This is a genomic window from Desulfitobacterium sp. PCE1 (assembly GCF_000384015.1).
GTDB lineage: Bacteria > Bacillota > Desulfitobacteriia > Desulfitobacteriales > Desulfitobacteriaceae > Desulfitobacterium > Desulfitobacterium dehalogenans.
The window spans coordinates 1,484,554-1,542,224 of the sequence record NZ_KB913023.1 but is presented as its reverse complement, the minus strand read 5'-3'; the positions used below and the strand labels follow the sequence as shown (position 1 = coordinate 1,542,224).

The following is a 57,671-nucleotide window of genomic DNA, read 5'->3' as shown; positions in this document are numbered from 1 at the left end:
TTTAGATGGAATCACAACAACGACTGTGCTACGGATGAATGCTATGAAAAAGTTTCTTGAAGAAAAACAAAAGAAACTGCAAGCAGAAAATAAGATTGCTAAGGAGTGACGGCCTATCATTGCCTATCGCTATTTTAAAAAATCCACAGATCTTAAGACCTTTACACTCCATGAAAAAGAAACCCACTTAAGAATCAGCGTCGATCGGGAGATCTGCACGGAAAGCTTCATATCCAACAGCCATGACTCTTTGTTGAGGCTAAGGTCGGATATTGAAAACTACATTAAGGCCCATCATAATTTCAGATCCTCTTTCAAACCCTTGAACATTCCCGCCAATGTTCCCCCCATCGTCAGGTGTATGGGAGATGCAGCCCGGGCAGCGGATGTCGGTCCTATGGCAGCTGTCGCAGGTGCCATAGCTGAGGCTTTAGGTGACGAATTAAACAAGTCCGCCAAGGAGATTATCATCGAAAATAGCGGCGATCTCTATATTCAGACCAGTCGCAAGCGAGTGATCGGAATCTTCGCCAGCAGGACGAAATTCTCTTATCAATTGGGTCTTGAAATACCTGAAAGCTCATCTCCCCTTGGTCTTTGCACATCCTCCGGCACCATTGGCTCAAGTATCAGTTTAGGCCAGGCCGATGCTGTAGTGATTCAGGCCAAGACGGCTTCTTTGGCAGATGCGGTGGCTACTGCCACCGCCAATAAAGTGCAGACCCCTGAAGACCTGCAACCTGCTATCGAATTCGCTAATAAAATCCCCGGGGTCACCGGGGTTTTAGCGATTAAAGGTGCCGCTCTCGCAGTTTGGGGTAATATGAAGTTAGTAAAAATCTAGAATGAAATTGCACATGCCAGAGCCGCATGATATTTGTTTTTTATAGCTACCCCTTATTTTCTGAATCGTTGCTTTTCTTTTGGGATAGATCCGCCTTGCACTTTAAACATTATTTTGCAGTGGCAGGATTTAGTGAACCACACTTGGGGCATTTAACCGGTTTTCCAGCTGTGGGTGGACGAAAACACATAACGATACCTCCTCAATGATTTATTTTAAAAACTTCCTTCATTCTTCGTTTAGCCAAACTCAACATGTATTTGCTTTAAGGCCGGGTTTTCACGATATCGATGGCCCGGCATGGGCAAAGACCCAAACATTTCATGCAGCCGGCACAGCGACCGCTTGTGGTTAGGCGCAGTGGATATTTCTTGGCCAGTTCAGGGTTGGATAATGGAGTTTCAGGCAGTTCTTTGTAGTAAGGCAGAGCTGGGTAGCCAAGATCCTGAATGATAGAGGGGAAAACCTCCGCTTTCCGCGACGGGGTCACGAAACCGCGGATTTGGCCGTTGGGCATTTCCTCCATGTATTTCCAGAGGCGGGTTTCAACAGGAAAAAATGTACCTTGCTCCACCATTTCGGTGTAGCTGAGGCCGGTGCCACGGGAAATACGGTGTTCAATGAGTTCCTCATAGGTTTCCCAAGGCCAGTATTTTTCTTGACCCATCCGGATTCCGAGATCACGGAAGAAGTCGTAGTCCATGACGCGGTCACCCAGTGGCTTGCTGCCACGGTCACCGCAAACCGTAAAGTCATTGGAGTCTTCGGCAGTGGTGTAGCAAGGACGCTCCAGGCTGTCAGCCCCTGGGATTATATAGTCGGCCAGAGCTGCCGTCGGAGTCTTCCAGTACTCGACTACCACCAGTAGTTCAAGGGCTTTCAGAGCCTCGTAAACCCGTTGGTATTAGCGCACCAGGCCAAAGGATTGGAGCTCCAGCAGATCATGGCTGTCACCGGGTACGGTTTTTTGTCGATGATGGCATCCCACATAAGGGTGGGTGAACACAGCATCTGGTGCAGCATCGGCCGTGGTACGCCGAAGATCTTGCGGTAGCATTTATCGATAGGTTCGAAACCTTGCCAACTCATGATGCGGAACTGATCCCAACCAATGAATTTCTTGCGGGTTTCTGGTGTGACGAGCTCGGATAATTCCAATTCCGAGTCGCGCAAGGGGAAGTGCTTGACGCCGTCGGGACCAGGGATAGGTCCGGGCTCACCGATGTATTCTCCACCGGGGATGTCGATGTAGTTCATGAATAGACGCAGCATGGTCTTAGTGATACACAGTGCGGAAGCATTAGGACCGTGCTGGTCGCCGCCGCCGAGACCCCAGGTGATGAAAGCTGTCCCGTTGGTAGCGTAGACTTCAGCGGTGGCTTCAATTTGGGAAGCCCGAAGACCGGTAATTTCGGCAGCCCAATCGGGAGTATACTCATGGAGCATTTCGACGATAGCGTCGAAGGCGGTGATACAAGCGGCAGTTTTGCCATCTTTGAAGGTAACATTGTATTCGCCGGACAGGGAAGCCTCGACGTTATCTCCGTCGTAATAGCGGTTTTCGTCAGAACACCACAATGCGGTTGCACCAGTCTTGTTGTTCCAGACCACGAAGTCTTCTAATTCACCACTGTCTGCGACTTCGCTGGCCCTAATCATTTTTTTGCCGTCTTTCGTCAAGAGGAAAACAGCGTTGGTCCATTTTTGTAGGAAATCGGCATCATACCATTTGTTTTTCACGATTTGATGGAGCCAGGCCAGGGCTAAAGCATGGTCAGTGCTGGGCCGGAGGGCCAGCCAGTGGTCGGCCATGAGAGCTTGGGTGGTACAGACCGGGTCGATGGTAATAAGCTTCGGTTTCTTGCCTTCCCGGTTGAGGGCGGCAAGATAGCTGCGCCACATGGGTGACTGCGGACCGTATTTTTCGGAAGCGCTGAGGCCCCAAATAACAAAGGTGTCAGCGGTATCGATACCGACAGGTGAGATGGCCTCAATAGGCCAGCCGGTCATGGCCATGTTGATGGTATAGTTCCAGCACCAGCAGATGGTCCCGGGATCGACTACGTTGCCGGGATTGCCTAAAATATTCGTGAAGCGGCTTCTGGCCCAGAGATGGTCGGAACGGTAGGTTCCTTCGGAAGAGACGAGAGTTTCAGGACCGTGCTTGTCTATCAGGGTTTGGAGTTTCTCGGCGATTTCATCCATGGCTTGTTGGTACGGGATTTGCACCCATTTGTCTTCGCCGCGTTTGCCGGCACGTTTCAAGACATAATTGATCCGTTTGGGATGATAATGCATCTGAATGGCTTTTTCACCGTGCTTACCCATTCTGTCACAGAGTACGGTTCCTTCTTTCGGATTCCCTTTTATCTCAACTATTCTATCAGCCTTAGTGTCGACGCCAATCATGATGCCACAGTTCATATGGCAGAAGAAACATCGCGAATACGTCCATTGAACACCCTTTTCATCAATATATTTGTTCGGAACAAAATCTACAGACATGATAATCCTCCTTTACTTATCTTCCCGCGATGGGGAGGTTAATGGTCAGGGCTTGTCTTGTGATTCATATCTTTTTTCCATATTTGCTAGGCCATAAAATCCCTCCTTGATTGTTTATTTGCAAAGATATTGGATATTTGAGGTGAATGAGGTAACTGGGACACTATTACTAATTGCAAAAAATATGCCATAATACTCCGCAGGCGCAAGATCAAAAATAAAGGCTTTTCCCAGCGTTTTTCTTAAAAAAGGCAAAAAAAAAGCTTCAAGCTTTTTTCTCGATTCCTGACTTGGGAGAAGTTATGTCAGCCAGTAGGTGATGGCGGGCAGCTTTTCGTAAGGATCGGCCACGCATTTAATGAGTGAAACCAAGGAAGTAAAAACTGTCCCTACCAGCATTCCTCCGAGAACGAGGATCAGGGTTATCTCACCGGAATCCTTGATTTTAGTGCCGATATAATACGTAAGTCCCACAGCCAGTAAACCAAAGCAAAAGGCTGATAGAGTTATCCCGAGACTACCCCAGGAGTACAGAATGGCCAAGGTCGCTCCAAACCCGGCGCCTGCAGACACCCCCAAGATGTCCGGAGAGACCAGAGGGTTTCTAAAAATCCCTTGAAAGGCTGCCCCGGATACTGATAAAGCAAAACCAATCAGGATCGCGGCAAAAATGCGGGGAATGCGTATATCGAAGATGACGGTCTGAACAGTAAATGATACTGCGGCTTCAAAACCAAATAAGCGGCTGGCCAGCGTGGTCCAAACATCTCCAGGATGAATTGGATATCTACCTACTGATAAGGCGGTGACTGCTAGGAATAGGATAATCCCCATTAACAAAAAGAGACGCAATCTCGTTGAGCGATTGCTTTGATAGATGTTTGAAATCTTTGATTCCACGATTAAGTTAAGGCCTCCTTTGCATAGTTTGGTCATAAGTCTCTCTATATGACATTATGGTTTCTACGACACCATCTACATCATCGATGTGATAACAAGGAACTCCGATCTGCCAAGTTATGTCACTGGCAATAGCCAGCAGCTCATGGGGTTCTGAGCGAAGTTCACTGCTACGTTCGCTGCGGTGAACCTCAATTTTGGGTTTGCCACTGATTCTAAACCCTTCAGTAAGGATGAGGTCCACCTTATCGATACGGCTTATTAAATCATCCAGTTCCTTTTCTTCATCAATCTTTTGAATGATGGCAATTTTTTCTGCTGAGGCGATCATAACAATATCTGCCCCAGCCTGGGCCATCTTCCAGGAATCTTTGCCCGGTATGTCTATATCAAAACGATGGGCATCATGTTTAATGGTAGCGATCTTAAGCCCGCTTTGTTTCAATTTCACAACCACCCTCTCCAAAAGGGTGGTCTTTCCTGTTCCCGATGGTGCGACAAAAGAAATCACCGGTGTGTTTGCATTCAACATTCTTTCTGCCTCCTAACTTTAGAATCACAAAAACACTTCCTCGGAATGGAGATTCAGAAGAAGTGTTTTATCGTCTTCATTGCCTCCTTTCCTATCGGGGGGATGTTACATTTCTATAGCAACCCTGTGGGTGATTAACCCAGGCCTTAAAGCCATAGTTTCAACCGTAGGCTATAAGGCTCGGAGCATTATTCATTTATTAAGCAAGGTTTAATCCATTTGTAAATGTCTAACTATTTATAACGCAAGAACTATGCCAACCCGGCAAAACCCTTAAGTAGGCTATTTTCTAAGTAGCCAGCCCCAAAAAACCGATATATATTCTCAATATGAGACTTTCTCAAAACCGAAAAAATAAATTTCCCACCTAGAGTTTCAAAATGAGAATTATTATGCCCTCGAAAACCCTTTCTTCCCCCTTCAACACCTTGCAAATCCCCATTATCCCTTATCCGCCTATCATGGAATGATTCTTGCATGATATTAATACAATGATATTTTAAGAAGGTGATGCTATGAGTCAAGCAAAGAATTGGGCAAAAAAGATTGCAGAAGAATGCCTGAGTTGTGGCGAATGTTCGGATAGTTGCCGTATCTTAACAGAGCTTAATGAATCTCCCGCAACTATAGCTTCAAGAGGACCTGAGTCCCATGAGGCCTATGGTTGTGCCCTGTGTGGAAGGTGTGAGGCAGTATGCTCATTAGGCTTAAGCCCCTTTCGGATGTTCGAGCAACGAAGAATTAAAGCAGTAAAAAATGGAGAGATTGATTTACATGAGTATCAGTATTTATTTCCTGACCGTGCCGTAACCGTAATGAGCCTGTTTAAGGAATTTTATAATATTGATTATTCGGATCTTAACTGCTCCCATCCAGCAGATACAGCATTCTTACCAGGGTGTACTATGTTTACTTATTCACCAAAGCTGACCCGGCAGGTCTACGAGACTCTAACTGAGCTTTATGAAAACCCTTTATTATTTGACAATTGCTGTGGTATCCCTATGTATCACATTGGGCTTCCCGAGCGAGGGGATAAGATCAAGGCTGAATTAAGAGAAAAAGTGCGCCAGCTTGGGGTCAAACGCCTGGTTATTGCCTGTCCCAACTGCTTTTACCAATTTAGTAATGAGGATAGCTTTAAAGACGTAGAGATTATTACTGTCTATGAAGCACTGCTGGAAAAATTCGACTCACACCAGAGTTCAGAAGTGTATTCTATCCATGACTCCTGCCCCGATCGTTTTGAAGGAATATTTGCCAAGCAAGTCAGAGAAGCATTGGACCGAGCAGGCTACCAAAGAGTTGAAATGAAGCATCACGGCAGAGAATCCGTCTGCTGCGGAAGCAGTGGTCAACTGGGTCATTTCCGGCCGGAATGGGCTACAGAGCATGAAGTACAGAATTTAGATGAAGCCAAAGCTGCTGGCGCGGATAGTTTACTGGCTTATTGTCATGCCTGTGTGCTCAATTTTGGCAATATTGCCGACAGCAGTATCAAAGTACGTCATGCCCTTAATGTCTTGCTCAATTTTGAGGAAAATTACGATGAGGTAAAAATTGAAGCTGCTAAAATGTTTGAGGGAGAAGCTGGGGAGGCACGTTATTATCGACTCTTTGAAGACCCAGAGTAAAGCACGAACCTCCTTGCTGATATCGATTCGGCAAGGAGGGTTTCTTATTGAGGCAAAAGGGCGTTGCTAATAATTATTGGGTGTGAATCAGGATCGCTTTCGTAGGATCGAAATCAATACCTATGAAATCATTGATTTGCCACCTTTGCTCAGAGTCGCAAGCAAGAAGGAATTTCTGTCTAAGCCCTTGCACAGTAATATCCCATTGTTCTCCCCGATAGCGGATGTCGGCGATCCGGTAATTTCCTCGAGATACCGGCCTAAGTGCTTTGGGGCGGAATAAAGCAAGGTAAGAGCCGTCAGGTTTATCCGTGGCAAAGCTCACAACTTCACTGGTAAATCTCCCCTTCTCAACCCTACCTTGAATATAGTTCCCGCCGCCTAAATAGTCTGCCACAGCTTTGTTGACAGGTTGATGAAAGATTGTTTGCGGGGTATCATACTGAGCTATTTCGCCATTAAGCATAACCGCAATCCGATGGGACATCATTAAGGCCTCCTGTTGATCATGAGTAACCAAGACGGTAGTCATACCATAGTCTGCGTGCAACTGCAGTACCAAATTGCGCATATCCTGACGCAGGTTGTCATCCAAACTGGAAAATGGCTCATCCAATAAGAGAATCTTGGGATCGGCAGCCAAGGCTCTTGCTAGAGCAACCCGCTGTAGCTGCCCACCGGACATGGCACTGATTTTTCTGGTCTCATAGCCTGGCAGCTGTACGCTCTGTAAAAGCTGACGGGCCTTCGCTGCCCTCTTTTCTTTCGCTATTCCTCTTATCTTGAGGGGAAAAGCAATATTTTCTTCCACCGTCATATGGGGAAAAAGCCTTAAATCCTGAAAGACAATGACCGCTCCCCGCAGGTTGGAGGGTATGTGGTTGACCTTCTCCCTATTGATTAAAATATCTCCGTCGTCCGGGGTAAGCAGGCCGGCAATGGTTTTTAATAAAGTACTTTTTCCACATCCCGAGGGTCCGAGGAGTGAGATTAGCTCTCCCTGCCCGATGTGTATATCAATAGAATTCAGGATGGTTTTACTACTAAAGGCTAAAGAAATATTATGCAGTGTCAGTTCCATAAGCAACCCCTCCCTCTATGTGGCATTCTATATGAAGAAATAGCCGCTGTCTTCTTGCCGGAACTTCTTGAGTGCTTTTTCAAAAATAACAAAAACCAGCAAGGTCGAACCAATAAACACTAGGCTATAGGCTGAAGCCACTGTTCTATCGCCACTTTGCAAAAAGGGCACCATCATAAGCGAGAAAGTTCTCACCTGACCGCCCCCAATCAACAGGGTCAGAAAGTATTGGCTGAAAGAGATAATGTAGGCCATACAGGCGGAAGAAACCAGTCCCGGCAATAAGGCAGGAAAAGTAACATAAGCCAGGATTTGTCGAGGTGCTGCGCCTAGAGTTTCGGCCTGCTCCTCTAGCTTGCAGCCAAAAGCAGCCGTTATATCTGTCATGATCTTAATCGAATAAGGCAAGGCACAGATCAAATGCACTAGAATCACACCCACCACATTATCAGCTAACCCGACTCTGATGAACAGGACATGTATACCCATACCAAAAACTGTCCCCGGGACGATAATAGGCAGAATGGAACCAAAGGCAATAGTTTTTTTGCCCAAAAAATCATAGAAAACCAAAGCTCTAGCCGTCATGGCACCAATTATCACCGCTAAAAGGGCCACGATTATGGAAAGGAGAATGCTGGAACCCAGTGCCTGCATAGCTCCCGAGTAACCGCCGAAAAGCTCCTCAAGACCCCGGGTGGAGAAGTTTTCCGGCCAGAGTCGTGGCCAGGGCCAGCGACCGATGAAGCTCCATACCATAATGACGGCGATGGGAAAGAGAACGGACACAACGAACAGAAGGAGTATAACCTTGGAGAACAGGGAAACCTGCTTATTTTTTTGGGCTTTTTTCCGAATAGTATTCATGATTTAATCTCCATTAATCTTATGAACATCTTGTTGCAGCAGCCGGTAATACAATAAGGCGATAATGAAGGAAATAAAGAACAATAACCCGTTTAAAGCCATAGCGTAGGGTCTATGCAGTAGGTCAGGATGAGTATACTCGATAAACGCTTGAACCGGTAAGGCTCTAGGAGTGGTGGCACCGAGCAGAAAGGGAAGTTCATAAGCCCCCAGGGTAAAAGCAAAAATAATTAGAAAGGCATTTTTGATGGCCGGCATACACAGCGGAAGGGTAACCTCGAAAAAGCTTCTCCATTTGTTAGCTCCCAGGTTTTCCGCCGCTTCCCCCAGGGTGGAGCTGATGTTGGCCATAATGGAGATGACGAAAAAGGCCACAAAGGGGATTTCCTTCCACAAATAGGCCAGGATAATTCCCATGCCGTTATTCGTATAGAGCAAGGAGGGGAAGCTGTTTAGAGAATCAATTAAGCCCAGATTAAAGAGCAAGCGTGATAACAGGCCACTCTGGGCAAAGATTTGAATAACAAAGAGGGCCACCACTGTATGGGGAATAGCTAAGGGAATTTTCACAATCTGCATCATCTTGCCCTTGGTCTTCCTACTTAACACCAATACTGCACAAAGGGCTACCCCTAACCCGGCGGCTACCAGGGAAGAAACCCCGGTGATATAAAGACTCATCAAAATTGCGGAAAGAAGTTCCGGGCGGCTAAAGATTTCCCGGTAATATAGAAAAGTAGGAGTATGCAAACCCAGCGAGGGAATTATTCCCAAACTTTGCACCAGTCCGTTAAGGATCCCCAGCAGGAATAACAAGCTGAGCAGGACAACCGGGAGAACTAATAGATAAGGGGTAAGCTTTGATTTATTCATAGGCACCTACCCAGGCATCTAAACTACTCATTGACCGACGACTTCTTCAAGCCAGATTTCTTCGATGATTGGAACAAGTTTAGCAGGCATCTCCGGTAATCTCTTGGCTAAAAGTTCATCTTGAGGAAGTGTTCCTTTACCTGTATCAACACTGTCAAATTTGGTTTTTTCTTCAGCTGTCAGCTTATCATAAGCTACCACGGGCAAATCTTTGAGTTCACTGAATTGAGAAGCTTGTAATTCAACTGAGATGATCTCATTAATAGCTACCATAGCTCCTGCTTTATTGGGGCTATTAGCGGCAATGGCGATGTAGTTGGTATTACCCACAGTTCCTTTATCGAAGAGGAAGGTTCTGGCTGTTTTCGGGTAAATTCCCGCTTCAATGCTGGTGGCTACTGAATAAGGTCCATAGCTCATATTCATAACCAGTTCCCCATCAGAGAACATATTCATAACTTGTGAAGAAGTCGCCGGGAAAGTCTTACCTTCATTCCAAAGGTAAGGGTTGAGCTCTTTGAGATATTCAAGTGCCGGCAGAATTGCTGCTTTAACCGTTTCCTTGTCTGCTTCCATAGTCATGAACTGTTCATAACCGACGATGTCATAAATGATGGTCCTGACAAAGGCACTGCCAGTAAAGTCAGGTAGTGCAGGATAGGTGACCTTGCCAGGATATTTCTTTGCGTAAACCAATAATTCTTCGGTATTTTTGGGAGTCTCGGGAGTGACGGCGCTATCATTGATTAAAACCATCTGTGCCTTGCTGTAAGGTGCTTCATAGCCTTCGATTGGATAGCCAAAATCATACTGGTTCTCTTCTGAGTTCTGATCGATATATTTGTCGTAATTGGGAAGTTTGTCCGTGAAGGATCCGTAGAGAAATCCGTTTTCCTTGGCAGAAAAGAAGTTCTCACCATTGATCCAAATCATGTCGATAGAGCCCTCTTCCTTCCCGGCTTGTTTTTCCCCGGACAGTTGGCTCAAGATCTGATCGATATCCATAGGTACTCTTTTTAGGGTAATATCATATTTAGTTTTAAGAGTGGAGGCAACAACTGTGTCCAGCCACTTATTGCGAAGCTCATCTCCACCCCAGCCATAAAAGGTTACAGTTGTGCCTTTGGCTTGAGCGACAAGGGCATCAAAATCAGCGTTTTCGTTCACTTCCTTCGCTACAGGGGCAGCAGCATTGCTACACCCGGTAAGAGCTACTAGAGCAAATACCATTAAATAAATTAAGAATTTAGTAAACGTCTGTTTCTTCATCTTACTTCTTCCTCTCATCGATAGTTAAAAGTGTAAATAATCCTTCAGCCTGTTTTCCTGCAAATTGCTAATCGTCTGGGGTCCACAGCCTGATTTTGCTTACGCTGGGGAATGCGTTGTGAATAAACTACATCTGGCCAATCAAGGTAAGAGTGCATTACTGCTTCCATCTGTTCCTTAACAACTCGGGTAATAAGCTCGGTGTTTTCCTCATAAATCCTTTCATCCAATCCCCTGGTCATCAAATGACGGATGGTATCGGAGACAGTTTCACCACGTTTCTCGGCAATTGCCTTGATCTGCTCCCACATTGAGGGCGGTAATTTTACGGTGACTGACCGTAAATTTGATGACATGGTATCCCTCCTTTCCTTACTACTACCGAATTTGTCTTACCGAATTTCTCTTTAGTTATCAAGGAAAATTGCAATTTAAACACTAATTGTCTTACGCCCATAAATATATGCAAATCTTATGCCATCCTATTGATAAGCTGATAAAACCGTTACCTACAGGGTCTTAGGTTTTTACTTACCCACTCCGAAATAGAAAACGGTATCATTTGGTTTTATTTTGAGACAAACTTTCTCCTTTTAGAAAAACATATATCTCTAAAACCATACACCAGTTATTAATCATGACCACCCGCTCAGCGGGTGGTTTGCTCTAGCCCTATAAGGGCAGGGTACAGGCTGAGCCTTAAGGCTCACTGAAAGTTCCGCCAACCGCACTCTGCCCCGTGCTACCCCTAAAGGGGTTGGGGGGCTATTTTTTCTTCTTCTCTATAGCCTCCCCTGTAAATGGATCTACAAATTCCTTGATACTTAGTTGATCTGCTGCAATGTCCTCCTGCAACTGCTTTCGGATATACTGTTCTATCGCTTTTTTATTTCTCCCTACTGTGTCAACGTAATAGCCTCTGCACCAGAAATGCCGGTTACCATACTTATACTTTAAATTGGCATGTCGATCGAAAATCATCAATGAGCTCTTCCCTTTCAGGTATCCCATAAATGCCGATACACTTAATTTCGGAGGGATCGACACCAGCATATGGATGTGATCCGCACAGGCATTGGCTTCGATGATTTCTACTTTCTTATAATCGCACAATGTTCTTATTATCTTTCCTATATCCTTTTTGATTTTTCCATAAATGATTTGTCTTCGATATTTTGGGGCAAATACGATATGATATTTACAGTTCCATCGAGTATGTGCTAAACTTTCTGTATCCATTGGGATATCTACCTCCTCTTTGTCTAGTGCGGTTGGCGAAACCTGCACTATTCTATCAAAGGGGGGTAGGTTTTTCTACTCATAGCTAAAGCTTTCTGGAACCACCTGCATAGCAGGTGGTTTTCGTTTATACAACAAAAATGCCGCTGACTGCTAACATGCAGTCAACGGCATACTATTTTATTATCTACAGTAATAATCAGTTAACGGAATCAACTCGCTTTTTTACTTAAATTTAGCCATGGCTGTTAAGATAACCCCGATCAGGGCGATAGGAATCAATACTAATCCCGCGGTTGTAAAGCTTCCACCAACTAAACCAACAATTGGCATAAAAATTAAGGTTCCTAAGAACATGCCAAGATTCTGTAATGTCATTAGCAAACCCATGGCCGGACCGATGAGTTCTGGATTTTCTGCAACTTCACCTATTGAGCCCACGACCATAGGCGGCACACCCATACCAATAGCCCCGAAAAGGATCCCGCCCAGGTAAACCAAGGTCGTACTGGTGTTAAATAATAATGCGATAGATGGCCCAAGCACAATAAGTGCGATAAGCAATAATTTTTTATGCCCACCACCCATCATATCGGAGAGTTTACCAAAAAACGGGCAGGAAAAGATGCTAATAATCATGGGTATGGTCAAGGCAAAACCTGCTTGCGACTTTGTCATCATGCCTGAGCTTTCCAGGTAAGCTGGAGCAAAGGCTAATCCACTCATAAAGACTATGTTAAAAGTAACAAATCCCAAGCAAAGAAGCCATAAATTTTTCTTACCAAACAGTGCAGAGAATTTTACTTTGGGCCCATCATTCGTTACAATGGTGCCCGTGTTTCCTCTAATCACAAATTGGAGCAAAACCGCCATGACTAAAGCAATGGCTCCATAAAACATCCAAATGCTGCTTAAGCTCATTGAACCAAACATTACCGGAGTAATACTAAAGGCCGAGATTTGGCCGAGTGAAACCCAAGTTGTCCAGATTCCTATTGCAAAACCTACTTTTGATGGTTCCACATACCGAGTAATGGCCAACGGACCACAAACCGCCGCAAAAATGAAGCCTACTCCCTCGATTCCTCTGCTAAAAATGAGCATATTAGCACCGGAAGCAATTGAGCCAATCAATGAACCGACTCCAATAAAAATAGCGGCAGCGACAACCATAATTTTTGGACCAAATTTTTGAGCCATCCCACCTGTAGGTATGGCCAAGAAGATACCAACCATTGTGAAGATCGACATCAACCAGGGTGCTTGAGACTCTGACATATTAAAAGCGGCAGCCACATCATTCATAATCGTGGGCACCTTAAATTGATTGGCAGCAACCACTGCTGCAGTGAGTACAAACATAATAGCAACCAATAAATAGTTTTGGTACTTACCCGTTTGTTCAGACGTCATTAATAATCCCCCCATCTTGAGAATTATTTCACTCAATGTCTATTAATAGGGCTAAAAAAGTTTCTACCTAGTCGAATTAAGGTGCAGCCAGCCTAACACCGGCTGCACCTCTTTGGTAGCTGTTAGATTAGTTTATTGTTGCTGATTTCCTTCCTTCGGAATAGCTTGTTCTTCATCCGCCTTTAACTCTGTTTTGCATTGGATGCAATGTGTATTTTTAGGCGGATTCATTTTACCGCAAGAAGGGCATTTCACCGGCTTACCTGCATAAGGTGGTCTAAAACACATTTTTTATCACTCCTCAATCAAGGTTATAGAGATTTAGGCTTTCTTCCTATTTAGCCATAATAACCACGGGAAGCTTCAAATAATTCTTGGGTGCCGCTATACTTCATTTTCAGTTCTTTTTTACGTACCAGTTCCTTTTGATCCACTAGATCTTCAGGACTTTCAAATACTGTTCCCAGGTCACCCCTTTGTTGCATCAATTCAACTGCCTTTTTGCTATCGAAGGAAACCAATAGTTTTTTCGGAACATTTTCCTTGACGATAAAATTAGGCTTCGTTTCACCGGGATCAGGCATACCCCCTAGTTGGCGGCAGGTTCCATATTTGCTTTCCATTTCTTCAATCGTTCCAAAATCAAAGGCTCTTAAAGGACAGGACTCAACACAAAGAGGTTTGTCACTGTTTTCCAATCTATCGACGCACATTGTACACTTGCTCATCTTGGTTCCGAGAGCATCGCTGGCGAATTTGGGGGCACCATAAGGGCAAGCCCCTAAACATTTACGACACCCATCGCATTTCTCCTCGTCAACTAAAACGGCTCCGTATTTTTCCTCTCTGAAGAGCGCGTGATTGGGACAAGCCTGCATACACGCGGCGTTCTTACAATGCCCACAGTTAAAAGCCAGGGTATGAGCTCTAAGATTAGGAAAACTTCCATCTTCCCATTCATAAACCGTCATCCATTTTTCCGGGCCGGGTTCAATCCCATTCCAGTCTTTACAAGCGACACTACAGGCATGGCAAGCGTAGCATCTACTTTGGTCAAAGTAAAAAGCATATTGTGACATTAGTTAGCACCTCCAAATTTTTTGATTTCTACTAGACCGGCAACAAGAAGTGCACCTAAGGCATGTGGCAAATGGGTGTCCCCAATTAAGAGATTACAAGCACCTCTCCTATCTATTCCATAGGGCATAGTTTCGGTTTTAAGGCCATTAGGCTGATACCAGCCGCCATGATAAATCGCTACAGTCCCAGGCATAATTTTGGAAGTAATATATACAGGAAGTACTATTTCTCCGTATTCGTTGTAAACATAGACGAGCTCCTCGGCCTCGATATTCCTTGCTTTGGCATCGGCCGGATTCATCCAAACCGAATGTTTGTAGCAGTCACGCAGCAAAGGGTTATTGTCATTGACAGAGTGTTGTCTGAAGATCGAAACCGGGGTGTTCAGAGACAGCGGATACTTTTTCGTCTTCGGATGATAGAAACTATCATTGGCGGGTTCACTCATATAACTGGGTTCCCAACGTGGCATGGGATCCATCTTGCCACCGTACTCTGTATTGCGTAAGTCTACGGATTCCAGATATTTTGAAACGAACTCGATTTTTTCAGAAGGTGTATTCTTGAAGGGATTGATACCCTGATCTAAGACATCTTTAAAGGCATGATAAGGTTCTTCAATGGGTACACGGACAACAGGTTCTTTCAGGAATTCCTCCCAAGGTTTCGGTTCAATTCCTAGGTCGGCCAAAATGCCATATTCATCCTTAGCCCATTCTTCATATGCTTGACGGTATAGGTCATCAACGGTCTCATCCCATTTATCCCAAGGAACATCCTTGAGCAAGGGGTTATACTTTTCACCAACGCCTAAGCGATTGGCTAGTTGTGTGTAAACCCATTCTTTGGAACGAATTTCCCCAGGTGCTTGAACAGCCTTTTGGCTGTATACGAAATAGTTACGCATTCCTGCCGGAGCAGACATAAAACGTTGTTGCCCTAAGAGATAGGGGTCTGTGGTTTCAAACATATGGATCGGTCCCGGCAATACAATATCCATCCATTGAGCTGTAGGCTGATTGTGATGCCAACCAAATCCCCAGGAGAAATGCACCTTCGCCGCAGCTTGTAAACGTTTATTAACGTGGTGTATATTATTAAGCCAGTTATTTTCGAAAATAAACATTTGAACATTCGGTAACGGACTTTCCGGAGGACAACCGATGGCCCGGCGATATTCCGCCTCTGTAATATTGCCCTTTTCATAATCTTCTCGAAGCACAACTGCTTCCGCCCATTTATTATTGTTTACTTGAACAGGTGCTTGGTATTCGGGGGGAGCCTTTTGAAAATCCACATGAGGAATAGGGAGTCTTGAGGGGGTAACCAGTGTGCAACCGGTTTCACATCCCCCGGGAATGCTCAAATTGCCGGTCATGGATTGGAGGAGCATAGCCATTGATGCAGAATATTCGCCTAAGTGTCTCTTCGCTGCACCATAGTGATATTGAAGGTGAACCGGTTTACTCTTGGCGTAGAGGCGAGCAAAATCACGGATCGTTTCGGCAGGTACAGTACAGATTTTTTCAGCCCATTCCGGAGTTTTGGCCTCACCATCTTCTCCACCCATGAGATAGTTGCGGAATCTTGCAAATCCTTCCGGTTCTACATTTTCAGCAACATAGTCATGATCATAGAGATCTTCTTCGAACAACACCTGAGCAACAGCCAGCATCATTGCCAAGTCTGTTCCTGGACGAATCGGAATCCATTGATCCGCTAAGATTTCAGCGCTCATCGTATATACAGGATCGATAACGATGATGGGGATTCCTCTTTCTTTAGCCAACTTCATATAATAGGAGACCTGTCCGAACCATCCCACCAAAGGATTATGAGCCCATAAAACAATAAGATTGGAATTGAATAGATCAGGGGCTTCATACCCTACACAAGGATTGGGTTCATCGGATGGAATTAAGGACTTTACTAAGTCGTAACCTAAGTGGAATTTCTCACCGGCTGTATGTCCTGATGTTGAGTGATCCCCCCAGCTGGCTACTCCTGCTTTAATGTAGGGTCCAAGAGGGAAACTTGAGGTTCTAAAAAAGGAGTACTGAGTATGAAGAATGCTATAAGGGCCATAAAGATCAATTACTTCATTAATTTTCGCAGCAATTGTATCTAAAGCTTCCTCCCAGGAGATTCTTTCAAAGGTACCATTGCCAAAACCTTTACCGCCGACCCTTTTCATCGGATAAAGAATCCGTGTAGGGGCATACATTTCTTCTTTCCAGGCATGACCCATAGTACAGGGGCGCGCCTGAACCATTCCTTGATTAATCGCCTCTTCACTGACATCCTCACGTCCGGCACCTTTGTTAATGGAGTTGTCGGGTTCGAAGGCTACAATCTTCCCATCCTTAACTCGGCTGCGCACGATACAAGCCGCATCCCAGCAACCATTTTGCAAACAAGTATGATAAAAAACCTGTTCGCCCTCGTGTTGCTTTTTTAGTTTTTCGAGAACTTTTTCTTTACCCAAAGTATTTACCTCCCTTTTTTTTTTTGGTATTACATATAACTTATATATGCATAAACCATGCCAATCGAAAAACCTGATTACACAAGCATTTGTATAAAAAAAGACTAAGAGAATTTCCCAATTTGGTTAGTCCAAAAAAGAGAAATTTCACTTAGTCTAATCTTAAGGATTTATAGAAAAAAGATTTCTGTTACAAATAGATATACTAGAACTCGATGTTATACTGTTTTAATTTTCTATAGACAGTGGAACGGCCCAGACCTAATAATTCCGAAGCGTCCTTTACATTTTTTCCAGTCTTTTTCATAGCATCTTTAATTGCCTCTATTTCAATTCTTTCCATACTGGTTAAATCATCAACAGATTTTATATCGTCACTTTCTCCTGTTGACTTAGACCAAAGGGTATCAAAAAATTCACTAGGCAAATGATTCTTTTTGATTGTGTTACCCGTTACCATGGCCAAAGCATAGGTGATGACATTCTTTAATTGTCTTACATTACCCGGCCAATCATAATTCAGAAAAATATCACAGACCTCAGGGCTAAGTACAGGGCACTTCATGAACTTTCCTTTATCATAGCTTTCTTTAATGAAAGTCTCTGCAAGCTTATTAATGTCATTTCCCCGTGACCGCAGAGGTGGTATTGTAAGTTTAAATACTGCCAAACGGAAATAAAGGTCCTCGCGAAATTCTTTGTTTAAAACCATTTTCCATAGATCTTTATTAGTAGCAGCAACAACCTTAAAATCTAAAGAGATATACTTTGTACCACCCACTCTCATAATCTGTTTATCTTCTAATACCCGAAGGAGCACCGGTTGTAATTCCAAAGGCATTTCGCCAATTTCATCTAAAAATAAGGTCCCGCCTCTTGCCAGTTCAATTTTTCCAATCCTACCCCTGCGTTCTGCACCAGTAAATGCTCCCCCTTCATAACCAAATAACTCACTTTCAAATAAACTTTTAGGTATGGAAGCACAATTGATGGCTATGTAGGGCCCATTTCTCCTGCTTTCATCGTGAATGGCGCGGGCGAATAGTTCCTTACCCGTTCCGCTTTCGCCAATTAGTAAGACACCACCATCATGATTAGCAACATTACGCGCATTATGGATAACAATTTGTAAAGGTTTACTATTCCCTATGATTGAGGAAAAGCTATCCTTTTCTTGATCAGTTGCTTTTTCATTCTTTTGACCCTGGTGTAATTTCCTAATTCTTAAAAATAATCCATTCGTATTTCTGGAGTTATCATTATTAACCAAAGGTTCGATATCCACATCATAGCTTTGATGTTTCAGGCTATCGAAAACAGTTTCAAATTTATTAATAGTCTTTCCGGTTTCCAGTACATCATTTATTGGCAAGTTGCTCTTACATAGTTTTTTAAAAGGTTTACCTATAGCCTCTTTGTCTTTTATATTAAAAATGTCTGCTGCCTCACGATTGATATATGCTATATTCATTCGCCAATCTAAAATAATACAACCTTCTCCAATTACTTCCATAGTGCTTTTTAAGGTTTTATTGGCTAAACCTAAAAAATAGCTTTGTTTTTTTAACCTTAGCTCACTTTCAATTGCCAATCCGGCCGAGATCACCCAGCTCAGCAAATTAGTTTGGGCTACTTGCTTTTCTGGTGAAGCTACGCTAATTACAAGAAGCACTCCTATTACCTTTCCATCCTCATCCATAATCGGGGTTCCAGATCCAATATTGTCTTCCACAACTTTGCAATAATAATATGGACCTATTAGCTGAACAGGTCTTTTTAAATTAATACACATACTATGGCAGTTTGTTCCAATCAACTCTTCTGTCCATATAGCACCTGGTACGGCATTAATTGCTTCAAACGTCTCAATTTTGTTCTTCTCCCCTGCAGAGAACAAGAGAATCCCATTTTCATCAGTTAAGCACATATGATAATTTGATGTTGTTAGCAGATCAATATTTTTTCCAATAAACTCATAGGCGATATCAATCATCGAAGCTTTGTCCCTTATAAGTGACATTAACTCTCGAGAACTAAGATTCTTTCCTAGCTTTGTTTGATAAGGATCAACACCATAATTTTTGGAACGAATCCAAGAATCAGCTACCTCTGGATACATATAAAGTGAATTGTGTGGGTCTATTCCATCCTTTAAAAATCGCTCTTTGCATGATTCAATTTCCTGCCATCGAACAGCATCCATTTCTACAACAAATTCTTTAATGATACTTTCTTCAGCCTTATGGCTCAAATTTAAACCTCTCAAAATTTTGAAGTCTTGAGTCCCTATCGCTTCCACACTCTCTCCCCCCTACTAAATTTTAAAGAAAACCGGGCTTCTCCGAGCTTTTTCTAATAAAACAACCTCAACAAGATATAAGTAAAGGAATTATAAATGTGAATCTTTACTCAAGCCAATCTTAATTATATCATACTGCATCCTAAAAAATACTAGATTTTTTATAGTATTGATTAATAAAGAGCACCCCAAAAGAAATTCCCTGGAGTGCTTATAAGTGTTTGTAAAGAAAATGAAAATTGATTAAGGGTCATTTTTCCTTTCTAACCCGGCAGGCACTGCCATTATATGTCCATGTCCCAATCAGTGGATCAGAAGTCTCAAAATCACCGCTGGTGAGAAGATTAACATTAGAAAGCCAGACTCCTCCCAACTCCGGCTCTGCTGCTTTGGCTTCCGGATACCACCAGCCGTACTCCACACTAACTGCATCATCACACATCGGAATAAATCTGGTCATAAACCGAGCTTTACCCCGCTCCGTCTCCACATACACGAAACAACCTTCTTCCAGACCAAGTTTTCTGCCGGTCTCCGGACTCATCTCCACGATAGGTTCCGGATGCATACGGCGAAATCTGTCCAGTTGATGATAGCTAGAGGCGTAATAAGGTTGGAATCTAGCACCGGTCATCATAAGCAAAGGATACTCTTTATTCACCTGGGGGAAAGAGCGTGGTTTGGGTAGAGGATCTTCGTCCAACTCCTTCAACAGCTCACTGTAGATTTCTACCTTCCCGCTCCTAGTTGCAAAACCTTGTGGATTGCCCCCTTGATCCTGTTCTAAAAATTTGAAGTAATTATTTTCTGTACAGTATAAACCCGTTTGGCAAAACTCCTCCCAAGTGATTCCAAGGGGGGATAGACTGTACTCCAAGGCCTCCCGATAAGTTTCCCAGGGCCAGTCCTTTCCTTGGTCCAGCCTTAGCCCCAGCTCGCGCCAGAAATAATAATCCGGTTTCCGCTCATAATAAGGCTCCACAGCTTGATCCCCTCCATAGGCGATATTAGCTACTCCCGCTTTGGTCTCTAGTAGTGGACGTTCTAAAACACCGGCACTGGGTAGTATATAGTCTGCCAACATAGAGGTGGGAGTTTCAAACAATTCCAATACCACCAGTAAATCCAAGCTCTTCAAAGCTTGATAAACCAAGTAAGTATCCCCTTGAGTTAGGAGTGGGTTAGAGGCCATGACAATCATGGAACGAATAGGGTAAGGCTCGCCGGTCAGCATTGCCTTCCAGACACGGTTAGGGTGAGCCGAGGTCATATAGCGCATGGGGAGGCGTTTATTGTGTTTCATGGTATACTCGCGAACCTTGCCATATCCCCCATAGGATTGGAGTTTTAATTGTTCCTGGTTAACTGAGCGGGGGTCGGTAGTGGTGAAGGATTCACTGAGCTCTAGATCTAGTTCTGGATAAAAATCCGGCATTTCACTTAAATGGGAAGCTCCTGGCAGATCCAGGTTACCAGTGATGGCCCTTAAAATCGCTAGGGCCCGGTGGGCGGGAAAACTGTTCAGCCCTAGTTGGTCGATTCCTCGGCCACTATATAAGCAAGCAGGAGTACTTTGGGCATACAGGCGGGCGGCCTTGCTCACATCTTCTGCTTTTACACCAGTGATCTCTTCCACATAAGTAGGGTTATAAGCAGTGAGATGTTCTTCTAACTCCTTAAAACCATAGCACCAGTTATTCACGAAATCTTCGTCATAGAGTTTTTCTTGGACAATTACATGGAGTAGACCTAAGGCTAATACCGCATCGGTGCCGGGTCGCAGGGGCAGCCAAAGAGTCCCTTGGGCAGCTGTCTCTGTATAGCGGGGATCGATTACTATCAAGGGTTTCCCCCGGCGGCTAAACTCCTTAACTGTATGCCAAAACAAGGAGTTATCCGAATGAGAAGGATTTACCCCCCATAGAATCGCACATTCGGTCAACCCCGGATCTAATTCCATATCCACCGGCCAACCATAGGTCAGAGTATTAACCCAGATACCCGGATTCCAGCAAATCTGACCGATTCCCATATTGTTGGGACTGCCAAATAGAGACAGAAAACGATGGAGTGGCCAGAAGGTCGTATGAGGACCGCCGATACTAGTAGCCAGGACTTCAGGTCCATATTGCTCTTTAAGGGATTGAAGCTTTAGGGAAATTTCATCAAGAGCTTGCTCCCAGGAAATCTGCTCCCATTGGCCGCTTCCTCTCTCCCCTACCCGTTTTAAAGGGTAATTGATCCGCTTAGGATGATCCAATACCTCCATGATCATGGGCCAACGCTTGCAACCCCGCAGAATTTCAGCATTATTAGGGAAGCGGGATGAGTCAGGCTGAACCTTGATAACTCGCCCTTCCTCTACTGTAGCGGTTAACCCACATTGATATCCGCAAAACCGGCAGTTCGTTGGGACAGCTTTTCTTTCACTCATAAGTCTTCACCTGCTTGAATTATTTCCCACCGTTTTTTCCCATTTATATTCGTCAATTGATAACCGCAAAAAGGTGTTAAACCTCCTCCTTTTCCCGCAACAATCATGCTGCATTCGCGAAGTTTTTTCAGATCCATGTTTCCGGCATCAATATAATTTTCAATTAATATGGTCAATCCTGGTTCAAGCTCTGAATATTCCATGTTAGCAATATCAGCAAAGACCGAACCTTGAGGACTTTGGGGATTAAAGGATTTTATATATTCCTCAACAGTAAGGCGCCTGGACAAGGGCTGAATCACACCTTGGTCTTCCACCAGGTAGGTGGAGCTGGAACACAGTGGATTAGAGCAGCCTAAAGGCCAAAAATCAGAGGGCTCAATTATTCCTTTACTTTGCTCAGCGAGCATAAAGATTACATCTCCCATGGTTAACCGTTTAAGCAAAGGTACATCAAAGCGTCCCGAGCCGAAGGCCGGTTGGTACGCAATTCCGACGATTACATCTTTGTTTTCCAGAGCGAACTCCAGCACTTGCCCCATTTGGTTTTCATTAATTCCTTCGATTACCGTCATGGCCAAAACTACTTGAACACCGGCCTCACGGCAGTTTTCGATGGCTTTCAACTTGGTTGGCAAAAGATTTTCTCCACGAATTTGTTCATAAACTTCCCCTGTTATACCGTCAAATTGCAGATAGATTCCGCTAATTCCCGCCTCAGCCAGTCCTTTAATATAATCTGAATTCTGGCCAATCACTACTCCATTAGTATTGACTTCTATAGCTTGAAAACCGATTTTTCGGCCTAAACGAACAATGTCTGCCAAATCCTTACGGGTAGTGGGTTCCCCCCCTGTCAATTGGATGCTGGTATCGGGACTGGTATTTTTAAAAATATACCGATATTTTTCCCCTAATGCAGTCAAGTCTGGGTTAGGGTCAGGGCGGAAATCATTAGCCGCCATAAAACATACCGGGCAACGCAGGTTGCACCCTTCTGTCACCTCAATCTCCACCAGGGTGGGATGGCGCAGATGGGCCTCACAAAGTCCACAGTCACTTGGACAACCGTCCTTGGCAGGAAGAGGAGAATGAGGAGGTACCGCAGGAAGTTTAAACTGATTCATCCATTGATAATGTTTTACATCAGGCCACAAATAGGCGGTATACTCACCATGATGTGGACAGGTTTTTTCCATATAAACAGCCTGATCCCGAACTACGATTTGGGCCTTAATAACCTTTAGACAGATCGGACAAACACTTTTTGTTTGATCAAGAATCCTACCCTCATCCCAATGCTGCTTCATCTATAATTCCTCCATTTCTCCGATCTAGTTGCTTTCCTCACTTGAATTATTAAAGTACCAACCGCTTCGCCTTTTCTCGATGCGTAATCAAAAAGCCAGCGAAGCCGGGTTAGCTGTTATCCGATTTGCATGTATGATAAGCTACCTAATCCAAGCAAACGTTATTTTCCAGAGTAGCCATCCATGCCGCAGGTGGCACCAGCAAATGATGAAAACATGACCCGGAACTGCGTAGCCGCACTGCTCAGACACGTAAGGCAACCCAAGGGTTTTGCTTTACAAAAGTAAGCGAATTTAAGCGAGCGGAAAAAAACTTCGCGAAAAGCACGCAGCGGAGTCGGGTTGGAAACAGGACGTTTCCAACCGGCCATTGAGCAGGAGCGATTTGGCCGGGAACCCGACGGAGCGGAGAGCTTAAGCGTTAGTTTTGTCCGCGCAGCTTATGGAGCGAACGGTGTAAAGCAAAACCCTGGAGAACCTGCTTTAAGATTATTTTTCAAAGTAGAAAGCTTATCTATTAAACCTGCTTAGTCCATACTTTCTGCAAGAAGGCCTCATCCCCATGGGGTAGTCTGGAGCGATATTTTTCTTCACCTGGCAGCCAAGTGCGGTCCTGACCGGCATAGACGACAAGGTTACGCATAAGCAGGCCTCCCAGAATGGCCAAGAGCCCGGCGATTCCAGTGGAAGAGGCATGGGGGATGAGGAAAAGCACCATAGGAACAAGGGTACCAAGGAACATAAGACCAACTCGAAAAGGACCTGCATAATTACCGCTGATCCAACGTTTCGCTGCTGCAGCTTCCCGCTCTGTGGTGCCAGTGTTTTTGATCCATAAGTAGCCCATCCAAAGAACAAATTGAAAAGCACAGAGGGCGGCGGCTAATTTAGGAAATAGACTACTCACTACAGGAGCTCCTTGACCCAACCAGCCACAGACCACAAAGGCAGAAAATCCGGTAAGCAAAGAAGATGTTAAGAAAATTACCAGCATGCCCGGGCCATTCCAGAAAGGACGACCTTTATGCCGTGCCAAGAGGATTCCGGGGTAGGTCGCTACGATAAGTCCGGTGACAACGCAGATGATGGCCATAATTTTACGGAGTGCTATACTACCATACCAAGGGAAGGTTTCTACCCAGCAAGAACCTAATAGTAACCCCGCCACGATGGCGATGGACATATTCCAGGCTCCAAAAGTAAGGATGGCTTTGGGGTTCATAAATACTCTTAAGGCTTGGAAAGGTCGGCCTAATTCCAGGATCAGCAGGCCTGCTCCTAATCCAACAAACACCGCCCCGGCAAAAATCCCTAAAGTAGAGAGATTGCTGCCCAAGAATAATTCGGCTATTCCGGCAAAAAGCAGCATTGCCGCGCCCATCCCGGCAAAAAAGAAGTCAAAGGCTAACATCCAGCCCCAGGTTTCATGTTTTTGGCTCATTTCAATCCCTCCCATCAATACAGATAATAGACATAGGGTTCTGTGTCCAGCTCTTCCAAGAGACGTCCGACGGTTTTAGTCATATTGACCAGTTTATAGACTTCACTTTCCGGATCCTCGATATCGCCGAAAATCCGGGCCTTTTGATGGCAGGTTTGGACACAATAGGGTACCTTTCCTTGATCTACCCGTTCATCTTTACAGAAATTGCATTTCTGAACCGCACCGGTATGGGTATTGGAAACCCGAGCACCATAAGGGCAAGCCATAACACAAGCTTTACAGCCAACACATTTACTATCTTCTACCCAGACGATACCATCTTCCCGTTGTTGTGAAGCACCGGTGGGGCAAGCATCTACACAAGGAGAATTCCCACAATGCATACATAAAAGGGGCAGATGAACCGTCCGGACACCGGGGAATTTTCCAAGTGGTCCATGGGTCGTTACGGGATTATAGATCATATCGATGGGGAGTTCATTATTAACCCGACAGGCCACTGTACAGGATTGACAGCCCGTACATTTGCGAGTATCAATAACCATTGCATAACGTGCCATGCTTATTTGTCCTCCTTTCTGTCTGAGCTATTTACCTTATAGACTTTACACAGTAAACCACGGTTCGCCCAGCTTCCGCTCATGGGATCACAATCTTCATCGGCAACAGAAGTGAGAACATTGGTGTTGGATTCCAGACAGCCGCCTAATTCGGGATCCCGCATATCCCGCTCCGGGTACCACCAGCCCCGCTCAGTGAATACTGTACCGGGCCTGATGCCCTCAGTAAGACTGGCCTTTTGCTTAATGCGGCCACGACGGGTTTCAATCCACACCCAATCTCCTTCCTGAATTCCGTACTCAGCCGCAGTATCAGGATTGATTTCCATATGAGGTTCATGACGGATAAAGCGCAGTTCCTTAATATTGAAATGCTCTGAATGGTGGAAGGGCATAACCCCTGCTCCTGTGGTTAACACCAAAGGATATTCCTTAGCTAATTCCGGGTGATCGATCTCATTTTCCACTGGAGCAATGTAGGGTGGCAAGGGCGGATAGCCTAGTTCTTTAAGGACACTGGAATAAATCTCTACTTTTCCGGAAGGAGTAGCAAAGCCACCTCGTTCTTTGTATTTAAAGTATTCTCTTTCCGGGAAATGGAAGCGATAAAACTCGACAAATTCATCATAGCTTTCCACACCATAGCCCAAGTCCTTAATGCGATAGAAATAAGCATCCTCCAGGGATTCCCAAGGCCAATGTTCTTTTTGTCCCAATCTGATTCCAAGATCACGCCAGAAATCATAGTCTGTATGACGTTCATACATAGGCTGAATTGCCCGCTGTGAACACATCAGGAAGTCCGAACAGCCGTAGGTTGAGGTGATGGTCGGACGTTCAAAGGACCCTGCCATCGGCAATACATAATCAGATAACATAGCTGTCGGTGTCAGCCAATAGTCACAAGTGACCATGAAATCTACAGCCTTCAAGGCAGCCAAGACCTTCTGGCTATCCCCATAGGAATTCACCGGGTTGGTGGCAGAGACTAACAAGGCTTTCACTGGGTAAGGCTTTTCTGTCAAAATCGCATTATAGACTGTAGGGGGATGGGCCTCACACATCCACTCTGCAGTAGGTGCTTTACCCCAATAGTTCTTCGTAATCTCGGCAATTCGACCATAACCAGGCCAGGTCACCAATTTAAATTTATCTGAGCCCAGCTGTTTTGCCCTTTGCTCTTCACTTAAGTATTCATTGAGCTCCATCTCTTCATCGGTAACAAATTCTTGGCTGGGGCCTGTTAAAAGGTCGGCTCCAGGACAATCCAGGTTACCGGTAATAGCTCTTAAGATAGCTCTTGCATGCTGAGTTGCGCCAGCGGGTTTGCCAATTTGGTCAAGGGCAGTACCCCACTGGATATTACCCGGTTTATTCATGGCATACATCCGGGCACCTTCGCGGATAAGATCGGCACTTACTCCGGTCAGAGGCTCAGCCCACTCTGGTGTGAATTCTTCGACATGAGCCGTTAATTCGTCAAAGCCAACGCAGTGTTCATAGACAAAATCGTAATCGGCTAACCCTTCATAGATTATGACATTGATCCAGGCCAAAGCCAGGGCTAGATCCGCTCCTGGTCTTACAGGAATCCATAGATCCGCTTTGGCTGCAGTCTCCGTATAGCGGGGATCGATAACAATAACTTTTAGTCCTTTGGCTCGAAGAGCACTGACCCCACTCATCATTGGCAAGGTGGAGGCGCCAGGGTTTTGTCCCCAAAGCACAAGACATCGGCTCGCCCCTAAGTCGATCTCAAAAGGACTCCAGCCGTACACAGCGGTTTCTACCATAAAGGTTGGGATCCAGCACAGATGAGAATTATGAAAGCCATTAGGACTGCCAAAGAGATTCATAAAGCGCCGCCGGGCCCAGTCATCAGTCCTTGCGGTCCCTCCGGCAGTAGCCACCGCTTCTGCTCCATAGTGTTTGCTAATCTCTTCAAGTTTGGTACCGATTTCGTCAATGGCTTGTTCCCAAGTGATTCTCTCCCATTGCCCTGATCCTCGTTCTCCTTTGCGCTTTAAGGGGAAATTAACCCTTGCTTCGTGATCCAGATGAATAAGGTTCACATTACCGCGACAGCATAAACCGCCGGTATTGGTAGGGTATTCAGGATCCCCTTCGAAGTGAAGGATCTTGCCGTCTTTGACATAAACCAAGCAGCCGCAGTTCTGATGACAGAAATAACAGCAAGCTTTTTTGACTTCGACTCCTTCTTGCTCTAGATTAATCTTTGTGCTCATTTTCTCCCTCCATTATTGAGTACTACTTTAGGATAAGATCCTTCGCTGACGCTCAGGATGGCGCTGATGTCGCATAGCGGCATGACAGCCTAACTCTACACATATTGCAAGTTTTATGCCAAATCCTTATTGGCGAAAAAAGGCTTATCTACGGCATCTTAGCCAAACTAGTGATCAACTACTTCTTTCATTTTGAAAAAAGTAGTTTCGTTTTAGGAATTTTACTTACTCTTGACTATCTATATCTCAAAGGACATCCCATCATAAGCAAGGGCTACTTCAGGGTAACATTTTAGTTTGCTTTGGAGTTCTTCGACAGTGGTCGGTGTACTATAGTGCATTGCCAGATGAGTCAATACCAAATGCTGCGCCTTAAGGCTTTGTCCTAATTTAATCGCCTCTTTCCAGTTCAGATGACTATGAGGGAACCAATTCTCACCGTTAAAAGTTGCGTCGCAAATCAGGGTATCTACTCCTTGGAGCCTTTGGCTGGTTTGCTCAGAGAATCCAGCAATATCCGTAAAGTACGCCAAACTTTTTTCTCTTTCCAGAAAAATTCCACCCGTCTCAATACTGTGCTCAGCCGCCAGAACAGTAAGCTTAAGATCCCCGAAGGAATAGTTAACCTCAAATTCCCAAGTATTGATCTTAAAGACATCCTCTAAGAAAGGGTGGGCCTTACCAAAGGAGTCTACTGCGCTAGGTGGCAGGAATAACTTTATGGGTTCTTTCCTGTCTAGCTTAACGTAATACTCCAGATCGCCAATTCCCCCAAAGTGGTCATAATGCCAATGGGTAATAAATAAATAATCTACTGCTTTGATGCCTTCCCTAAGCAACTGCCTTATTAAATCAGGTGAAGCATCGACAACAGATCCCCTGACCTTAGCTTAGGCGACATTTCTACCAGACCTAATACTCCGGTTCCATCAGGGCAGGCATGACTCCGGAGCGGCATATAAAGATAAGTCAACCTTAAGATCTTTATAATCAATCCCATTCACTTCACGGTACATTTTCATAACATTTCGTTTGCGATCGGGAAACATGTACTTAAATTCTTCGATGGGGACTTCTTCATCGCTAACAGCCTTTTTACGGGTTGTGGCAAACATATATCTGGGACTTAGCGATGATGGACAAACCCCTTCACACAAACCGCACAAGGTGCAGGAGTAGGCTTCTTCTACCGAAGGCTTACGGGCTGCAAGGGCTGTTAAGTCCTCATTGATTTCTTGTAACAATTTGCACTCGGAAACACACGCTCCGCAATCTGTACAGTTATCAAGGATCTTTTGACAGGCGACTTGAACATCTCTACTATAATCCATGGGTAATTCCACCTTTCACTAGCTTTTTAACCCACTCTATGCTAAGAAATCCTATCTTAAAGCTATCATTTTCACTAACTTACTCTAGTATCGCAATAACCGCATTATCGACAACATATTGAAAAGCTTTCTCAGCTTTGACATCATACTCTACCTTATTGACTAAGGGCCCTAAATTTTCTTTGGCATTTTCTGCAGCCATACCGACACTTAAGGCAAACTTCTCAATATATTGATTCAGCTCCTCTTCACAGGCTGTAAAACCCTTTTCCTGAATGATTTTATCGATAATATACTGAGATTGGAGAGAATTTTTCGCATCTTCCCAGACCTGCTTTTTGAAATCTTCGCCTTTGATATTCATCATCTGGAGATATAGGTCAACAGTGCCACCCTGAGCTTGAAGTTCTTGGGAAAATTGCTCCATCATACTCATTGCTCGCTTCATGATTAAAGAATCCGGTACTGTCACTGAACAGATCTGAATTAGTCCTTTCAGAATCTCCTGATTTCTTTGGATGATAACCCGCTGAGCAGCCATTTCTTCCAGGTCCTTCTTCGCTTTAATGCGTAGATCCTCAATAGTATTTACTTTGCCAATCTCTTGAGCAAAGTTATCATCTAGGGAAAGCACTTCTATACGTTCCACTTTTTTAATAGTGGCTTTAAAATATGCTGTCTTACCGGCCAATTGAAAGTTCGGGTGGTCTTGGGGGAATTTCTTTTCAATAGTTACGATATCCCCTTTTTTTGCTCCTATTAAGCGATCTTCAAAGCTCATAATGGATTCGTTCACGTCTACTAAAGCCTTATAATCTTTCACCGGCTCATAGGTTGTACCATCCATTTTGCAGTCATAATCAACGGTTACTGTATCACCGATAGCGACAGGCTCTTGTTCTTTGTCCGTGACCTTTTTATTATTAAGGCGCAGGTTTTCCAAGTACTTATCGATATCAGCTTCCATGACGTCTGCTTGTTTGGGTACATTGATTTCCAGGCCTTCGATTTTCCCCAAAACGACTTCCGGAACCACAGGTACGCTGACCTTGACGCTGAGCTCTTTCCCTTTTTCGATATAACCCACTTCTATATCCGGATCACCGACGGGGTTGAGCTTCAATTCTTTAACCGCTGCGTAGTATTCCTTGGGAATTACCAGGTCCAAAGCCTCCTGATAGAACATCTCGGCACCATATTTGGACTCTAAAACGGAGCGAGGCACCGTCCCTTTGCGAAAACCCGACACTTCATAGTTCTTTCTATTCTTTTTATAGGTCTTCTCCAGGGTGTCCTCGAAGAGTTTGTAATCAATCATAAACTGAAAATAAGCTTCGCTATTTTCAATTTTCTCTAAGACTGCATTCATGAACTTATTCTCCTTTTTCAAAATCTAATTTTTCTTTTACTAAGGTTTCAAGTGTAAAGATAACTGGCTTATGTAAGCCTTAGCGCAGGAGGAAGCTTAATTGCCTTATGCGCCCACAAACCTCAGCCAAGCCCTATAGACCTCGTTTTTAAATTCTTCGCTATTCTTTATCCTTGGTACATTAATTAGTGTTGCTTCCTCTTTGTCCGAGGGATGCTTAAGTAGACCAGTGGCCAGATATTTACCTGTAGGTGCAAAAGCCTGATAATCAGCAACGAAAAGCTCTGGCTTCATAAGGTACACAGCGGCTACTACATCCCAGTTATAGAAGCCGTTTAAACCATAGTGGTTCATCATATACTCAAACCAGTAGCGGCTTTTTTGCAAGATATATTCGGCAATGGGCTCTTGGCTTGTTTCTAAAGCTGCGAGAAATTCTTCAAAGCTAAAATAAGCATCCAGGCAGTTGTTGGCTGTAATGACTGAGACATTTTTACCTGCCTTGAGAACAAGTTCCGTTGCCATAGGATCACAAGACAAATTCAATTCGTTCATTATTTTGCCGTTGATATCCAGCTCCTGGGTAATTCCGCCCATGATCACAATCTCTTTTGCCTTGCTAAGGGTTTCTCCATCTTTTTGATATGCACCCCAAAGATTGGTTAAAGATCCCGTAGCTAAGATCGAAATTTCTTGGGGGTTTTCATTAATCCTGCGAACCAGAAAACCTGATGCTTCGCTTTCAAGTGCAGTCAATTGGGGCAGATTAGATTTTTGGGGATAGCCTTTGAGAACAGGTATCTCAGTTAGTCTCAATTCCTCCAGCATGCTTATGGTATTGGCATAGACAGCTTCGACATTGTTATTGCCATAGGTCGTGGTGATTCCACATACCTGAGAGCTGCCCTCGCCCAAAAGATAAAGCAGGGCAAGTCCATCGTCCACATCGCAGCCTTCGATTCCCATGGTATTATCACAGTCAAAAATTACTTTCTTGTGTTGACCCATCAATTTCACTACCTTTTAATCAGTGATGCCTCAGCTAAAACACTTCAGGAAAACACTTCTTAATAAAATCTTCTTCCAGATACATCCGGATTTTTTCGAAAGTATCTTGATTGACCAAAGGACGTCCTGGCTCAGTATATTCCGTCCAAGCCATCGCACACCAGGATATGGCGCGGAGCAAATTGAAAAACTTAAAGCTTTTCACCCTCTCCCGCAAGGTTAGGCTCAAGTCCGCTTGCCGAAATACATTTTGGTTAGCTAATGAGGCAGTCCATTCATCCATTTTTTTCGGATGCTGAGGATAACTTTCACTTAATTCCTTCAGTTGCTCCCTCTGAGAGTTGCCCTTAAAAGCCTTGAGGTAGCTATCCAGAAAGAGTTCCTCCTGATCGGGGGTTAAAATTATATTTCTTTTCCATAAAGTAGTAGTCGGGATCAAAAACATACTGAGGTCTTGGGCCGGTTCACCGTAGATGGGTTTTTCCCAATCAATCAAATGGCAGCTTCTTTGATGAAGGTTAACAATAAAATTATGAGAATTAACCTCGGTATTAATGACAGCCCGCCAGGGACTGCTTAAAAAATACCTTTCCTCTTTTCTTTTATGGCTGCCGGCTTCAAATACCTTTTCAAGCAGTCTTTTGATTTGGGAGTCTCCTCTTAGGCATTCAAAATAGACCTTAAGCAAGGACTCGGCTTCTTGATAGATAACTGAAAATGGTCCCTCCACTTGAATCAAGAAGTCTGTACTGTCTCCTGTGAGGGGGAGGCTATGAATTTTAGCAAAGGTCTCGGCGGCTATGCTTAAGTCCCTGGCATAATTTAATGGTTCCCCAGGGAGGTATTCCATCACGAGGCAGCCATAAGGTATCTCTCTTTGCTGATCATCTAAGTATAAGGGGATAGGAGTAACTCCAGAATCCTGGAGAAGGCTCAAGGCCTGATATTCATAGCCAATCTGGTTGGCAAGGTTCATTTGGCTGCTGGTATTTAGACGAAAAACAAGCTTCCTATTCCCGGCTTGGAGGATATAGTTCAAGTTATACTCACCTTGAGCCAGGAACTGCACAGCTATCGGCTCTCTGATCTGGAGGGCTTCTTTGAATTGCGTTTTGTTCACATAAGCTTTGATCTTATTTGTTAGCTGTTCCTGCAGCATTCTTTACCCTCCTCGTTCTTAAGGTGATGCTTCTTTTTACATTTCTAGATAGCTTTGGAGGGATGCTCACCGGAGCCCATCTTAATCCACTCTTTGTAGGCCCATTCGTTTTCTTTCAACAGGGCACGCCCCACACCTACGAAGTCTGCGGCACCACCGGCAATGATTTCATTAGCCTTATTCCCTGTCTTGATTCCACCTGTGACTATCACTGGAATTTTGACATGAGGTTTAATCGCTTCACCCATATAGGCAAAGAATCCTTCGGACCCGCTTTTTAGATAACCGGAGATCCCTCCCGAAAGATCAAGGCAATCTACTCCCGCTGCTTCCAGTGCTTGGGCGGCGATGATACTATCCTCTAAGGTAATACCACCGGGTAGACGATCATCGGCACCTAGGCGATAGAAGATTGGCATAGTCTTACCCACTGCCCGCCTCACCTTTTTAACTACTTCGATAGGAAAAACTAACCGTCTCTCCAAAGTTCCACCATATTCATCATGACGAATATTGGTCAAGGGAGAATAAAACTGGTTCAGCAAGTAGCCATGTGCACCGTGAATCTCGACAAAGTCAAATCCAGCTTTTTGAGCCCTACGGGCAGCTCTAGCAAAATCCATGACGATATCATTGATACTGTTATTGTCTAGTTTTTTAGGCAGTACCCGATAACTTTTTTTATCCTTATCGCCAAAACGCGTAAGATATTGGGACTGAATACTAGAAGGACCCGTTGGGAAATCTAGGGCTCGCGCACCGGCATGACTGATCTGTATACCAACGGTCACCCCTTGGGCATGGATTTCAGCAGCAAGATGCTCAAGTCCTGAAATCAAGGAGTCATCATAGATCCCTAACTGACGAGGATGGGCTTTTCCCTCGGGATTAATATAGGAATGTTCAACAATCATCATCCCTAAGCCGCGAGCGTACATTCGATAATGTTCAATAATTTTATGGGTTATTGCTCCCTGTTCTGTGGCTATATCCAGGGCCATAGGAGGCATCACTATGCGATTTTTAATTGTTATATTTTTTAATTGATAAGGCGTAAATAACGGTAAAATGACCATCACCCCCCTGATCTTTCGGTCATATTTACTTTAGGCTTGCGTCTTTTCTGGTGGTAAAGCGACAGATACGATGCCCATCTCGTTCAAGATAGTTATTGTTCTGCGAGGCACCATCAGCGAATCGTCAAATTTGGCTGCATGCTCTATGACACTGAGCATGGGCACTTGGCTGGCCAGGTCTACCGGAATGTCGATATCGGGAACTTGTTCAACATAGGCCAATGGGAGATCTTCTTCGATTGCTTTGGTGGCCAACCTATCCAAGGCCGTAATTCCATTGACGTTGTAAAAAACAGAGTAGTAGTCGAATTTAGTAGTACAAGTCTGACCAACTAAGGAAAAGCCGCCTTCTTGACAAGAACCTTCAACTAAAGCAGCCCCAATCCAAGCTCCATCATCGGCTTGGACTTTACTCAAGGCAACCTTCTGGCCAGCTTCGCTCTTACTTAAAACCTCTAGTTTGTTCAGTGCATCAACCAGTATATGGGGTTGAAGTGTGGGTAAATCTCCGCCACTGATCAAGATGGCATCTGCCAAACGCTCCTCGCCTCCGGACTTAAGAATGTAATCTGAAGCATATTGCATACACTCATCGAAGGTTCCGCCTTGGTCTGAAAACACTCCCGCGATTCTTTCCGGATGGGTAACTTGGGTCAAAAGGTTATCTAAATAAGCCCGATCTCCTTCCTTGTTATAGCAAATCCAGAAGTCAGCATTTTCAACAGACAAACAGACATCGATCACATCCAGCACACAGGCCTCATAGAATTTGGTCGCTTCTTCGTAAGTTAAGATTCCTCCCCGTGCTTCGGTTAGGCGAGTTTTACAATCTCCAACTCTGGGTACTTTTGTAAAGACAAGTATTGCTTTTTTCATTACTCTTTCCCTCCAATGTAATACATAGGCACTGGTTTGCAGACTTCGCAATGGGGACATTCTTCACACTGATCTCTGCACCATTCGGGGATATCCTCTAAGTTACAAGGTTCAAATCCCATCTTTTGATAAAAACCTAAGGCATAGCCGCGAGCTAAGGTAGAAACAGTGTACTCTTTTAGGTTTTTTTGCTCAGATAGAGGATATTTAGAACACTCCCAAGGATTCTTAAGGATGTGGCTGAGAAGAAATCCCCCTACTCCTTGTGAGCGAACATCCGACCTTACACCAATAACCTCTAAGAAAAACCGCCCCTCCGCAAACTCGGAAATCTTGGCTCCCCCCAAAATCCCCTGTTCTCCTTTTACGACCATTACTTCGTCGATCTCTCCAGGTACACCCATTTCATACTCAGTTAAGATCTCAAATACTTTGTTCTCGTCTTGGTTTTCACCAAAGGTAACCGTTAAAGCCATGTTTTGCGATTCAAGCCTCCTCTCTTAGTACCTATCTGCACGAAAACTATAATTTTAACTGTATTTTTTAATCTAGACCTCTTTATCTCTTTATTGCAAGATCCATGCCAATCTAAGAGATAGGCTCAAAGAGTTAAAAACACTCATTTCGATATATTTGTTCCAAATTGCACAAGTTTCGTTTTGGGGATAGATTTTCATTTTGAGACACCAGCAATTCTGCGAAGCCTCTTAATTATGAGATATTTCAATCCTTATATACCAATATTCACATTAAAGAAAACCCCGCTTCGCCGAGCCTTAAACCCATGCTTGCAAATGAGGCGAAGTCGCTGGTTGTCCTTATGCTTGGAAAGTATATAGCGCAAGCTTATACTTTCTGACAGTGAGATAAAAATTAAGGACTTAATCCTTTCTCGGAATAAGCCCTTAATTTTTGTTCAGGGAGTGATATTATTATCTTTCATCTTACGGTAAACGGAAGCCGGATAGCGGAAGTCAAAACTGCTTCCGGCCGGAAGCAGTTTTCTTAAAAAGCCCAGTTCAACTACCGGCCTTTAACACATTTTCTTCTTGAATCTGATCAAGGCTCTTTCCTTTGGTCTCATTTCTAATCAATAGGAATGCCGCCAGTAAACCGAAGATCAAGGGCACGATATAGAAAAGAAAGGCACTTGAGTAACCCAGATTTAAACCAATAATCATACCGGCGACAATGGGCGCAAGGGCTCCTCCGAGTCGGCCAAAGGCTTGACACCAAGATATCCCGGTGTTGCGGATATCTGTTGGATATCCCTCCGCCATCAGAGGTTGAACTGCAGTAATCGAGTAGTTAATAGCAAAACCAAGGAAAATATTAGCCGCTAAGATAGCCCAAAAACTACTGCCAACGAAAGCCATGATCAAAATAGCCACAATTCCTAATCCATAACTGCCGATAAGATTTTTTCTTCGGCCAATGACTTCGGCCACAAAACCTGTTGAACAGTTAGCAATGACCGCAGCAGCATTTTGAGCGATCGATAGTCCATAGGCAGAAGATAGCTGCAAACCTTTTTCTAACATTAAAGAGGGCAGCCAGGCGTTAATACCATAGACCGTAAAACAACCACAGAAATAGGTAATCCAAACACCTGCAGTTGTCATGCGATAGGTTTTGGAGAAAAGGGCCTTCGGTCCGACAACTTTAGATTTAGGGGGTACCACCAGGGCGTTGGGGTCCCAATTCGTAACTTTACCCGTTGCGACCTTTTCAATTTCTTGAAGTCTCTTGACGGCATCTTCTTTTCTCCCTTTGTTGGCTAACCAATAGACGGACTCCTTCATTTTGAAGTGTAAGAAGATAGAGTAGATGAATGGAAAACCGCCTACCAGATAGCACCATCTCCAGCCTACTCGGGGAACCAGATAGGTAGCGACCAGGCCCGCTAAAACCCAACCTACAATCATCCATGCCATCCCAAAGGTAATGAAAAGGGCACGACGATTAGTAGGGGTGGATTCAGAGAAGATCGTTGTTACGACTGGAATGCAGGCTCCCAATCCAAGGCCGGCAAGCACTCGGAATAAAGCATAGAAGCCAAAGCTTGGTGCAAAGAAAATCGGAATGTTCAGCAAGGAATAAATAGCTATAGAATAGACTAATGTCCTTTTCCGCCCTATCTTATCTGAGACAATACCGGATATTGCACCACCAATAATTAAGCCAAAAAGACTCCATGAGGATAAGCTGCCTTTTTCGACAGCGCTTAATCCCCATTCCACAGAAATCTGTGGCATGGTGTAGGACACGATCATATAGTCATAACCATCAAAGACCATAGCTAATCCCAAGAAAAAGAAAATAGACCATGTGAACTTATTGACCCCAAAGGAATCCATGACTTCGGAAATGCTGAAATTTTTCATTTTCAGTAAAGTCTCCCTTCACATCGCGCCTTAGTTCCCGTACCTGCCTATGCTCTATCCTACAGGCACTTAACAAATGATAAATATTTCACATTCATGAGCGATTAGATGTATTTCCGATGTGTTTCATAGATTAGCATCAACTCAGTACTCTGTAACACTTAAAACTCGCATTGCCTGGCGAGGAAAATTTCCATAGGACAAGACGGAGGAATGAGGAATACCGGTCGTATTGCGATTGACGACAACGCAGTCCTACGAAAATTTAACCGACGGAAAGGTGAGGAATTAGGTGTATAGAGTACTAAACCCACTTTCACTAAAGTCAAGCCTCAGAAGGCAGTATAGAGCGGCTACCACCGTACTCTATACTACCTTTGTGAATCAAGGATTGCAACCAGTTTACTTTGCCATAGGCTTCTATTCTCTTACTTCTCGGTACCTGCTTCATCCTCAGGTTTTGCTTCCACTTGAGTTAAATCCGTTTTGCATTTAGGGCATTTCTTTTGCTTTACTCCACCTACCACCGGAATCTTCATTCCACAATTAGGACATTCAATAGGTCTTGATGCTGATGCTGGTCTAAAACACATTTAAAACTACCTCCTAAATTTTGTTTGGCTATTTAGAACATCATTTGGCACTTTCCCCACTGACGGATATCACTGCCTGTTTCTTTAATGAGGGCAGTGAAAATGCGACAAAGACTGCAAGCAGCATAGCTACAGCTCCCACGCCAAATGCACCCGTGATGCTACCCGTAGCATCAGCCGCATAACCTGCAATCATCGGTCCAAAGAAACGACCAACCAGCCCCATGGTCGAAACAACCCCTGCACCGGATCCACCGACTTCTGTGGGGAAATAATCTGAGAAACTCGCAAGAATTACCGGAACCATACCCATGCCGACTCCCATAACACCGATGAGGACATACATCATGTTTAATGTGCTACCATAAACAAACATGTAACCAAACGTTGCTACGGTCCACCATATGCCCGCAATACTGATCACAGTTTTTCGTTCTAACCGATCGGACAGGGGCCCCCATATTTGTTGCCCTATCAGCTGACATAAGTTATAAATCGTTACGGCTAAACCACCTTGTACAGCGGTAAAACCGGCATTGACAAACGATACCGCAACGAAAGCTGTCGCTGTCATATAAGCAACCTGCCAGAAAATGAACATACTGGATACATGCCAGGTAACTTTCATCTTAAGAACATCCTTGAAGCTGACCTCTTTTATCGCCGGAGCAGCCTTCACAACCTGATCAGCGGGGGTTCCCACAGGAATCAAACCTTTTTCGGACGGCTTATTTCTGACGACTAAATAAATTACAACAGTACAAATAATGGCCAGCACTCCTAAAATGACAGCGGTTGTTTGCCAGCCATACGCCTTAGACAATTGTGGCAGCACAATTCCGAAAGTTGCTCCTGTCAGTACACCGCCTGCAGTAATGGTGCTCATTGCTCTGCCGCGTTTGCTGGGATGAAACCAGGCTCCAATCAATTTGGGAATCGTAGCACTGTATACACCGGCTGCCCCGAAACCGACAAGAGCGATGATCAGCACTGCTTTGAGGAAGTTATCGGCAAGAAGTCCAAAAAGTATGACGGCAATACCTAAGACCAGACCTGCCAGAGACACTGCTGTCCTTGCCCCTACTCGGTCAGCTAGATATCCCCAAATAAAGGAGCATCCGGCATAGCAAAGACCAAAGACGGATACGATAGTGCCTGCAGATGTATTGGATAATTCTAAGGACTGTTTAATAGGTGCCATAAGAATAGGAACAAATTGGACGCCGCACATGAGAATAATCTGGGTTAAAAACCCCCCAAAAACAACAATCCAGCCATAGTGTAATGAACTTTTTGACTGAGTCAATCTACATTCCTCCATTACTTCTATTCATTGGCAAAAATAGATACAGCACTATTGCAAGATTATACATTGAAGTCAATTAATCCAATCTGTTATAATGTAGTTATATGGATAACTTCAAGTACACTCAAGGCAATAGTGCCAGTGGATTAAATTAACTTAAAACCCTATTCACTAATGAAATTAAATATTTTCTTCATTGCCACTACGTACGGTTGTTTGATAGCCCCTCATAGGCTTTAGCATAAATTTATCTTTGACATAATATAGCCCAAATTTTTCGAAATCCTTTTTAGTCATCTTAAGTTCTGCGGAGATTTCATTGAAACTTAGACCTTTGGCAGCTTCTTCATTGAGATACTTGAGTTGTGCTTTGCCATCGAGAACCAAAAATTCTTGTTTAGTCATGACCTTAACCTCCGTTCAACTAAACATTCGAGCTTATTTTCCGGGCAGGGGGCAGGAGCCATGAGGGTTACTGCAATAACCGTCATGGCAATCTCCTATGCCGAGCAACCTTAAGGAAGAAACATGACTACTTTTTTGCCTTTTTCGGCCATCTTTTTCGCCAGTTCTTCTATTGGGCCATATTCCATAGCTTGACCTAAGCAATGCAGGACACAGGAAGGTTTTTTTCCATCCTTAATACGATCCTCACACACATCACAGAAGTTGGTCGGAACAGGAACATAGTTCCATTCCCATTTTTCAGAATCAACTTTCCAGGGGCCTACCTCGGTAAGTTTGATCCCCCATTTTCCGATAGGAAGATTCTTTTCGTTTTTACAAGCAACTTCACAGGAGTGACAGCCTGTACAATATTCATAATCGATCATCAATCCATATTTGGCCATTTTAAGTTCCTCCTTTCTTCAGTTCATCTTAAGCTTCTCTATAAACCTTACAGAGAATGCTCTTAAAGGTATCGCCGAAACCGAGTTTTCCATTATGTTGATGGGGCATCAATGTATTGATATTGGATTCCCAAACTCCAAAGAGGGAAGGCTCTGCGGCTTCTTTCTCCGGGAACCACCAGCCGTGAGTAGCATGGACAACTTTCGGATGAATCGCCTCAGTAAGGTGAGCGACCATCCTGGCCTTACCAAACATGTTCTCGATGACGACCCAGTCACCTTCAATGATGCCTAAGCTGGCTGCGGTTTCCGGATGGATTTCCATTTCCGGGTTAGGATCAATTTCCCGTAAGGTTTTAAGCTGTCTGTGTTCTGAATGGAAAGAGGTATACTTTCTGGCTCCGGTGGTTAAGGTTAAGGGGTATTCTTTAGCAAGCTCCGGTGTGCTGTAAGGGCTGTAAGGCGGCTCTTCATGATAGGGCAGAGCATCATCACCCCAGGATTCAAAGAGGGTGGAGCATAGTTCAACCATACCGGTAACCGTATTAAATCCTGGCTCGCCATCGAATCTTAAGAGACCTTTTTCATGTTTTTTATAGGTATAGCCAGGCTGATAGAGACCTTTTTCACGTAATTCTTCAAAGCCGAACCCTGTATCAGGCTTAAGCTGCTCAGTGAAGAAATCGGAAACATTGTCCCAGGGCCAAGCTTTGGGATTAAGTCTCTTACCCAGTTCGATGCAGACTTCGAGGTCAGACTTTGTTTCCCCCACTGTTAAGGCTTTGTTCATAGCCCCTGCAAATACGGCATTGCGTCCATAGTGAGTCAGTACAACGCCATCATGCTCAGCGAAGGTGGGCAGCGGTAAGAAAATGTCGGCAAAAGCCATGGCCGTAGGCGTCATGAAGGTATCCTGTACAACACTGAACTCCAAGGACTGAAGGGCGCGATACCAACGATCCGGTTGAGCTGAGTTGGTGGGGGTGATGAAGTTGCTGCTGTTGAACCAACCCATTCTCAATTTGTAAGGTTTACCTGTTTCCAAAGTATTCAAGGTTTCATCGGGGTGGGTTGTCGCCAAAGCGGTGCTTACTGCAGGCCATTGCTCGGCTCCAATTCTCTTATTCCAAAGTTCTTCAGGGAGATTGGCACGGGATTCCATACGCCATTTGCCCATAAGGGATGCGGGTGGTCCAATGGTAACCCCGCCAGGTATATCAAGGTTACCAGTGATCGCAATCATAGCGAGTAAGGCATGACCCAGTTGAACCCCGTTGGGATTTTGGTCGACAGCTAATCCCCAGCCCAGGCTTGCCGGTTTAGCTTTGGCGAAGACACGGGCAACTTCGTATATCTTTTCAGCAGGAACCCAGGTGATTTCGGAAACTTTCTCAGGCGGGTATTCCATGACTCTTTCTACAAATTCATCCCAGCCATAGCACCAGTTCTCTACGAAATCATGATCATAAAGATCTTCTTTGATGATCACATGGAGTAGTCCTAAAGCAAGAGCCGTATCTGAACCGGGTCTGAGTTGGAGGACATGCTCGGCTCTGGTAGCGAGCCAGCTGATTCTTGGGTCGACCATGATGATCTTGGTTCCCAGCTTCATCATATCAATAACGGAGTGGCCGAAGAAACCGTCGGGATTGGACTTTAAGGGTTCCTTACCCCATAGCATGAGATATTCCGGTGCCTTCCAGCCCGGATGGTTATAGCGGTCTTCAAAGTGACCCGCAAAGTCGATTTCAGGATATCCTGCACCCAGAATATAGTCGGTGATAGCACAACGTGGGCCGTAGCAGGACCAACCGCTTTGCGGGTAGCAAACGTTAGGTGTACCAATTGAAGCAAAGCCAAGGGGGTAATAGTACAGGCAGGCTTCACGGCCCGTTCCACCAAAGACAACGATGGATTCAGCACCATGGTTCTCTTTGAAATAATTGATTTTATCGACGATGGTATCCCATGCTTCATCCCATGAGATCCGTTGCCATTTGTTTTCCCCTTTGGCTCCAAGGCGTTTCATAGGATAGATAACACGTTGGGGGTGATGGGTATATTCCGGGAGAGTCAGACATCTAACGCACAATCTTCCATTGGTGATGGGATGCTCAGGGTCTCCTTCTACCTTGACGAGTCTGCCTTCTTTGACAGTCAGAATCATTCCGCAGCCTACGGGGTGATCTCCCGGCGGTGACCATCCACATGTTCTCACGGTATACGAACCGTCATCCAGCGATTTTTTCCATTCTTTTTCCATTTCGTTCGTTCACCCTTTCGTAATTTCAGGTATACTCAATGATTTAGATGAATTGAATGACACCCCCTTTACATCCGGATCACCCCTGCCGACCAATCGAAGGGCTTTAACCCGGTATTAATGTATTAACTTGTACGCCACTGTATATTGCAATAAGCGTGCCAACTTAATACATTGATCTACAAGCCGCATTATGCCTGGGTTTGCCCTTATGAGTATTTTTTACTGGATTATGTTTGATCTTAATTTGAGATGACCGGAATTGTATGTGACTTCACAAACGGCTCAGCACCGCCTTTTCCGTAAGCGTCCTCTTTTGTGATTATTGTGTCATTTTCGAATCACTTTCAGATCAGTTACATTCGAAATCGCCAATAAAGACAAAACATTCTTTAAGCAATAACAACAAACCCCCTGGCTCATGTTAGTGTGAGCAGGGGGTCAAACCTATTTCCTTATGGAGATTGAAGTTTTTATTGGGGATTATACTTGCAAGGCCTTACTATCCCATCCTTAGGCGCCGTCTTATATTTGTTGCATGGGTTAGAACAGCTTATACCGGCAAAAAGACAATGCACGACAGGACGAGGCGGACGCTTGGGTAACTCTTCTCCGCATTTCTTGCATTTTAGAGCTTCATCGGGATCATCAAAGTTCAGCGTTTTGCATTTTGGACACATTTTAGGGCGAGGTTTGGGCGGTTTACAATTCCCACAGAATGGATTACACGACCAGCACATTTTACCAACCTCCTCCTATTTCCTTTACAAAACTGCACTCTACCTTCAGCCAAGTAGTATAGATATCCTCCACAAAATCATCACTATCGCGAAGTGTTGGCAAATTGATCGTTTGCCCTTCCAGTCTGTTATCCGTTGGACATAATAAGCCTTTGCTGATAGTTTTGGTATTTAAGGAAATGATTTGCTGCTGATCTTCGAAAAACTGCGGATTCATAAGATAGGCCGTAGCTACAAGATCCCCTAGATAAAAACCATTGCTTTTTAGATGCAGCATCGTGTATTCAAGCCATGAAATGGAGCGTTCTACTATATAGCGACCGATTGAACTCCGATTCCTGGTGAGTCTATGGATAAAATCCGCAGTAGATACAGAAACATTAAGGCCCATATCCCGTGTGATGACAAAAAGATCTTTTCCTTCCTTTAAAACCCAATGGGTGGCTGCCGGGTCAACTGAAAAGTTCCACTCATCAACTGCTTTCCCGTCCAGTATCAAGTCATGAGTTAACCCGCCCATGACCACCAACCGGTCTATTTTTCTAAAAAAATCCTGATCCTTAATATAGGCTGCATAGAGGTTGGTCAGGGCTCCTGTTGCTAAAATGGAGATTTCACCAGGGTAATCGTTAACCATTTTTACCAAATAGTCGGTTGCCTCACTTTCAAGACCATAACGATTAGCACACCCTTTTAACACAGGAATATTACTTCGGCCGATCTCACTAAGCATAGTCACCGTATTGCGATAAACGGTATCGACTTTGCTGTTGCCATAGGTCGTTGTAATTCCGCAGATGTTAAGATCCTCTTTACCCAATAAATAGAGTAAAGACAGTCCATCAACTATATCGCACTCAGGAACACCCATGGTGTTATCACAATCATAGATTATCTTCATTTCATATTCCTCCGCAAGTTATTGCTTCTAGCGCCTCTAGCATATTTTATATGCAAAATCCATGCCAAATTAATAAAACTGCTCCCTATCAGGCTTGCAGGCTAATCCTCATAAATTTTCGTCCCAAAATATGTAGTATTTTTAGAAATAATTTTCAATATGAAAAACCCTCTGCATTCAGCAAAGGGTTCTTACGTCTTCAGTATTCAAAACCATAATCTTTTAATTTTCTATATAAGGTTGAGCGACTAATCCCCAATAATTTCGCGGCATCCGGTATGGAATTTTTAGCATGAAGCAAAGCGGTTTTTATAGCATTTTTCTCCAAATATTCCAGAGATAAGGAATCGGTTGTGAAATTAGGTTCATCCTGAAATGGACTGGAGTCCAGCAGGATATATTGGGGGAGGCTATCGATATCGATAACATCATTTTGGGCCGAGTTGACGGCATAAATCAGCGCATTTTGAAGCTGCCTTACATTTCCCGGCCATTCGTATTCTTGAATCTTCCTGATCGCCGCTTTAGTGACCTTAGGAGTCTTCCACCCCTGTTTTTGACAGTAATTTTTGATGAAATATTGACTTAGCACATCAATATCATTTTTTCTATTCCTTAAGGAAGGAATATTTATGGTTAATACAGAAAGCCGGAAATATAAATCTTCCCGATATTGTCTTTCTTTAACCATTTTGAATAAATTCTTATTCGTGGCTGCAATCAGTCTGAAGTCTACTTTTTTGTAGCGCCGGCCACCGATACGCATGATTTGCTTATCTTCTAAAGTTCTAAGCAAAACGGCCTGAAGCTCAAGGGGCATGTCGCCAATTTCATCGAGAAAAAGTGTTCCGCCATGGGCTAACTCAATTTTGCCTGGTCTTCCAGTACGTTCAGCGCCAGTAAAACTTCCGCCTTCATATCCAAAAAGCTCGCTCTCAATCAATTCTCTGGGCATGGCCGCACAGTTGACCGCCATAAAAGGTCCCTGTGGGCAGGAATGATTATGGATCGCTTGAGCAAAAAGCTCCTTGCCTGTCCCACTTTCACCCATCAGCAGGACATTTTCCGATGAGGTTGAAAAACGTTTGGCAAGCGAGATGACTTTCTTTATTTCTTCAGATTCGCCGATGATGCTTTCAAAGCTATACGTCGCAATAGAACCCGTACGATTCGTTGCTTGCGCATTGACTTTATCCACATGATTTAGTCTTAACACAGCGGCTTCAATCTGATGGGTGTTTTTGTTCAGCACCGGTCGAATATTAATCATATAGGGTTGCTCATCATTGCCTATGACGATACTTTCTTCAATGTCCACGCTTTTCCCGGCAGTGACGAGTGCTGTGACCTGAGATTGTGTATGCAAAACTTCATTGATGTTTTTATGAGATTTTTCCTCGGACCTCATTTTAAAAATTCGGGTTGCTTCCCGATTCATATTAATGATCGTTCCTGTGGGATCAAGGGTGATAATCCCTTCGTCCATGACTTCCAGTGTCGTCTCTAACGTATCCATCGCAGTGTTTAACTCGTGGATCACCTTAATAAGATTACTATTGCTCTCTATTAGCAATTCATTGGTTTGATTAAGTTTCAGCTGTGTCTCAATCGCTTTGGCTAAGGCAGTAATTAGCCCCAGAGTGTGGGAGAGAAAATTATTAAAATACTCTCCTTCTGATCGATACTGAATCGGTTGACCCAAGATAATTGAAGCAATAACTTTTCTTGATTCATCCATAATCGGTGCTGCTGAACCGACAATATTGTGCAGCCCCACGCAGTAGTGTTCCGGACCTAATAGTTGTATCGGTTGTTTCAACTCCATACATATTGTATGAGCACAGGTGCCGATGGTGCCTTCATTCCAGGCGACTCCTTCAGTCGGGACCCTCATCATATCCCCAGCTTGAAGTAAAAATGCTCCTGTATAATCGCATAAGTATAAAATAAACCCACTTGGCAACACTGCCATATCTCTAAATTTCTCCATCAGAGGTTTGGTGATTTCTATTAATGGGCGGTTTTTTTCAATTCTTTTAGCGTGCTCTGTCGAGTTGGAATACGGTTTACTCATTGAGCTATATGGGTCGATTCCCCTGTCCCTTGACCTTAGCCAGGATTCCGCCACCTCATTACTTATATCGTTACATTCACGAGGATCTACGTTTTGAGGTTCGCTTAGGAATTTCTCTTTCCACCTTAATATATTGTCAATCCGTTCCTGAGTAATAAATGTTGAGCGCTGTTTATTTTTTAGGGAGTCCGAACCTCGGTTATTTACCATTCGCAATCACTCCTAGTAAATAATAGCGTTACGGGGTTAGGTTATAACGATAGTTCGACAATGTACAAAGTAAATCCTCTTTGGTATTAAGCTTTGTTAATTCTACAAGGGTTTATTTTTCGTTAAAGTTATTTTTATCACTTGTATGGTGAGAACGATACCACCTGTCGTTCCGTGAAGACTGTGCCGGGTCTAATTCCTTCGGTTAAGCTAACCTTATGCTTAACCTCTCAGATCGTCAGCGCCATACCATCATGGGCCAGGGACACGTGAGCATAATCCTTTAATTTCTCTTGGAGCTGAGCCGCTGTTATCGGGGTACTATAATGCATGGCAAGATGGGTTAATATCGTATGCTTGGCCCGGACACTCTCCCCTAAGGCGATAGCTTCTTCCCAATTCATATGGCTATGGGGAAACCAGTTTGCGCCGTTAAACGTGGCGTCACAGATCAGGGTATCGACACCTTGAATTTGCCGGACCGTTACTTCAGGCAGTCCGGCCGTATCCGTAAAATAGGCTGCCCTTTTTTCTCCTTCCAAGAGAATGCCTCCGGTCTCGATACTGTGCTTGGCCGGCCAAACGGTCAGTTTTACCTCTTTAAAAGAGTAACTTTTGCCGAATTCCCAGGGTTCTATCACAAAAACCTCTTCTAAAAAGGGATAGGCCTGATAAAAAGCATCCACAGCCTTCGGCGGTAAAAAGAGATGAATAGGCTCTTTCCGGTCCAGTTTGACATAGTATTCCAGATCTCCGATGCCACCGAAATGATCATAATGCCAATGGGTAATGAACAGATAATCTACAGATTGAATCCGCTCCCTCAGCAACTGAGTTCTTAAATCAGGAGAGGCATCTATTAAAATTTTCTCCTTTCCCGTGTCCAGAACCGCCCCACTGCGGGTTCTTGCCCAGAAAGGGTCAGCCCAGGCTTCCCGACAGGCGATACAATCACAATGAAAAGCAGGGACACCGAGGCCGGCAGTGGTTCCCATTAATGTAAACTTGACTCCCATTCCCCACCCCTCCCTAACTATGGGAAAGCTGAATCGCCTGTTGAGGGCACTGTCCTACACAGGTATAACAAGCACTGCAGGCATCAGGATGCAGGGCCTGAGCGACTTTCCGGCCTTCCACCTCCACCATTGCCAGAACTCCCGAAGGGCAGAAATCCACACAGAGTCCATCCCCCATACATTGTTCCGTATCAACAAAAAGTTCAACCCTTGCTCCTTCTCCCTGAGATTGAGCTCTTCTTGAACCCACTTTATCCATGACGGGATGAAGGTAGATTTTTTTTCTCTCCTCCGGAATACTCTTTTGGGATAATTTCAGCAAAGCTTGAGCGATAGGCTCAAGTAAGGCTGTGGGAATAGAGAGATACAGTTCAAAATCATCAATCTCACTGGAAGCCCGCGCACCATAACAGCCAAATGAGATATTCATTTCTCCCGAGGTCATCGTTTGCACAATTAAATCGGCGCAAGCAGAATTAAACCCTGACGTTTTAAAATCCTGACGTTCACCGGTAGCGTAGGTTTGAGCACAGCAAAGCCACATAGCCTGCTCGGGCCACAGAGTAAACACCACGACATCGGGGTCGAAGGCTGCCTTCTCTAAGGGAGCCAAGAGGGTAGCCTCATAGCTTCCTGCTTTAAATCCAGGACGGGAGCTGATCATCTGACGAGCGGTTTCTATATTGGGCATCTTTTTAAAGAGAAGATAAAGGTCTCCTGATCTCAGTTTGGGAGACATCTCCACCAAACCCAGAACCCCGGTTCCATCAGGACAGGCATGGCTGCGGGGTGGCATATAAAGACAATTGCCCCTGCGTGCGGTAATGATGGATTGACAATGACGTAAAGGTACGCTAGGTTCGATCACTTGGGCCGGCCTTTCTTCTCCAGGTCTCATCATTCTCACCGCAACCGGATCCCAACGCAGGGAAAGGGTCTCTTTGAAAATCTTATTTAATTCCTTATAGTTCATTTTGAAATCTCCTTTAGTGCATAGTTTAGGTAGTTTTTATGTTCTTGCATCTTGAGTTTAAATATAACAGTTAATCTGCCATAATTCTTTCCCATAATTTTTCTCCCTCAGGCCCTTCAAATAGAGATTGGGCTCTCCTTTTTAAACCGACAAAATCCTGCTCAAACTCCAGGAGCAGGTTTAAGACATGCTGGACCGGGATCTGGTTCTGATTCTTACTTAAATTGAGAACACACCCTAAGCAATAGGCCGCGAGAATTTCCGCCTCAGATGCTTCAACTTCCCTTAACCGTGCCTGCACAAGACTTTGGGCCAGTTCAGGGTCAAAATGGGATACTTGCCCGCCGCTTCCACAGCACAAAGCTCTGTCACGGTTATGCTCCATTTCAACCAACGAGTAGCCTTTTAGGGCCAGGGCTTTTCTTGCCTGGCCGGCAAATTTACCGGCTGCCCGGTCCGGACATGAATCATGGACTGTAACAACTTTCCTGTGTTGTTCTTCAAGTGGAACATTCACTAATTCTGAATCCTCCAGAGCCTCATAAATTGTCTGGATGGCAATTCCCATTTCCAGCGCCATGGATTGCAGTTGATAGTAGCAATTAGGACAGGCAAAGATAAGTTTCTTTACTTTAAGTCTGCGGAGCTTATCCTTCAATCCTTGTATGAAACGAGCTTCTCTCTCCTTTAAACCCAGCTGATACAGGGGTAAGCCACAGCAATCGGTTAAAAGGGAAACCCCTTGATCTTGTTGTTGAAGAGTTTTAAATAAGACATGAACCAATTGTGGAGCGTAAGTAAGCATGCTGCACCCCGCAAAAAAGGCTGTATCAGCCTCGCGGTCCGGATTCAGCTCGCCATACCCAATGCCATTGACTTCACGGTATAGTTTCATAACGTTTAAAGGCCGATCCGGAAACATATACCTGAAGTCCTCAATATCGATTTCCCCTTCTGCTACAGACTTCTCGCGTATTGCTGCAAACATATACTTAGGGCTTAAGTCCGATGGGCATACACTTTCACACAGTCCGCAAAGAGAGCAATTATACGCTTCCGTTACCGTCGGCTGACGTATGGCAAGGCTCACTAAGCTCTCATTAATTCTCTGTAAGAGTTGACATTCTGATCTACACAGGCCACAATCTACGCAGTTATCCATGATTTCTTGGCAGGCAACCAAAGCTTCTTCAGAATTCATGTTTTTCTCCTCTTCTTTCCTTACTTAGAGTACTAATCTTGAAAGAGTTTAAGATAAAGCTCATACCCCTCTTCCCCTTCGAACATTTGGGCCGCCTTTCCTTTGACTTCATCATAATTTTCTTCAAAACCAAGCAAGGTATTAAGAGCATGGCGTATTTTAATGTTGCAGTCGGCGATATTGCCGAAATTTAAGACACAAGCATGGCAGTAGGCTAATAAGGTATCGGCACCGGCCTTACCGGCTTCCTCTAAATTCTGCACTTCATGCTCTGTAGCCCATTCCGGTCGGAAATGACCGAGTTGACCACTGCTGCCACAGCAAACCGAGTTTTTACCATGGTGCTTCATCTCTGTTCTCCGATAATTTCCCCGGTCCAGTGCTTCTCTGACCTGTTTGCCAAAAATCCCTTCAAAACGATCCGGACATGAATCATGAATGGCATAGACTTCGGAACCTTGGTTGGCTATAAACTCATCCGACAAGGCTTCATAGATCGTAATAATCTCCAGATCCAGCAAGACCCCTTCTTCCTTGAACTGATAGTAACAGTTAGGGCAAGCTGTAATCAGCCGCTTTACCCCCAGGTGACGCGCTTTTTCCCTTAATTCCTCTTTGATTTTATCCCCTCTTTCTGGAAGCCCGATATGGTACATGGGGATACCGCAGCAATTATCAAGAAACAGAATGGTTCCATACTTCTTAGCCAGTGTTTCATAAACCCTTTTCGTCAACCCAGGGGAATAGGTCAGCATGGTGCACCCCGGTAAAAACCCGGTCTGCGCCGGCAATGACGTGTTCAGATCAGAATAATCAATCCCATAGTACTCCCTGAACATACTCATTACAGTGACGGCTCGGTCGGGAAATAAATATTGGTATTCATCAATATTTATTTCCCCCTGCTTCACCGCCTCCACTCTGCGTTGTTCAAACATTCGAAAAGGGCTCAAGCCAAGGGGACACATTACCTCACATTTACCGCAAAGCGCGCACCCATACGCTTCATACACCTCTATACCTCTCCTGGCGATCTGCCCCGGAGACTCATTAAGCTCGGTTAAGATGCGGCAGCTTTCCGCACACCGACCACAATCAGTGCACTCTGCCGCTATCCTTTTTTCCCAGTCCTTCTCCTGATTCAATGATTTTCACCTCGTTGATTTCTCCGACTTAAAGATATTGCTGCTTATATTTACATGCAAAAATTGTACCAATTTTATTTTGAATTTCCCGAGGATATCTCAGGGCTTATAACACCAGCGGATTCGCCTTATAGCGGCTTTTAGCCGTTCACGAACCAAGACTTTCTCAGCCATCAAAATTCTCTTTTTGATACTTTAAGTCCCAATTTAACAAAGGGGCGCAAAAAGGCTCGCCTTCTGGCATGACTTACCTCCCCAAAAGAGGCGGGCGATGCCAGCAGGCGAGCAGCATTGCAAATCAACTTCTACACATCTGCAAAGAGACAGTTCACCAACTCGGACAAGAGATTAATCAATTGTAAAAACAAATCGCCTGCGCTTGTTCACGGGAATCTATTCCTCTATCCCAAAATCGACAGGATATTCTGCAACAGGGCCACGAGTATCAGCACATTGAGAATTACCGTAAAGACAATGAACCTATTTATGTCTGTCATTATCAAAATTACTCTCCCCTTATTCAAGTTCATAGGTCGATTGGGCAACTAAGAAGGAAATTTCGTCGTCACCGTTCTGATCACCGGACCAGCCTTTGCCGACCGGCTCCACCCTCACAAAGGTTTCATAACCCATGAAACTTTTCATGTGTTCCCATCCTATTAATGCTTCAACAATTCATGAATTTGACCGCGGAAGGAAGGCTGTCCTGGGGAACAGTCAGGACGCATCCCTTTACTTTAGCTGCTAAAGCGGCGGCCAGAGCATCAGGCTCTCCATACCCATAGGCAAGATAAACTGTATCCGACATCCCTACCAGATCCCCTATCTTGGCAGCTGTATCATAGCGATTGGCTCCCTCCAAACGATTGGTGGTTATCCCGAAGCTTTGCAATTCGCTTTCAATTTCTTCAGAGATTGTACCTGTTCCTCCGATAATAAACACTGTTTCCGCACTAGATTGAATCTCATGAAGAACCACATTGCTCATTCGAATTGAGGAAGTCATAAGTATGGGAGCGTCATTTTTTTTTGATAAAGGTACTGCGGTTATAAATCTTCCCTGAGCTATTTTGATGCTGCGGATATCGGCATACTCTGCAGTCGTTCCCATAATGCTGGTGGAGGTATTTCCTGTGCAAGCGGACGGGAAGGACGCAAAAACGCCGCCCATCCTAGTGAGCAGCGTTTTATTTTCTCTTAGGTTATTATCATCTATTTGCCGATCTGTGTTTTAACATCCTCATTGACGTTTGCGGGCGATCACCGCCAACCGGCCGTTTTCGGTGGAGTATTCGCATGTGGACAGTACCACGAGCTTATCGCCATATCGAGCGGTCACACCCGTGTCATAAAGAGCGAGTTGTTTAACATTTTGAATATACGAATCAAATTCAGCAGGTGTTCCCACCTTCTCAACCTGATAATATTTAAAGATTTTTTCCGCTTTGCGGTAAACCTTGGAGAGAATCACAGCCACAATCTCATAGTCTGCCGTTTCATAGAGGGTGCTGAATTGGAAGGTGGGATGCTCCTGATAAAAGCGCTCCTCCTTGTACTTCATCAAATCTGCGAACATCATGCCGTTTTTTATATAATGGCCGTGAATCAGTAAAATGTCCCCATCATCTATCTGACAATGAACGTCCAAAAAAGGCAGTCCATGCTTGCTTTCCTTCTTATCAAAATCATGGCTAAGATAGTACTCCCCATCCTGGGGGTTCTGCATGACCGGATAATCAATGACCGTATCCTCAATTTTCAGCCAGCCGACGATATCCGGGTTCCGCCTGTAAAGCTCCTGCAACTTCGAAAGCATGACAGGCTCATCCTCCTTCACCTTCTCGTCAGAAAGCGGGGGTGCCGTCGCACCCCCACCTGTGCCTGATCCTATTGGTGAATCTTCCGGCTGCCTTGTCAACTCTCCCATGTGTTTCCGTGCCTGATAATCCTCCAGGAGATGGCCGGCGGTAGCGGCCAGAGAAAAGACCAACAGAACAAGAGAAAAGGCGATAAGAATCTTTTTTGCTTTGTTCATTTTTTCTTATCACCTTTCCTCGTCTTTAATAGATTAAATCGATCCAATCGGTTAAATGTTGCTTTGCTTCCTGCGGTTTGGCAGACAAATGCCCAATAGGATTAAGGACATCAGCCCCAGAGCCAGATAAAAGCTTAAGGGTGCGCTGTTATCACCTGTTTTCGGAACATCGTCCAATTCGTTGCCGGCAGTACCTTTAGCCGTAAAGCGCAGGGTAGCCATCTCACCAGCTGGGGTAGTGTCCGTTGCCTTGGTCCTGACCTGTACGGTGTGGTTGCCGGGCAGGCTCGGAGGATTGGCCGGGTCATAGGTGTGCCAGCTGCCGCCGTCCACAGAGTATTCCATAGTTGTGTCCATGCCCACCAGGATATTCTTGGTATCGTCGGCGTTTACCTGGGGCGCAGAGGGAGTTTGGGGTGTATTGCCGCTCTCACTGCTGCTGCCATTGTTACCATTGTTACCACTGTTACCACTGTTACCGCTGTTACCACTGTTAGCGTTGTTCCCAGAACCTTTGACAGTGAAGTTAAGAGTGGTTATCTCACCAGCCGGTGTACTGCCCTGAGCCTTCAGTCTGACCCTCACGGTGTGGTTGCCGGACAGATCCGGAAGATTGGCCGGATCATAGGTGCGCCAGCTGCCGCCGTCCACAGAGTATTCCATATCGGTGTTCATGCCTACCAGAATATTCCTGGTATCGTCGGCACTGACCTTCGGCGCAGTGGGAACCTGGGGCGTATAGCCGCCGCCAATACCCCCATCGCCGCCTCCGCTGTTGCTTACAGGGGTCATTTGCACATCATAGCGTACGATATCGGTGCCTACTGAGATAGTACCGCTCGTGTAGGTTTCATACCCAGGTTTGGTTACTACCAGATAGTAATCCGTATCCGGGAACACCATGTAGGCATATTCTCCGTTTTCGTCACTGTTTTGACTGGGGCTACCGTTATCGTTAGGTGCAAAACCTGGAATTAAAGGCAAGGTTACTTTCGTACCCGGAGTAATTCCTTTGCCTTGGTTCCGCGGTGTATCCGCATAATAGAGCGTCACTTCTGCACCTTCGATGACCTTACCGGTGACTTTATCTGTAATCGTACCGTAGGGATCAACAAGCTCTTCTGAAATATTCAGTTCGCCGTCTGCCTTGACTTTCAGCTCTGACTTGCTGATGACCAGTTCTTTTCCCGGCTCAACTTCGTAACGCACTTCCATGGTGTAGGTTTGCTCGGTCAAACCAGGGGCCGCAAAGGTACCATACAGCGGATCCAAGGGGAATGCCTTAGGAACGCCGCCTTCCTCAATGTACTTGCCCGTCTCATCCTTTAGGTAGACCTTCAGATTTCCGGCAAACGTCCCCTGTATCATTGAAGACTTTCCATCAGGCTGCTTGAAGAGCACGATACCCACAGCTGTAATCTCTGCTGGAATATCCTTACCCTCTGTAGTCGTACTGCCCTCAGTATCCGCCTTTTGGGTGAAGGGAACAGGCGTTGGAACACCGCCGATGTTTACCATCTTGTTGTAGGTGATGGTGTATTCTTCGTTCCTATTGACAGGGTGGTGGTATAAACCGTTTTCATCGGTTGTGATTGTCACTGTTTCCCCGGTTTTTACGTTTTCCACTGTAATTACTGCATTGGGAATCACTTCTCCGGTTGTGTTGTCACGCAGAATACCGAAGAGTGCCGCAGGAGTTGCGATGACCTTCACTTCATTGGATTCCTTATAAGGAACCCCTGAAGGACTTTTAGCCGTGGTGGTCGCGGTGAATGGATATGTCTTCTCGTCTGTATCCATCACCTTATCCGCTTGATATTCCACTTCAGCTTTCCCGTCTTTGTCGGTAACTGCTGTGCCTACCACAGTGCCATCCTTGTCTTTGAACGTCACCATTGCACCTATGACCGGTTTACCATTCTCATCAATAAGGCTGGCAATCAGCTTAGCCGGATGTGCTCCGTCACCAGGTACTTTCGCAACATCTTTCGGGTCACCCGGATCACTGGCCGGCTTTGTTTTAAGCTCAAGGGTCCCTGGCAGCTGACGGTTGTTCTTAAAGGGTGCTTGTGCTTCAACAGCATTCACAATCTTTCCTTCGAACTCCAGCTCTCCTGTGAAGCTCAGCTCTCCCCCCGGGTTGGTTGTGTAGCCGTCGTCGGCGTAACTGGTTTGGCTGACGGTGTAGGTCACGCCGTGAGGAATGTCCTTAACGACGATATACTCATCATGCTTTAGGCTAATTGTGCCGCCTGACGCTATGTTGACAGGTTCGCTGCCGCCATTCTTGGTGTAGGAATAGGTTCCGCCATCACTAAAAGCGATCTTGTATTCAAATTCCTTCCCATTGTCACTACCACTGCCTGTCACAGTGTTGCTTATGCGCAGACTGCCAAACCAATCCCGCGTATTGACATAGTCCGCTTTATGGTCACCATTATAGACAATGGTTCCTGTGTACTGCAGTTCTGCCGGGTCAGTGATGTGTCCGTCTGTGTTCTCCTCCTGAGTAACGAGATACTTAACCCCCGCCAACAACTTCTCAATAACGAAAGTTGCTCCGTCTTTGAGTGTGAAGTTTAAAGTTGCTCCGTCTTTGAGCGTGAAGGTTCCCTTGGTGCCATCCGGGTTTGTATAACTATAAGTATTATCGTTTTCGTCTTCGACTTCAAAGGTAATGGCGTAGACAAACTCCTTGTTTGTGTCGCCGTTGTTGCCTTTCACGACGTTCTTGACGGTCAGCTTGCCTGCAGCAGGGGTGGGTACAGTCAGCCGATTCTCACTATCTACTTTTACACCGTCTACCCAGATGGGCTTCCCAGGGGTATTTCCTACATATACCTCATAAATTTTTATATTGGGTAGATAAGTATTTTCGTCATAACAAGTTTCTTTTAGCTCGTAATACCCTGGATCTGGGAATATCAGATTGAGTGTTCCGTCAGTCCCAGTTTTTCCTGTTCTAACTTCTGTCCCATCACTCGCCTTATATAATGTGAAGCATACGTTTCCTAGCGGTTTACCATCGGGATCCACCTTTTTCAGTGGCAGCAGAGCATTAGAACCTGAACTGGCGGCTACGTCCGAACTGTCCAGAGTGCTTTCGCTTTTGGCACTGATAGATTTCAGTTTGTCATCACCCATCAGCTTTACCTCGTTGCCCATTTTGTCGCCGGCTTTTGCTTTAGTGGAATCAACTTCCGTCTGGTACACAAACTGGTAGAGCTGATTGGGGTTATTCATCATGAACTTCAGGACTGTAGTGCCACCCTCACCCGGTTCGGCTTCCACTTGCACTTCGCAATTGGGGGCGCTGAGGTTCAGTGCTGCGCCCTCTCGTTCCAGAGCACCACTTGGAGTCAGTTTGGCACGATAGACCGCCATACTGGGTAGTGTCAGTACGAGCTTTCCGCTTTCATCCTTGCGCAGGTTCATACCCGCACCCAAGGTATCCTGTAGATAAACACCTTTCGCCATGTTAAATGGCGGAGTATAGTTCACCGTCCACTCCAGCACACCAGGGGCCGGTTTGGTCACTGATTTTCCTAGTGTTTGGATGGGTACAATAACCTTACGCTGTTCGGTGACTACCTTTTCCTCTCCGCCCCATGTCATGTAAAGATCAGCTTTGTTATACAGCACCTGCTTGTTCGTGCCGTTTGTGATATGGTCGTGTAAATATTGCTCCAGGGCCACATTGGATGGTCTTGCCTTGACTAAAATGACATAGGGGCTTTCCAGCTTGGAGAAGGTAAATGTTCCCACGTTTCCGCTATTGGAGAACTCTACCACATGAGCGTTGATGCCTGGCTCAATAAGTGTTTGGGCATCGTTCCTGGTGCCATAGCCGGTGCCGCTGCCATTGTCCGAATAGCCTCTATAAAGCTTATAGGTTTGCCCATCTTCAAAAGGAACGAACTCCCAGTCTTCGGGCAATGTGTCTACCAACCTAATGTCGCTAACTACTCGATTCCCGCCATTCTTTGCAAGTTCCTCTGTGTTATATCCCGGCATATTGATGCCTAAACGGAAGGTGACGGTCTTTGTTGTTCTGTCATAGGCAGAAATCGTCCATGCTTCGTTACTATCATTAGAAATGTAGCTGCCAATGTTATTGGGGGTAAAGTTTTCAGGCGTACCATCTGCCTTCAATGGCTTTGACGCAAAGAGCATATCCTTATTCAGCATGCGAATATGAAGATTAGTTGAATTTTGCGCTGATTTTATGACCTCACCATCAAACAGCAAGGCTCGATTCCATCGTGCTTTATCAGCATTAATGTCCTGTTTAAATAGGAAGGCTGGATTGGTTTCAAGTGCACGGAAGCTGAAGGAAGTAGGTTTATCAGTGTTATATCCGGTCACTTTGATCAAATCTGCCACCACTTCACCATCTACTGTCAAAGGAATGGCCTTCAAGCTCAAGCCAGTGGCATTCGTCACGCCCTTCAAGCTATCCACATGATACTTCTTCCAAAGCTGTGCAGTATTTACATTGGCTTTTATTTTTGCAATGGTTGATGTACTCACTTCTCCAGTTGCATCCACAGCGTTATCCAAGACATTCAGATCTCCGCCATGAATTAATACGTCATATACCACCGCATCCGGCAGGGCATATTGTGGCGTTAGGTTGACGGTCCATGTAACGCTGCCAAGGTTGAAATCCGCCTGTAAAACACTGCCGCTTTTTGTAAAGGCGTGTGCACCGATGGTGACAGTTGCCTCATCAGTTACTGCATCAGGTCTTACACCGCTTGTCACATCATTGTTTTGTATACCACCTAGTGTGTCCAATTCCCAATTAGCCCGGGGATCGATTCTAAAACTAGAACCGGCTTTCACCTTCGTTCTAATCACAAGTTGTACTCTACCATTAATATCCCCGAAAGAGTAAACACTGTTTGAATCGGGCTCAATGGATTTTACTTCAGATGCAACACCGTCTACCCATGTTTGCCATGTGGCCGACTCAAGCTCCAGCCCAGCGGGGAGTGCATTTGTGATGGTAAAGTTTTTCAGACCTTTTTTATTATATTTCTGGTTAACATTGATTGTCCATGTGATCTCTTGGTTAGGATGGTCATAGGAGGCACTGGCTTGAATCCAGTCAGGTGCAAAAGAAATCTCTTGACCTGCCTCTACCAACTTAGTACTGCCCTCTTTCAGTTCTACCCTACCAAACATGACTCGATAGCTGCGACCTAGATTGCCCGGCGGGTCCCTGTGCTCATAATAGTAACCTGCCTTTGGAATCCATGTTTTATACTCAACCTTCGGATCCTTACCTGTTCCCTCTGGGAAAGTGTAGCTCAGGCTTCCATCCTCACCAATGGTCGGGGTTACCGCAGTATTGTTTACTTTGAATGAACCTTCTACATAGACACCTTGGACATTGCCACTGTTAGCGCCAAATTTTGTATTATACTCTGTAGGGTTCGTAAAAAACGTCTTCCCGTCCAGTGACAGCTTGATTGTATTATCAAACTGATCGAAAGCAGATACGGTTGACTGCCAAGTAATCGCTCCCTCAACAAATTGTGCGGCTTGAATTCCCCGATAACTATATTGATCCCAATTTACTTGTCCGGGCGAACTCAATGTAATGCTGTATGCTGGCGTAACATCCGAGTTTTTCAGCTGATATGCTGTCCCGAAGATGCTGATAGGCTTTGTATCACCATAGCTCATTCCCGTTACATCCGCATCGGCGGTGGTTTCAAAGCTAAAAGTAACACCTTTTCCGACACCATTAAAAAAGCTATCGTCACCATCAAATACAACCTTGATGCTGGCCGGGGTGAAATAGACAGTGCCAAGCTTTTTCATGCCAGTCTCCGTCATTGCATTCAGGTCTCTGGTAGCTGTCGGCAACACCACTTCCTTGAAGTAGCTCTCACTTGTCAGCTCGATCCAGTCACCCCTCTGAATGTAGTTTTCGGGATTCGCATTCGTCGGATTCGAATCATCACCATTTACGGGCACCTTAAGTCCTTCTGATTTTAGCGTAAATTGCTGCCTACCCTGGATGGTGCCGTTAGGCTCAATACGAACCAAGGGATCTCCCTGCTTCACCTCCAGCGGAAAGGATAAATTAGCAGTCATAAACACCGCGGTTTTATCCCCGGGTACAGCCGCCATAGGC

The 57,671-nt window shown here is 44.8% G+C and carries 47 protein-coding genes, 1 pseudogene and 1 riboswitch (2 of these 49 only partly in view); of the genes and pseudogenes, 4 read left to right on the top strand and 44 right to left on the bottom strand.

Annotated features, from left to right (window positions below):
* Both DESPCE1_RS0107660 and DESPCE1_RS0107655 read left to right on the top strand, forming a co-directional pair.
* On the top strand, positions 1–109 hold the 3' portion of the coding sequence (locus DESPCE1_RS0107660) for a hypothetical protein (RefSeq protein ID WP_019850061.1). The gene continues 101 nt to the left of window position 1, outside the view; 109 of the gene's 210 nt are visible here — the last part of the coding sequence; the start codon falls outside the window, past its left edge; its stop codon occupies positions 107–109.
* 6 nt (positions 110–115) lie between these two features.
* Positions 116–844 carry a UPF0280 family protein gene (locus DESPCE1_RS0107655; protein ID WP_028305497.1) on the top strand — a complete coding sequence of 243 codons (729 nt, stop codon included), beginning with the start codon at positions 116–118 and terminating at the stop codon, positions 842–844.
* A gap of 265 nt (positions 845–1,109) precedes the next feature.
* Here DESPCE1_RS0107655 and DESPCE1_RS0107650 read toward each other — a convergent pair whose 3' ends face one another.
* The 4 genes from DESPCE1_RS0107650 to mobB form a co-directional block, all read right to left on the bottom strand.
* Entirely contained in the window at positions 1,110–1,706 is a 597-nt protein-coding gene (locus DESPCE1_RS0107650) for a hypothetical protein (protein ID WP_028305496.1), read from the bottom strand.
* Between the two features lie 17 nt (positions 1,707–1,723).
* The gene (locus DESPCE1_RS0107645) at positions 1,724–3,349 is read right to left on the bottom strand and encodes a molybdopterin-dependent oxidoreductase (RefSeq protein WP_028305495.1); all 1,626 of its coding nucleotides are present in this window, start codon (positions 3,347–3,349) and stop codon (positions 1,724–1,726) included.
* Positions 3,350–3,649: 300 nt separating this feature from the next.
* Complete coding sequence (locus DESPCE1_RS21210; protein ID WP_019850059.1) at positions 3,650–4,249, bottom strand: iron ABC transporter permease; 600 nt, start codon at positions 4,247–4,249, stop codon at positions 3,650–3,652.
* A 7-nt stretch (positions 4,250–4,256) separates the two neighbouring features.
* A complete protein-coding gene (mobB, locus tag DESPCE1_RS21205) occupies positions 4,257–4,781 on the bottom strand; it encodes a molybdopterin-guanine dinucleotide biosynthesis protein B (protein WP_019850058.1) in 525 nt (174 codons plus the stop codon).
* Between the two features lie 66 nt (positions 4,782–4,847).
* A riboswitch (molybdenum cofactor riboswitch) is annotated at positions 4,848–4,979 on the bottom strand.
* A 317-nt stretch (positions 4,980–5,296) separates the two neighbouring features.
* Here mobB and DESPCE1_RS0107625 point away from each other — a divergent pair.
* A complete protein-coding gene (locus tag DESPCE1_RS0107625) occupies positions 5,297–6,415 on the top strand; it encodes a (Fe-S)-binding protein (RefSeq protein WP_019850056.1) in 1,119 nt (372 codons plus the stop codon).
* 73 nt (positions 6,416–6,488) lie between these two features.
* Here the strand turns inward: DESPCE1_RS0107625 and DESPCE1_RS0107620 are convergent, their stop codons facing one another.
* The 13 genes from DESPCE1_RS0107620 to DESPCE1_RS0107560 form a co-directional block, all read right to left on the bottom strand.
* The gene (locus DESPCE1_RS0107620; RefSeq protein ID WP_019850055.1) at positions 6,489–7,496 is read right to left on the bottom strand and encodes an ABC transporter ATP-binding protein; all 1,008 of its coding nucleotides are present in this window, start codon (positions 7,494–7,496) and stop codon (positions 6,489–6,491) included.
* A 27-nt stretch (positions 7,497–7,523) separates the two neighbouring features.
* Positions 7,524–8,363, bottom strand: coding sequence for an ABC transporter permease (locus tag DESPCE1_RS0107615; protein ID WP_019850054.1), 840 nt, complete (start codon positions 8,361–8,363; stop codon positions 7,524–7,526).
* A gap of 3 nt (positions 8,364–8,366) precedes the next feature.
* Entirely contained in the window at positions 8,367–9,236 is an 870-nt protein-coding gene (locus DESPCE1_RS0107610; protein ID WP_019850053.1) for an ABC transporter permease, read from the bottom strand.
* Between the two features lie 27 nt (positions 9,237–9,263).
* On the bottom strand, positions 9,264–10,505 hold the full coding sequence (locus DESPCE1_RS0107605) for an ABC transporter substrate-binding protein (protein WP_019850052.1): 1,242 nt from the start codon (positions 10,503–10,505) through the stop codon (positions 9,264–9,266).
* A gap of 44 nt (positions 10,506–10,549) precedes the next feature.
* Positions 10,550–10,861 (bottom strand): hypothetical protein, encoded by a 312-nt coding sequence (locus tag DESPCE1_RS0107600; RefSeq protein ID WP_019850051.1) that lies wholly within the window; start codon positions 10,859–10,861, stop codon positions 10,550–10,552.
* A 409-nt stretch (positions 10,862–11,270) separates the two neighbouring features.
* Positions 11,271–11,744, bottom strand: a complete 474-nt coding sequence (gene tnpA, locus DESPCE1_RS0107595) for an IS200/IS605 family transposase (RefSeq protein WP_019849466.1) — start codon at positions 11,742–11,744, stop codon at positions 11,271–11,273.
* Positions 11,745–11,969: 225 nt separating this feature from the next.
* Positions 11,970–13,157 carry a CynX/NimT family MFS transporter gene (locus DESPCE1_RS0107590; protein ID WP_019850050.1) on the bottom strand — a complete coding sequence of 396 codons (1,188 nt, stop codon included), beginning with the start codon at positions 13,155–13,157 and terminating at the stop codon, positions 11,970–11,972.
* Between the two features lie 132 nt (positions 13,158–13,289).
* Positions 13,290–13,445, bottom strand: coding sequence for a zinc finger protein (locus DESPCE1_RS22425; protein ID WP_019850049.1), 156 nt, complete (start codon positions 13,443–13,445; stop codon positions 13,290–13,292).
* A gap of 50 nt (positions 13,446–13,495) precedes the next feature.
* Positions 13,496–14,236, bottom strand: a complete 741-nt coding sequence (locus tag DESPCE1_RS21200; RefSeq protein ID WP_019850048.1) for a 4Fe-4S dicluster domain-containing protein — start codon at positions 14,234–14,236, stop codon at positions 13,496–13,498.
* Positions 14,236–16,722 (bottom strand): molybdopterin-dependent oxidoreductase, encoded by a 2,487-nt coding sequence (locus tag DESPCE1_RS0107575; protein ID WP_019850047.1) that lies wholly within the window; start codon positions 16,720–16,722, stop codon positions 14,236–14,238. The genes DESPCE1_RS21200 and DESPCE1_RS0107575 overlap by 1 nt, the downstream gene beginning before the upstream one ends.
* 205 nt (positions 16,723–16,927) lie before the next feature.
* Positions 16,928–19,021 (bottom strand): sigma-54-dependent Fis family transcriptional regulator, encoded by a 2,094-nt coding sequence (locus DESPCE1_RS0107570; RefSeq protein ID WP_019850046.1) that lies wholly within the window; start codon positions 19,019–19,021, stop codon positions 16,928–16,930.
* A 250-nt stretch (positions 19,022–19,271) separates the two neighbouring features.
* Complete coding sequence (locus DESPCE1_RS0107565; protein WP_019850045.1) at positions 19,272–21,455, bottom strand: molybdopterin-dependent oxidoreductase; 2,184 nt, start codon at positions 21,453–21,455, stop codon at positions 19,272–19,274.
* A complete protein-coding gene (locus tag DESPCE1_RS0107560) occupies positions 21,452–22,765 on the bottom strand; it encodes a radical SAM protein (protein ID WP_019850044.1) in 1,314 nt (437 codons plus the stop codon). The genes DESPCE1_RS0107565 and DESPCE1_RS0107560 overlap by 4 nt, the downstream gene beginning before the upstream one ends.
* A 342-nt stretch (positions 22,766–23,107) precedes the next feature.
* Here DESPCE1_RS0107560 and DESPCE1_RS0107555 point away from each other — a divergent pair, with 342 nt between their 5' ends.
* Positions 23,108–23,296: a hypothetical protein gene (locus DESPCE1_RS0107555; RefSeq protein ID WP_019850043.1), complete on the top strand. Its 189-nt coding sequence runs from the start codon at positions 23,108–23,110 to the stop codon at positions 23,294–23,296.
* Here DESPCE1_RS0107555 and nrfD read toward each other — a convergent pair.
* The 27 genes and pseudogenes from nrfD to DESPCE1_RS0107415 all read right to left on the bottom strand — a co-directional run.
* Positions 23,283–24,206 (bottom strand): NrfD/PsrC family molybdoenzyme membrane anchor subunit, encoded by a 924-nt coding sequence (gene nrfD, locus DESPCE1_RS0107550; protein ID WP_019850042.1) that lies wholly within the window; start codon positions 24,204–24,206, stop codon positions 23,283–23,285. The genes DESPCE1_RS0107555 and nrfD overlap by 14 nt on opposite strands.
* Positions 24,207–24,220: 14 nt before the next feature.
* Entirely contained in the window at positions 24,221–24,769 is a 549-nt protein-coding gene (locus tag DESPCE1_RS0107545) for a 4Fe-4S dicluster domain-containing protein (RefSeq protein ID WP_019850041.1), read from the bottom strand.
* Positions 24,770–24,771: 2 nt separating this feature from the next.
* On the bottom strand, positions 24,772–27,015 hold the full coding sequence (locus tag DESPCE1_RS0107540) for a molybdopterin-dependent oxidoreductase (RefSeq protein WP_019850040.1): 2,244 nt from the start codon (positions 27,013–27,015) through the stop codon (positions 24,772–24,774).
* A 239-nt stretch (positions 27,016–27,254) separates the two neighbouring features.
* Positions 27,255–27,872 (bottom strand): annotated as a pseudogene (locus DESPCE1_RS22970) (MBL fold metallo-hydrolase); the annotation flags it as partial.
* Between the two features lie 72 nt (positions 27,873–27,944).
* A complete protein-coding gene (locus DESPCE1_RS22965) occupies positions 27,945–28,346 on the bottom strand; it encodes a 4Fe-4S dicluster domain-containing protein (RefSeq protein ID WP_019850038.1) in 402 nt (133 codons plus the stop codon).
* 79 nt (positions 28,347–28,425) lie between these two features.
* The gene (gene tig / locus DESPCE1_RS0107530) at positions 28,426–29,715 is read right to left on the bottom strand and encodes a trigger factor (RefSeq protein WP_019850037.1); all 1,290 of its coding nucleotides are present in this window, start codon (positions 29,713–29,715) and stop codon (positions 28,426–28,428) included.
* A 105-nt stretch (positions 29,716–29,820) separates the two neighbouring features.
* On the bottom strand, positions 29,821–30,723 hold the full coding sequence (locus tag DESPCE1_RS0107525; protein WP_019850036.1) for a nucleoside hydrolase: 903 nt from the start codon (positions 30,721–30,723) through the stop codon (positions 29,821–29,823).
* Between the two features lie 34 nt (positions 30,724–30,757).
* Positions 30,758–31,882 carry an aminoglycoside phosphotransferase family protein gene (locus DESPCE1_RS0107520; RefSeq protein WP_019850035.1) on the bottom strand — a complete coding sequence of 375 codons (1,125 nt, stop codon included), beginning with the start codon at positions 31,880–31,882 and terminating at the stop codon, positions 30,758–30,760.
* 44 nt (positions 31,883–31,926) lie between these two features.
* The gene (locus DESPCE1_RS0107515; RefSeq protein WP_019850034.1) at positions 31,927–32,958 is read right to left on the bottom strand and encodes an NADH:flavin oxidoreductase; all 1,032 of its coding nucleotides are present in this window, start codon (positions 32,956–32,958) and stop codon (positions 31,927–31,929) included.
* A gap of 30 nt (positions 32,959–32,988) precedes the next feature.
* The gene (locus tag DESPCE1_RS0107510) at positions 32,989–33,834 is read right to left on the bottom strand and encodes a DUF2064 domain-containing protein (RefSeq protein ID WP_019850033.1); all 846 of its coding nucleotides are present in this window, start codon (positions 33,832–33,834) and stop codon (positions 32,989–32,991) included.
* Entirely contained in the window at positions 33,834–34,310 is a 477-nt protein-coding gene (locus tag DESPCE1_RS0107505) for a GNAT family N-acetyltransferase (RefSeq protein WP_019850032.1), read from the bottom strand. Before DESPCE1_RS0107505 ends, DESPCE1_RS0107510 begins: the two co-directional genes overlap by 1 nt.
* A gap of 543 nt (positions 34,311–34,853) precedes the next feature.
* A complete protein-coding gene (locus DESPCE1_RS0107500; RefSeq protein WP_019850031.1) occupies positions 34,854–36,218 on the bottom strand; it encodes an MFS transporter in 1,365 nt (454 codons plus the stop codon).
* A gap of 428 nt (positions 36,219–36,646) precedes the next feature.
* Positions 36,647–36,811 carry a hypothetical protein gene (locus tag DESPCE1_RS23225; RefSeq protein ID WP_019850030.1) on the bottom strand — a complete coding sequence of 55 codons (165 nt, stop codon included), beginning with the start codon at positions 36,809–36,811 and terminating at the stop codon, positions 36,647–36,649.
* 40 nt (positions 36,812–36,851) lie between these two features.
* Positions 36,852–38,117, bottom strand: a complete 1,266-nt coding sequence (locus tag DESPCE1_RS0107490; RefSeq protein WP_019850029.1) for a nitrate/nitrite transporter — start codon at positions 38,115–38,117, stop codon at positions 36,852–36,854.
* A gap of 180 nt (positions 38,118–38,297) precedes the next feature.
* Positions 38,298–38,522 carry a hypothetical protein gene (locus tag DESPCE1_RS0107485; RefSeq protein WP_019850028.1) on the bottom strand — a complete coding sequence of 75 codons (225 nt, stop codon included), beginning with the start codon at positions 38,520–38,522 and terminating at the stop codon, positions 38,298–38,300.
* Positions 38,523–38,632: 110 nt separating this feature from the next.
* Positions 38,633–38,968: an oxidoreductase gene (locus DESPCE1_RS0107475; RefSeq protein ID WP_019850026.1), complete on the bottom strand. Its 336-nt coding sequence runs from the start codon at positions 38,966–38,968 to the stop codon at positions 38,633–38,635.
* A gap of 28 nt (positions 38,969–38,996) precedes the next feature.
* A complete protein-coding gene (locus DESPCE1_RS0107470) occupies positions 38,997–41,231 on the bottom strand; it encodes a molybdopterin-dependent oxidoreductase (RefSeq protein WP_019850025.1) in 2,235 nt (744 codons plus the stop codon).
* 741 nt (positions 41,232–41,972) lie between these two features.
* Positions 41,973–42,872, bottom strand: a complete 900-nt coding sequence (locus DESPCE1_RS0107465; RefSeq protein WP_019850024.1) for a nucleoside hydrolase — start codon at positions 42,870–42,872, stop codon at positions 41,973–41,975.
* 199 nt (positions 42,873–43,071) lie between these two features.
* The gene (locus DESPCE1_RS0107460) at positions 43,072–45,156 is read right to left on the bottom strand and encodes a sigma-54-dependent Fis family transcriptional regulator (RefSeq protein ID WP_019850023.1); all 2,085 of its coding nucleotides are present in this window, start codon (positions 45,154–45,156) and stop codon (positions 43,072–43,074) included.
* Between the two features lie 230 nt (positions 45,157–45,386).
* Positions 45,387–46,172 (bottom strand): MBL fold metallo-hydrolase, encoded by a 786-nt coding sequence (locus tag DESPCE1_RS0107455; protein ID WP_019850022.1) that lies wholly within the window; start codon positions 46,170–46,172, stop codon positions 45,387–45,389.
* A gap of 13 nt (positions 46,173–46,185) precedes the next feature.
* The gene (locus tag DESPCE1_RS0107450) at positions 46,186–47,145 is read right to left on the bottom strand and encodes a DUF169 domain-containing protein (RefSeq protein ID WP_019850021.1); all 960 of its coding nucleotides are present in this window, start codon (positions 47,143–47,145) and stop codon (positions 46,186–46,188) included.
* Positions 47,146–47,215: 70 nt separating this feature from the next.
* The gene (locus tag DESPCE1_RS0107440) at positions 47,216–48,346 is read right to left on the bottom strand and encodes a (Fe-S)-binding protein (RefSeq protein WP_019850019.1); all 1,131 of its coding nucleotides are present in this window, start codon (positions 48,344–48,346) and stop codon (positions 47,216–47,218) included.
* Positions 48,347–48,378: 32 nt separating this feature from the next.
* The gene (locus DESPCE1_RS0107435) at positions 48,379–49,491 is read right to left on the bottom strand and encodes a (Fe-S)-binding protein (RefSeq protein ID WP_019850018.1); all 1,113 of its coding nucleotides are present in this window, start codon (positions 49,489–49,491) and stop codon (positions 48,379–48,381) included.
* Positions 49,492–50,007: 516 nt separating this feature from the next.
* Positions 50,008–50,136 (bottom strand): hypothetical protein, encoded by a 129-nt coding sequence (locus tag DESPCE1_RS23980; RefSeq protein ID WP_019850017.1) that lies wholly within the window; start codon positions 50,134–50,136, stop codon positions 50,008–50,010.
* Between the two features lie 22 nt (positions 50,137–50,158).
* Positions 50,159–50,662 (bottom strand): cell wall-binding repeat-containing protein, encoded by a 504-nt coding sequence (locus DESPCE1_RS0107425; RefSeq protein WP_019850016.1) that lies wholly within the window; start codon positions 50,660–50,662, stop codon positions 50,159–50,161.
* Positions 50,663–50,731: 69 nt separating this feature from the next.
* Positions 50,732–51,526 carry a class B sortase gene (locus DESPCE1_RS0107420; protein WP_019850015.1) on the bottom strand — a complete coding sequence of 265 codons (795 nt, stop codon included), beginning with the start codon at positions 51,524–51,526 and terminating at the stop codon, positions 50,732–50,734.
* 51 nt (positions 51,527–51,577) lie between these two features.
* On the bottom strand, positions 51,578–57,671 hold the 3' portion of the coding sequence (locus DESPCE1_RS0107415; protein WP_019850014.1) for a DUF4073 domain-containing protein. It continues 227 nt past the right edge of the window; the window shows 6,094 of its 6,321 coding nt (coding positions 228–6,321); its start codon lies beyond the right edge, outside the window; it ends in the stop codon at positions 51,578–51,580.

Excerpts from the sequence above, each read along its gene's own strand:
- DESPCE1_RS0107645 (WP_028305495.1), bottom strand. The coding sequence starts at position 3,349 with ATGTCTGTAGATTTTGTTCCGAACAAATATATTGATGAAAAGGGTGTT.
- mobB (WP_019850058.1), bottom strand. The coding sequence starts at position 4,781 with ATGTTGAATGCAAACACACCGGTGATTTCTTTTGTCGCACCATCGGGA.
- DESPCE1_RS0107625 (WP_019850056.1), top strand. The coding sequence starts at position 5,297 with ATGAGTCAAGCAAAGAATTGGGCAAAAAAGATTGCAGAAGAATGCCTG.
- DESPCE1_RS0107620 (WP_019850055.1), bottom strand. The coding sequence starts at position 7,496 with ATGGAACTGACACTGCATAATATTTCTTTAGCCTTTAGTAGTAAAACC.
- DESPCE1_RS0107615 (WP_019850054.1), bottom strand. The coding sequence starts at position 8,363 with ATGAATACTATTCGGAAAAAAGCCCAAAAAAATAAGCAGGTTTCCCTG.
- DESPCE1_RS0107610 (WP_019850053.1), bottom strand. The coding sequence starts at position 9,236 with ATGAATAAATCAAAGCTTACCCCTTATCTATTAGTTCTCCCGGTTGTC.
- DESPCE1_RS0107605 (WP_019850052.1), bottom strand. The coding sequence starts at position 10,505 with ATGAAGAAACAGACGTTTACTAAATTCTTAATTTATTTAATGGTATTT.
- DESPCE1_RS0107600 (WP_019850051.1), bottom strand. The coding sequence starts at position 10,861 with ATGTCATCAAATTTACGGTCAGTCACCGTAAAATTACCGCCCTCAATG.
- tnpA (WP_019849466.1), bottom strand. The coding sequence starts at position 11,744 with ATGGATACAGAAAGTTTAGCACATACTCGATGGAACTGTAAATATCAT.
- DESPCE1_RS0107590 (WP_019850050.1), bottom strand. The coding sequence starts at position 13,157 with ATGACGTCTGAACAAACGGGTAAGTACCAAAACTATTTATTGGTTGCT.
- DESPCE1_RS22425 (WP_019850049.1), bottom strand. The coding sequence starts at position 13,445 with ATGTGTTTTAGACCACCTTATGCAGGTAAGCCGGTGAAATGCCCTTCT.
- DESPCE1_RS21200 (WP_019850048.1), bottom strand. The coding sequence starts at position 14,236 with ATGTCACAATATGCTTTTTACTTTGACCAAAGTAGATGCTACGCTTGC.
- DESPCE1_RS0107565 (WP_019850045.1), bottom strand. The coding sequence starts at position 21,455 with ATGAGTGAAAGAAAAGCTGTCCCAACGAACTGCCGGTTTTGCGGATAT.
- DESPCE1_RS0107560 (WP_019850044.1), bottom strand. The coding sequence starts at position 22,765 with ATGAAGCAGCATTGGGATGAGGGTAGGATTCTTGATCAAACAAAAAGT.
- nrfD (WP_019850042.1), bottom strand. The coding sequence starts at position 24,206 with ATGAGCCAAAAACATGAAACCTGGGGCTGGATGTTAGCCTTTGACTTC.
- DESPCE1_RS0107545 (WP_019850041.1), bottom strand. The coding sequence starts at position 24,769 with ATGGCACGTTATGCAATGGTTATTGATACTCGCAAATGTACGGGCTGT.
- DESPCE1_RS0107540 (WP_019850040.1), bottom strand. The coding sequence starts at position 27,015 with ATGAGCACAAAGATTAATCTAGAGCAAGAAGGAGTCGAAGTCAAAAAA.
- DESPCE1_RS22965 (WP_019850038.1), bottom strand. The coding sequence starts at position 28,346 with ATGGATTATAGTAGAGATGTTCAAGTCGCCTGTCAAAAGATCCTTGAT.
- tig (WP_019850037.1), bottom strand. The coding sequence starts at position 29,715 with ATGAATGCAGTCTTAGAGAAAATTGAAAATAGCGAAGCTTATTTTCAG.
- DESPCE1_RS0107525 (WP_019850036.1), bottom strand. The coding sequence starts at position 30,723 with ATGGGTCAACACAAGAAAGTAATTTTTGACTGTGATAATACCATGGGA.
- DESPCE1_RS0107520 (WP_019850035.1), bottom strand. The coding sequence starts at position 31,882 with ATGCTGCAGGAACAGCTAACAAATAAGATCAAAGCTTATGTGAACAAA.
- DESPCE1_RS0107515 (WP_019850034.1), bottom strand. The coding sequence starts at position 32,958 with ATGGTCATTTTACCGTTATTTACGCCTTATCAATTAAAAAATATAACA.
- DESPCE1_RS0107510 (WP_019850033.1), bottom strand. The coding sequence starts at position 33,834 with ATGAAAAAAGCAATACTTGTCTTTACAAAAGTACCCAGAGTTGGAGAT.
- DESPCE1_RS0107505 (WP_019850032.1), bottom strand. The coding sequence starts at position 34,310 with ATGGCTTTAACGGTTACCTTTGGTGAAAACCAAGACGAGAACAAAGTA.
- DESPCE1_RS0107500 (WP_019850031.1), bottom strand. The coding sequence starts at position 36,218 with ATGAAAAATTTCAGCATTTCCGAAGTCATGGATTCCTTTGGGGTCAAT.
- DESPCE1_RS23225 (WP_019850030.1), bottom strand. The coding sequence starts at position 36,811 with ATGTGTTTTAGACCAGCATCAGCATCAAGACCTATTGAATGTCCTAAT.
- DESPCE1_RS0107485 (WP_019850028.1), bottom strand. The coding sequence starts at position 38,522 with ATGACTAAACAAGAATTTTTGGTTCTCGATGGCAAAGCACAACTCAAG.
- DESPCE1_RS0107475 (WP_019850026.1), bottom strand. The coding sequence starts at position 38,968 with ATGGCCAAATATGGATTGATGATCGATTATGAATATTGTACAGGCTGT.
- DESPCE1_RS0107470 (WP_019850025.1), bottom strand. The coding sequence starts at position 41,231 with ATGGAAAAAGAATGGAAAAAATCGCTGGATGACGGTTCGTATACCGTG.
- DESPCE1_RS0107465 (WP_019850024.1), bottom strand. The coding sequence starts at position 42,872 with ATGAAGATAATCTATGATTGTGATAACACCATGGGTGTTCCTGAGTGC.
- DESPCE1_RS0107460 (WP_019850023.1), bottom strand. The coding sequence starts at position 45,156 with ATGGTAAATAACCGAGGTTCGGACTCCCTAAAAAATAAACAGCGCTCA.
- DESPCE1_RS0107455 (WP_019850022.1), bottom strand. The coding sequence starts at position 46,172 with ATGGGAGTCAAGTTTACATTAATGGGAACCACTGCCGGCCTCGGTGTC.
- DESPCE1_RS0107450 (WP_019850021.1), bottom strand. The coding sequence starts at position 47,145 with ATGAACTATAAGGAATTAAATAAGATTTTCAAAGAGACCCTTTCCCTG.
- DESPCE1_RS0107440 (WP_019850019.1), bottom strand. The coding sequence starts at position 48,346 with ATGAATTCTGAAGAAGCTTTGGTTGCCTGCCAAGAAATCATGGATAAC.
- DESPCE1_RS23980 (WP_019850017.1), bottom strand. The coding sequence starts at position 50,136 with ATGAAAAGTTTCATGGGTTATGAAACCTTTGTGAGGGTGGAGCCGGTC.
- DESPCE1_RS0107425 (WP_019850016.1), bottom strand. The coding sequence starts at position 50,662 with ATGGGCGGCGTTTTTGCGTCCTTCCCGTCCGCTTGCACAGGAAATACC.
- DESPCE1_RS0107420 (WP_019850015.1), bottom strand. The coding sequence starts at position 51,526 with ATGAACAAAGCAAAAAAGATTCTTATCGCCTTTTCTCTTGTTCTGTTG.